Origin of the sequence: Vibrio sp. Y2-5 (genome assembly GCF_014596725.1) — a bacterium.
GTDB lineage: Bacteria > Pseudomonadota > Gammaproteobacteria > Enterobacterales > Vibrionaceae > Vibrio.
Map to the genome: position 1 here is coordinate 57,672 of NZ_JACVEG010000001.1, position 57,671 is coordinate 115,342.

Genomic DNA, 57,671 nt, shown 5'->3' on the forward strand with positions numbered 1-57,671 from the left:
GCATCAAGAACAATGAATACACCTACATCGTGAACACCGCGTCAGGTCGTCAAGCAATTGAAGATTCTAAAGTACTACGTCGTAGTGCTTTGGCTGAGAAAGTGAACTACACAACAACGCTAAATGCAGCGTTCGCAACGTGTATGTCCCACACTGCTGACGCAAAAGCATCAGTAACTTCAGTACAAGAACTTCACGCGAAAGTGAAAGCTAGCTTAGCGTAATGAATAATAAATTGATAAACCTCAGGTTTATCTGACAACCTCATTGCCCGCTCATTTGAGCGGGCTTTTTTATGCCTGAAACTTAGGGCAAAGCCAACGAACAACCGACTAATTTGATTATTAATGAATTATTGGAATAGATTGTGTTCTTTCGTTTCACTATTGCTATCGATGCTCCAGTGATACTTTAACCATCCAGTTGTGTTGGTAGTGGAATGTCATGGAAGTCTCGTTAGATATATTAGTCATTTTGTTTTTTGTCGCAGGTGCTGCAGGTTTTATTGATGCCATGGCGGGAGGTGGTGGCTTGCTAACACTTCCGGCGCTTTTGGCCGCAGGGGTTCCACCAACCAATGCCTTAGCTACCAATAAGTTGCAAAGCTCGTTTGGTAGTTTTTCGGCCAGTTTGTATTTTGTGCGCAGTGGTATCGTTAACCTTAAACAGATGCGACTTGCGATTTTGTGTACCTTCATTGGTGCAGCAACGGGCGCAGAGCTAGTACAGACATTTGATACCTCATTTCTCACAAGCTTAATTCCCATTCTATTAGTTGCGATTTCCCTCTACTTTCTATTCGCGCCGCAGACTCGGGCTGACTCCGGTAAAAAACCGCTCTCTGAAGCGGCATTTGCATACAGCGTTGGTACTTGTGTTGGTTTTTACGATGGTTTTTTTGGACCGGGAACGGGTTCGATATTTACAGTCTGTTTTGTCGTTTTAGGTCATTTTACTTTGGTCGAAGCGACCGCTAGGACCAAAGTTCTCAACTTCACATCAAACATTGCTGCGCTGTTATTCTTTGTTATGGCTGGTTTACCTATTTGGAAGCTCGGTTTGGTTATGGCGGCCGGACAGTTTCTTGGTGCACGTTTTGGTGCCAAAGTGGTGATATCGAAAGGACAAAAGTGGATACGCCCACTGGTGATCCTGATGTCAATACTGATGGCGTCTAAGCTTTTGTGGGAACAGCACTCACAATGGTTTCTATCAATTTTTTAATCCGCTCTGTACGGTAAATGCTTGCCCTGAGACAGATGTGAATAGGGCGAATTAACGGCGTGAGCTCGGCAAAGCTAAAACAGTGACGTGAATCAATCTTCAGTGTGTTAACAATGGAGAGCGGCACTAGAGCTGGAGCAACACCTTCCAGAGCAAGTTGGGCTGATGCCATATAGGAGTCCATTTCCATCACGGGTGTGACGCCTAATTTATCTAAAAAAGCCGCCTGATAGGTGTTCGCAGTGTTGGTGAGATCGTTGGTAATGATCTCATCAGGCAAATGCGTTAGGTGATGATTACTGACAATACAGAAGGGCTCATCATACAGGTGGAACGTCATGAGGCCATGATTGCCGGGTAGATATCCAGCACAAAAACCTATGGTGGCTTTGCCTGACTGAACATGCTCGACGATACGCGGAGTATGGTTGGTGGTAATGGTGAAGTGGGGATCTTTCTTACGGTATGCAGCCATCACTTTCGTTAAGTAGCCTGCTACAAGGGTTTCTGAACAATCAATTCTGATCAGCGTATTGTCTTCAAGATCTTGATGTTCATAGATCATACCTCTGAGTTCATTGAATGTTGGCTCAATATTATCAATGAGTTGCTGACCTTCGGCTGTCAGTTTTATATGTCGACCTGAAGGAGTAATGAGTTTTTTTCCTAACTTGCTCTCTAAGTTCGCAATACGTTTACTGACAGCTGACTGGCTAATATAGAGTTGGCTGCCAGTTCGGCTCATGGTTTTTTGTTTGCTAAGAACCAATAGTGTTTCGATGCCTTCCAATAGCATATTTTGTCCGATGAAAGTTAGGAATAGATTGGTTGAGTGTATACCATTTTATCGATAGGGGCAGTGTTGCGAGTATCTTAGATGTGAACCGATGAGAATGAAAAAGAGCCACCTAGAGTGGCTCATTATTATTTGGTGAGAGCGAAGGTCGGTAGTGATAAATGCCAACGGATAGCACCAAGACGTATGATTAAGGTTGATGCCACACCAGAGATTAGAGCAACAGAGTTGTCATACCCCATCGCTAATGCCGTTGTATGGAATACACCGCCCACAATACATGCTGTTGCGTAGACTTCACTTCGCAGCACCATTGGGATTTCTCTTGCCAGTACATCGCGAATAATGCCGCCGCCACAGCCAGTAATGACACCCATAATGATGGCGACTACCGATGAATCTTGATACATCAGAGCCTTTTCAACGCCGATACCGACGAAAAAAGCCAAACCGACCGCATCGCAAACTGGAAGAACCCACCAAGGTATACGTTTTGGTCTGCGTACTAGCAGCATGGTGAAAATACAAGTAACGATAATGACCCAAATATAGGTCGTGTCTTTTATCCAGAATACCGGTGTCGCACCAAGAGCCATATCACGGATAGTTCCGCCACCAATAGCGGTAACACTCGCCAATACCGTGACACCGAAAGGATCCATTTTTAAACGACCAGCTAGTAATACGCCTGAAATTGCGAAAATAGCCGTACCAAACATATCGATTAAATAAAGTAATGAGGTATCCAATTTTGTGTACTACCGAGTATAGGTTTATCGTAAAGGTGGTGGATTGTAAGGCTTTTTTATCGAGCTGTTAATTGTTTCTTACTTGGTCAAAGTAGTGGCAAACTTCTTCAATCGCGTTGAGCGTGCGAGGCGTTGAGCGGTTAATCCAGTCTGCATTTAGTGCCCACACATGACCCTGCTTTACAGCTGGAATTTGTTCTTTCCAGCGTAGCCACATATTTCCGTTTGCAATTGCATGTGCGGAGGTAAAAATTACGTCTGGCTGAGCAACCAATACTTGTTCAATACCCACCTGAGGATATGGCGTTGAACTGTTCTCAAAGATATTTACTCCGCCACAAAAACGAAATACTTCACTTGGCCAGCTGTCTTGCGCCAAAGTGATGATTGGTTTTTCACTGAGCTGGTAAAAATAGCGAACGGGTGTTGATTCTGAGTGTTCAGACTTCAGCGCGCTTAAACGTTCACGGAATGCTTTGGCTGCCTGCATCCCTTGTTGTGGATCATCTGCGTATTGACTGAGCGCTTCTATATTGGTGGCAATATCATCCAATGTATTGACTTCGGAATTGTAAAATTTGAAACCGAGTTGCTTAAGTTTGGAAATTTCTTTAGCTGGGTTTCCTTTCGGCCAAGCGATAATCAGATCAGGTTTGAGGGCCATGATCCGTTCTAGTTTGATACCTTGATAGTTGGCCACTCTTTCAATGTTTTTGGCTTCCTCTGGGTAATCACTGTATTCCGTAGCACCGACAAGTTTATTGCCTAAACCAGCAGCAAAGGCTAATTCTGTCGCATGCGGTGCAAGGCTGATAATGCGTTGAATCGATTGGTCTGCTTGAGCGGGTGACACAAATAATAAAGTTGTGAAGGCGAGTGACCAAAAACGCATTTATATTCCTTTATGAATAACAAGAAGCAGAAGGCTTTCGATAAAAATCCACAGAAAGAGTCGCCATGCTAGCAAGCTATGTATTTGCGACAGGTGCAGTGCAGAAGGAACGATACGTCCCCCAATTTTGGCTCGCACCACTTTTTGTTCCCCATAGATAGCGGGGCCACCCAATGCGAGTTCTAGCTTCCCTCCAATTGCACACAGTAGCCACGCGGGGCCGGGTAGTGGCCAAGAACGGCTTTGGCTCTTGATGGTTTGCAGAGCTTTCCCCGAGTTATTGCCTAACGTAATGAATAAGCTAAACAGCCTCAGAGGTAAAAATTCTAGTATTGCGATGGCGCGAACAATAGGCAGGCCAAAAGGATTGAACTGAGAGCGAGAAGGTGACCAAGCACGAGCAAGTTCAGCCATCAATCGATAGAGGAATGCGCCCGTTGCGCCTAATAGGGCATACCAGAAAAGCACGACAACAACGTTGCGACCATATCCCATGATAATGGTTTCTGCTCCTGCTTTACCTAACCCTACAATAGAAAGGGTGCTGGTTTCTCTGTTCACAAAAGGTTCTAGCAGTTTGCGAGCTCCGGCTTTGTCCTCTTTTGCTAACGCTTTGCCCAAGTTGTTAGCGAGCTGACCGTTGTTACGCCAGTCTAAAGCCAGTATCAGTAGTGCTAATTCATAGAGTTGTGGTTGCCAGACAAGAGGTTTTAGTGCGATACAGAACAGCAGTGCAGGAATGATCATTAACAGCCAAGCCAGCGTGCCGGAAATGATGCTTTGAGAGTAATTGCTGTTGGTATTAACTTTGTCTGCGAGAACTTCAGCAAATTTGTGCCACAAAATTGCTGGATGAGAAGCTCTAGGAATAGGCAGTATGTAATGCAGCAAAAGTGCGCCCCACATAATGAGGAGCGCACCTTCAGCATAAACGGTCGAAATGATGTCGTTCATGGATGTGAGTTGGTTACTTTAACAACTCAACCATTTTTAACACCATTTCTGATGAGCTTTGCGCCGCTAGCGGTAGGAACTCATCAAATGACATTGGCGATTCTTTGTCTGCTACGTCAGAAATTGCGCGAACCACTACAAACGGTACTTGGAACTGGTGACACGTTTGAGCAATGGCAGATGCTTCCATTTCAACCGCGATAACAGAAGGGAAGTGCTTGCGGATGAAGTCTTGGCGTTCAGCTGTACAAACGAAAGCGTCACCAGTACAAATCAAACCGCGTACAGCATGTTTGTCAGTGTTCGTTTCGCTAGAGATAGACTCAAGCGCTTTCTCTGCCACTGCCATCAGTTTTTCATCTGCTGAAAATGCTGCAGGCTGGCCTGCCATTTGTCCCATTTCATAACCAAATGCGGTTACGTCGGCATCGTGATGACGGACTTCTGTTGAAATAACCACATCACCCATAGTTAGACTAGAGTCAAAACCACCCGCAGAACCAGTGTTAATAACAACATCTGGTTGGTATTCGTCTAAAAGAATCGTTGTGCCAATTGCAGCCGCCACTTTACCGATACCAGATTGAAGCAGAACGACATCAACGCCGTGAATTTTACCTGAGTAGTAAGTACAGCCGCCTTTGCTGACTTCCTGACATTGCTCAAGAGCGTCTTTTAGAATAGCGACTTCTTGTTGCATCGCACCGATGATGCCAATTTTCATGGGGTATCTCTTTTCAAAGTTATTAAGTGTAAAAATTGCCTGAAGTTTATCATGAGATTAGACAATTTATCGACATTCGGCTGCTTATCTTATTTGAAGTCTGTTTTCGATTCAGTCAGCGACGTCTTATGGTTCGTATATAAGACCTGCTAGGGTGAGCTGTTCTCTTAGTTCGGTTGCTCTGCGACGGTTTACTCCAAAGTCACTGTAACCTACGCGAGATTCTGAACGTACCAACAAATGACCATCTTCAATTTTTAGCTCAAGATCATCAACAAAACGCATAATGCTCGAAGTGCATTCGATTCGGAGATAATCGTCGGTTTTCTCTGCGGTTTGAGCTCCAGGCAGCGTTAAAGCGACGCGTTCAACCTGATCCAGAGTTACACCTGAGCGTAATATGAAGGGGGCGAGCATGTATTTTTCTCGTGTTTCAACGGTTGAAACACAATTGGGTTTGTTGCCACATGACGTATGTGTGCGATCGACCATAGGAGGAATTCCTTTGCTACAAGCACTCAGTAGTACTGTCGAAAGAATAACAATTAGAACTTTATACATCTGCAAAACCTATTCGTCTTATCCCCAATAACTGGATCGTACTCTCCTAACTCTACGGGGGGAAGTTATTCTACATATTAGACTCACTCACACCGTTTGGTATTTGAGTGTTATGAGTGGTCGCTGAAAAATAATTTGCGATTATATAAATAAAAAAGGATCCATGTTGAGAAGGATCCTTTTTGTTGTGAATCAGATTACTTAAACGCCCAAGTAATCGAGAATGCCATCAGCGGCTTTACGACCTTCATCGATGGCGGTTACCACTAGGTCTGAGCCTCGAACTGCGTCACCACCAGCAAAGATCTTCTCGTTCGTTGTCTGGAACTTAAATGATTGCTCTGAAGGGGCTTTGATTCGTCCCCATTGATCCAGCTCTACGCCGTGTGGTTCTAACCAGCTCATTTGATGAGGTTGGAAACCAAACGCCATGATAACAGCATCAGCTTCAAGAACATGCTCACTGCCTGAAACTGGTTCAGGACGACGACGACCAGCATCATCAGGTTCACCTAAAGCGGTCTGAACCACTTTTACGCCCGTAACTTTACCTGATGCATCAACTTCAATCCCCAAAGGCTGGAGGTTGAACATGAATTCCACACCTTCTTCTTTCGCGTTTTTCACTTCGCGGCGAGAACCCGGCATGTTTTCTTCATCACGACGGTAAGCACAGATAACGCGTGAAGCATTTTGACGAATGGAAGTTCGTACACAGTCCATCGCAGTATCACCACCGCCAAGAACGACCACTTTTTTACCAGCCATGTCGATGAATGGTTGATCGCTTTGTAAATCCATCACTTTGTAAGTGTTTGAGATTAGGAAAGGCAGTGCGTCAAATACACCTTGTGCATCTTCGTTTTCTAAGCCTGCACGCATGTATTTGTAAGTACCTACACCAAGGAATACCGCATCGTATTCGTTGATCAGATCTTGCAACTGAACATCTTTGCCTACTTCCACGTTCATGCGGAACTCAACGCCCATTTCAGTAAATACGCGGCGGCGGTTTTCCATTACCCCTTTTTCCAGTTTGAAAGAAGGGATACCGAATGTCAGCAAGCCCCCAATTTCAGGGTAGCGGTCAAACACCACTGGTTTCACGCCGTTACGCACTAAAATATCAGCGGCTGCAAGACCTGCCGGACCTGCACCGATAATGGCGACTTTTTTGTCTGTCCATTCAACGTGCGACATATCCGGTTTCCAGCCCATTTCAAACGCGGTATCGGTGATGTATTTTTCAATATTACCGATGGTGACTGCGCCGAAATCATCGTTCAGAGTACATGACCCTTCACATAAGCGATCTTGCGGACACACGCGACCACACACTTCAGGCAAGCTGTTAGTCTGGTGCGCAAGGTCAGCGGCTTCCAAAATACGACCTTCATTGGCAAGTTTCAGCCATTGCGGAATGTAGTTGTGAACCGGACATTTCCACTCGCAATACGGGTTACCACAATCCAAGCAGCGGTCAGCTTGCGCTGTTGCCTGCTGCTTAGTAAAAGGTTCGTAAATTTCTACGAATTCAATTTTACGGATGTTGATCGGCTTCTTTGCCGGATCAACACGGTTAACATCAATAAATTGGTATACGTTCTGGCTCATAAATCTGGCTCCTTCCAATTATTGTGCTTGAACACGTAGTTCTGCAGCGCTACGGCTTTGGTGACCCAATAGGGTTTGAAGATCCGCTGCCTGTGGTTTGATTAAGTAGAACTTAGGAATCCATTCATCAAAGTTCGCTAAAATGTTTTCTGCGTGAGCAGAACCTGTCTCTTCTAAGTGCTCTGCGATAAGTCCACGCAAATGCTCTTGATGGATATAGAGATCTTTCAGTGATAACGCTTCAACAGATTCTTCGTTGACACGACCTTGGAAATCACCGTTCTCATCAAGAACGTAGGCAAAACCGCCTGTCATACCAGCGCCAAAGTTCACGCCAGTTGCGCCAAGAATCGCGACAATACCGCCAGTCATATATTCACAAGCGTTGTCACCGGCACCTTCAATCACGCTGATAGTACCTGAGTTACGAACTGCGAAACGTTCACCTGCTTTACCCGCAGCAAACAGTTTTCCGCCTGTCGCTCCGTATAAACAGGTGTTACCAATGATGGTGGCTTCGTTACAGGTAAATGCCGTGCCTAAGTGCGGTTTGATAACAATCTTACCACCAGCCATGCCTTTACCTACGTAGTCGTTTGCATCACCAGTGAGGTAGAGTTCTACGCCGCCAGCGTTCCAAACACCGAAAGATTGACCTGCAGTACCGTCTAGTACCACCTTAATCGGTGTACCAGCAAGACCTGCATTACCGTAGCGTTTGGCAATTTCACCGGATAGGCGAGCACCCACAGAGCGGTCTGTGTTGATCACATCGTAGTAAAGCTCGATGGATTGTTGCTTCTCTACTGCCCCAATCGCATCTTCAACGATTTTCTGGTTGAGAACACCTTTATCAAACGGTGTGTTTGGCTCTGTGCAGCTTAGTGGCAGTCCTTGAGGAGACACTGGAGCTTCCAGAATGCCAGATAGATCCAACTTACTCTGTTTCGCTGTTAAGCCCTGAACCGCTTCTAGCAGATCAGTACGACCAATCAGATCTGTTAGTTTCTCAACACCAAGCTCTGCTAAGTATCCACGTACTTCTTCAGCAATACCTGTGAAGTAGTTGACCACCATTTCTGGTAGACCCTTGAAGTAGTCTTTACGCAGAGTTTCGTCCTGCGTTGCTACCCCTGTCGCACAGTTGTTGAGGTGACAGATACGCAGGAACTTACAGCCCATTGCAACCATAGGACCAGTACCAAAACCGAAGCTCTCTGCACCTAAGATTGCCCCTTTAATCACATCCAAACCGGTTTTCAAACCGCCATCGACTTGTAGGCGGATCTTATGACGAAGGCCGTTGGCAACCAGTGCTTGCTGGGTTTCAGCAAGGCCGAGTTCCCATGGACTACCCGCGTATTTCACTGATGTTAGCGGACTTGCTGCTGTACCACCGTCATAACCTGAGATAGTAATTAAGTCAGCGTAAGCTTTCGCTACACCTGTTGCGATAGTGCCAACACCCGGTTCAGAAACCAGTTTTACAGATACAAGCGCTTTCGGGTTCACTTGCTTCAAGTCGAAGATAAGCTGAGCCAAGTCTTCGATAGAGTAAATATCGTGGTGCGGTGGTGGTGAAATCAGGGTTACACCTTGTACCGAGTGACGAAGTTTGGCAATTTCCGCGGTCACTTTATGACCCGGTAGCTGACCACCTTCACCTGGTTTCGCACCTTGAGCGACTTTAATCTGCAAAACATCTGCGTTGGTTAGGTAGTGTGGCGTTACGCCAAAACGACCCGATGCCACCTGCTTGATACGCGAGTTACGCTCAGTGCCGAAGCGACGAGGATCTTCACCACCTTCACCAGAGTTCGAGAAGCCACCTAAGCGGTTCATCGCCGTGGCTAGCGCTTCGTGTGCTTCTGGGCTCAGCGCGCCGATAGACATTGCTGCCGAGTCAAAGCGTTTGAACAGCTCAGTTGCTGGTTCAATTTTCTCAAGTGGTAATGGATTATCTGATTTTTTCAGCTTCATCAGGTCACGCAGCATTGCGGCTGGTCTTTCGTTAACCTGTTTAGCAAAGCTTTGATAATCCGTGTTTTCGCCAGACTTCACGGCTTTTTGCAGTGTACCGACCACATCTGGGTTATAGGCATGGTATTCACCGCCATGAACATACTTTAACAAACCACCGTGTTCGATAGATTTACGCGTCGCCCAAGCTTTACGTGATAGGTTGAACAAGTCTTGTTGGAAGTCTTCAAAACTTGCACCTTGAATGCGTGTTTTCACGCCTTTAAAGCAAAGATCGACCACGTCACTGTGCAGGCCTACAGCCTCAAACAATTGTGAACAGCGGTAAGATGCAACAGTAGAAATCCCCATTTTCGACATGATCTTGTACAGACCTTTGTTGATGCCGTATTGGTAATTCTGCATTACATCGCGGTAACTCTTATCAATCGCACCGTCATCGACCATCTTGCCCAAAACTTCGTAAGCTAGGTATGGATAAATCGCTGTCGCACCAAAGCCAATCAGAACTGCAAACTGGTGAGGGTCACGCGCAGTCGCTGTCTCAACAATAATGTTGGCATCACAACGTAGGTTCTCTTCAACCAGACGAGTGTGGATAGCGCCCACCGCCATAGCGGCTGGAATGGGCAGTTTGTCTTTGGTCAGTGCGCGGTCAGAGAGTACCAACAGAACTGTGCCGTCACGAACCACTTCTACCGCTTTATCACACAAGTCGATCACCGCTTGTTGCAGAGACGATTGCTGCGGGTCGAAGCTGATATCCAAAATGGTATTACGGTAGTGCTGATCACTCAGTGTCAGTAGCTGCTGCATGTCAGAGTAGAGCAGAACTGGAGAATCGAAAGTCACACGGTAAGCGTGACCATCAGTCTCGTTGAACACGTTCATCTCTTGACCGATGCTGGTGGCCAGCGACATGACGTGCTTTTCACGTAATGGATCGATAGGTGGGTTCGTCACCTGTGCAAATTTCTGACGGAAGTAGTCAGTGATCAAGCGTTCTTTAGAAGAGAGGACAGCCATCGGGGTGTCATCACCCATTGAGCCAACCGCTTCTTGCCCCATGTCACCAAGCACACGAAGTACTTGATCTACTTCTTCGTTGGTCATCGCAAACTGCTTTTGGTAAGTCTTAAGTAGCGCTTCATCAAAGCTACGCTCACCAACTTGATCATCTGGCAGTTCAGCAAAAGATTTCAGTTTGTATACGTTGTTTTTCATCCACTCGCTGTATGGGTGGCGGCTCTTAAGATCGTTGTCGATCTCGCTTGATTGCCACAATTTGCCTTTGCGAGTGTCAATAACCAGCAGCTCACCCGGCCCTACACGACCTTTCTCTGCCACTTCATCAGGTGCGTAATTCCAGATACCGACTTCAGACGCAAGGGTGATCAGTTTGTCTTTAGTGATCACATAGCGAGCAGGGCGCAGACCGTTACGGTCTAGGTTACATGCTGCGTAACGACCATCAGATAAAACGATACCTGCTGGGCCATCCCACGGTTCCATATGTTTCGAGTTGAAATCATAGAATGCACGCAGATCTTCATCCATATCCGGGTGATTTTGCCACGCTGGCGGAACAAGCATACGCATAGCACGGAACAGGTCCATACCACCTGCTAGGAAGAGATCCAGCATGTTATCTAAGCTTGAGGAGTCAGAGCCTGTTTCGTTAACGAATGGCGCAGCTGTGCTGAGATCGGGCAGTAGTGGTGAGGTAAATTTGTATGCGCGTGCACGAGCCCATTGGCGGTTACCGTCAATCGTGTTGATCTCACCATTGTGTGCAAGATAACGGAAAGGTTGAGCCAGAGGCCAACGAGGCTGCGTATTGGTAGAAAAACGCTGGTGGAACAGGCAGATAGCCGATTCCATACGTAAATCAGCAAGATCCAGATAAAAACGAGGCAGATCTGCTGGCATACACAAGCCTTTATAAACAATAACTTGTGTAGAAAGAGAACAGATGTAGAAATCTGAATCATCCGTAATTTGTTTTTCAATACGACGGCGAGCAATGTACAGACGGCGCTCAATATCGCGCTCACGCCAGCCCGCAGGTGCCGTGATAAAGATCTGTTGAATGTCTGGTAATGAATCGGCTGCGATTGGGCCTAAAACTTTAGGATTGGTTGGTACCACGCGCCAGCCAGTAACAGACAGCGTTTCTTGCGATAGTTCTTTATTGATGACGTCACGTGCCGCTTGGGCTTTGACCGGATCTTGGCTGAGAAACACCATACCAATAGCGTATTGTTTACCGAGGTTCCAACCTTGTTCGTCGGCAATCAAACGCAGATACGAGTCAGGCTTTTGCAGTAGAAGACCACAACCATCACCGGTTTTTCCGTCGGCTGCGATGCCGCCACGGTGTGTCATGCGATCAAGTGCAGAAATCGCTGTGCGAACCAATTTATGACTAGCTTGACCTTCCATGTGCGCAATCAAGCCGAATCCACAGTTGTCTTTCTCAAGACTAGGATCGTATAGAGCCATTGCAATTCTCCCTTTGCTTCTGTCTACAAGACAGTAAATGACTTTTCCCTTACTACTTGAAGTTACAGCGGTGTTGACTACGTTCGTTCACCCCAATCACGCATGGTAATTTGTGGTCATGGGATTCACTCACTTGCCGCCTACCTGCAACGTCAAGTAGTTTGGGTATAACTATTCTTATATACCCTTCCGGCTTTTAGTGACAGCTTTGCTGACCAGGTATTTGGCTCCTTCTCATGAGAATTGGTGAATTTCATGGGCATAGGAGGTCATTCACTTGTCGTTTTTTGCCACTGCAAGTTGTTTGGATATTGTTGTTATTGTTTGGATATTTATTACTAAGAATTGACTAAAAATTTAACAATTTTGAGCAGTTTGTTTTCAGTGAGTTCACAACCTATAGCTAATTGTGAAAAAGGTCAAGTTGTTGGGCTAAAATCATCTTTGAGTACGATTTACCAGTGATTACTCTGAAATAGTCCATAAAATTCAATGCGATAAATTATTTGTTATCACAAATATTTAACATATAAATCTCAGGATATGAGAAAAGAATAAAAAAGGCTAGCAGTGTATGCTAGCCAAATGGAAGGTCTATAAGAAATTTTCAATCTGAATAAGAAAGGTTTCTAGAGTATCAAACTATAAAAACCTTTCGTTATGAATCATTATGCTGAAATCATTAATGAATCCGCTTTCGCTTCTAGATTGGTATTGCCCATTAGGTACTGGTCGATTGAACGAGCACACTCGCGGCCTTCATTGATACAACGTACAACCAGAGACTGGCCTGTACGCATATCACCAGCAGCGAATACGCCTTCTTGGTTAGTAGCAAAATCTTTGGTTGCTACATTACCGCGTTCATCTAAAGCAATATCAAGCTGAGCCAATACACCATGTGGTTCTGGGTGCAAGAAGCCCATTGCCAAGAACGCCATATCACAAGGAATGACACGTTCACTTCCCGCCACTTCTGTAAAGTTGCGAGAATCATTCCACACGATATCTGCAATACGTAAACCTGTTACCTCTCCTTTATCGTTGCCGATAAACTCTTTGGTCAGGATATTCCAATGACGTTCACAACCTTCTTCGTGAGAAGTCGACGTGCGAAGAATCATTGGGTATTGCGGCCAAGGCATGTTAGCAGGGCGTTTGTCTGCCGGCATAGGCATGATCTCAACCTGAGTGATACTCGCCGCACCATGACGGTTAGAAGTACCAACACAGTCAGAGCCAGTATCACCACCACCGATAACCACTACGTGTTTACCTTTTGCATGGATCTCTTCAGTTTTAAGATCCATACCGTTTGCACGGCGGTTGTTCTGAGCTAGGAATTGCATCGCGAAGTACACGCCATTTAATTCACGACCCGGAATCGTCAGGTTACGAGGAACGGTTGAACCACCTGTTAGTAGTACCGCATCGTATTCTTGGCGTAGCTGCTGAGCGTTAATATCCACACCCACATGTGCGTTCACTTCAAACTGGACACCAGCTTCGGCCATCAGATTGATCTTGCGATCAATCACTTCCATGCTGAGTTTGAAATCAGGAATACCGAAGCGTAGCAAGCCACCCACTTTCTCATCACGTTCGTAAACCGTCACTGTGTGACCAGCACTGTTTAATTGCTCTGCCGCCGCTAAGCCCGAAGGGCCAGAACCGATTATCGCGATCTTTTTACCAGTGCGTGAACGTGGTGTTTTCGGTTTTGCATAACCTTCACGATACGCGGTTTCAACGATGGTTTTCTCGATATTACAGATGGTGATTGGATCTTGGTTTATACCCAGTACACATGCACTTTCACATGGCGCAGGGCAAACACGACCTGTAAATTCTGGGAAGTTGTTGGTAGAACTTAAAATGTTCCACGCTTCTTCCCAACTATCGCGATAAACCGCATCGTTGAACTCAGGAATGATGTTACCGATAGGGCAGCCGTTATGGCAAAACGGCACACCACAATCCATACAACGAGAAGCTTGGGTATTGATTTTGTTGCCAAACTCTTCGTTTAAAACGAACTCTTTGTTGTTCTTGATGCGTTCAGCCGGTGCGATCTTTTTCGGAAGCTCACGGCCATGCTCTAAAAATCCAGTAGGCTTACCCATTACACTGCCTCCGCTTCTGTCTGTTGTGCTTGTGCCTTACGCTTCTGAAGTACCGCTTTGTAATCACGCGGCATAACCTTAACCATTGAGGTCAGGCTTGCTTCAAAGTTGTCAAGGAACGACTTCGCGACTTCACTTCCTGTGAATTGAACATGCTTAGTCAGCATATCCAGTAGTAGTTCTCTGTCTTCTTGCTCGATAGGATCAAGGTCAACCAGCTCAGAGTTCAGTTTGGACTCGAAGTCACCAGACTTGTCCCATACGTAAGCGATACCGCCACTCATACCTGCAGCGAAGTTACGGCCTGTAGAACCAAGAACAACCGCAATACCGCCAGTCATGTACTCACAACCGTGATCACCGATGCCTTCTACAACCACTTTTGCGCCCGAGTTACGAACACAGAAACGTTCACCAGCCATACCTCGAATGTAAGATTCACCAGAGGTTGCGCCGTAGAAACATACGTTACCAACAACAATGTTGTCTTCTGGAACTATGGTCGATTTCGAATCTGGGTAAAGAATCAGCGTACCGCCTGACAGACCTTTGCCCCAGTAGTCGTTTGCATCGCCTTCTACTTCGAATGTCACCCCGTTCGTAAGGAAAGCACCAAATGACTGACCCGCAGAGCCTGTGAATTTCACATTCATAGGTTTAGGCAGACCTTGAGCTTTGTAGACTTTCGAAATTTCGTTCGACAGCATAGTACCGACAGAGCGGTCAGTGTTGATGATTGGCAACTCTGCATGAATCGCTTCGCCACGCTCTAGCGCAGGAGCAGCAATCTTGATCAAAGTGCGGTCTAACACGTTGTCTAAGTTGTGGTTTTGCTGTGTTTGGTTGTAGATACCATCTTCTGCACGTGCTTGTTCAATGTGGAGAACAGGCGACAGATCTAGGTTCTTATATTTCCAGTGTGCAACGTCTTGGCGAGGTTTCAGTTTCTGACCTTGGCCAACCATCGCATCGATAGTGCGGAAGCCTAGCTCCGCCATGATTTCACGTAAACCTTGAGCCATGTATTGGAAGAAGGTGATTACGTCTTCTACGCGCCCATCAAAGCGCTCACGCAGAGTTTTGTTCTGTGTTGCGATACCAACAGGACAGGTGTTCTTATGACACTTACGCATCATGATACAGCCTTCAACAACCAATGCCGCGGTTGCTACGCCCCATTCTTCAGCACCCAGTAACGTTGCGATTGCAAGGTCACGAGGTGTTTTCATCTGACCATCAGCTTGAACAACGATACGGTTACGCAGACCGTTCTTCAGTAGCGTCTGGTGAGTTTCCGCCAAGCCAAGTTCCCAAGGAAGACCTGTGTGGCGAATTGAAGACATTGGTGAAGCACCTGTACCGCCGTCGAAACCAGCGATAAGAACCACATCCGCTTTTGCTTTTGCAACGCCCGATGCGATAGTACCAACACCCGCTTCTGAAACTAGCTTCACGTTTACACGACCCGCGCGGTTAGCGTTCTTCAGGTCGAAGATAAGCTGCGCTAAGTCTTCGATTGAGTAGATATCGTGGTGCGGCGGTGGAGAAATCAAACCAACCCCAGGAGTAGAGTGACGAGTTGCACCGATCCAGTCATCGACTTTATCGCCTGGTAGCTGACCACCTTCGCCCGGTTTCGCACCTTGAGCCATCTTGATTTGAAGCTCATCGGCGTTAGTCAGATAGTAAGACGTCACACCGAAGCGACCTGATGCTACCTGCTTGATTGCAGAGCGTTCCCAGTCGCCATTCTCTTTACGTTCAAAACGGATTGGATCTTCACCACCTTCACCTGAGTTGGATTTCGCGCCTAAGCGGTTCATCGCAATCGCAAGTGTTGAGTGAGCTTCGTGAGAAATAGAACCGAATGACATTGCACCCGTTGCAAAGCGTTTAACGATACTTTCAATAGGTTCCACTTGTTCAATCGGGATCGAACCTGACGGATTCTTAATGAATTCTAGCTGGCTACGTAGTGTGACTGCGTCGTCGCCCTGCTTATCAACCGCTGCCGCGTATTGCTTGAACTGAGCGTAATCTTTATTACGAGTCGATTGTTGCAACAGATTGATAGTTTCTGGGTTGAACAGGTGTTTTTCACCACGTTGTTTCCACTGGTAAACACCACCCACATCAAGCATACGAATTGGCACTTCGCGGGTTGGGTAACCTACGCGGTGACGAACGATCACTTCTTTGGCGATGTCATCCAGAGTCAGACCTTGGATACGTGAGACGGTACCTGTGAAGTACTTATCAACCACAGACTTGTGGATGCCCAGAGCTTCAAAGATCTGTGCACCGTGGTAAGACTGAAGTGTTGAGATCCCCATCTTAGAGAAGATCTTCAATAAGCCGCCGTTTACTGCTTTACGGTAGTTGTCGAACAGCTTTTCAACAGGCGTTTCTGGATTCAGTTTCTTGCGGCGTTGCAGATCAACCAGTGTTTCCGAGACTAGGTATGGGTTAACTGCGTTTGCACCATAGCCCAGTAGCGTTGCGAAGTGGTGAGTTTCACGAGCATCACCCGTTTCGACCACGATGCCACAACGTGCACGTAGACCTTTACGGATTAAGTGGTGGTGAACCGCGCCTACAGCAAGCATTGCTGGAATAGCAGCATGGTTTGAGTTTACTGCACGGTCAGTCAACAGGATGATTGAGTAACCATCGATCACTGCATCTTCTGCATATTGGCAGATACGTTTTAGTGCACGCTCAAGTTTTCCAGCATCTTCACTAGCCTGGAATACGATATCCAGTGTTTTTGCTTGTAAGTGTTCGTTATCGATCGCACGTAGTTTCTCTAACTCAGCGTTAGAAATAACCGGAGATTCAAGTTCCACTTTACGGCAGTGCTGAGGGGATTCAGCAAGCAGGTTTTGATCTTTACCAATATAGGTATTGAGAGACATAACCATACGCTCACGGATCGGGTCGATCGGCGGGTTAGTTACCTGCGCAAATAGCTGCTTAAAGTAGTTTGATAAATGCTGAGACTGATGCGAAAGAATCGCTAACGGCCAGTCTGCGCCCATTGCAGAAAGAGGCTCTTTACCATCATTCGCCATAGGCACGATGATCTCGTTCACTTCTTCTGTGCTAACACCAAACGCTTGTTGGCGATGCAGTAAACGCTCTGGGTTTGGTTGGCTGTGCGCGTTGTCTGCTTCTGGAAGCTTCTTCAGACTTAGCAGGTTGTCTTCAACCCATTTCTCGTATGGCTGAGCTGTCGCGATGCTGTCTTTTACTTCTTCATCAGAAATGATGCGACCTTGCTCTAGGTCAGCAACAAAGATACGACCTGGTTGTAGACGACCACGGAATTCCACGTTTTCTGGTGCGATTTCAACTACGCCCGATTCTGACGCCATCACTAGGAAATCATCTTTGGTCACTGTGTAGCGAGAAGGGCGAAGACCGTTACGGTCAAGTGTTGCACCTACCTGAACACCATCAGTGAAACAAACAGACGCTGGGCCATCCCACGGTTCCATGATGTTTGCATGGTAACGGTAGAACGCGCGGCGAGTTGGATCCATGGTTTTGTTTTCTTGCCATGCTTCAGGGATCATCATCATTAGAGCATGAGGCAAGCTACGGCCTGAAAGAACAAGCAGTTCTAACGCCATATCAAAGTTTGCTGAGTCTGACATACCTTCCTGACAGATAGGCAGCAGCATGTCGATTTCAACTTGAGTGAATAGGTCTGACTGCAGAATAGCTTCGCGCGCTTTCATCCAGTTCAAGTTGCCGCGAACTGTGTTGATTTCACCGTTGTGGGCAATGTAGCGGAAAGGCTGAGCCAGACGCCATCTTGGGAATGTGTTGGTAGAAAAGCGTGAGTGAACCAGTGCCAAAGCAGTAACCATGGATGGATTTTGTAAATCCAAGAAGTATTGAGGTACTTGCTCTGTGGTCAACTGACCTTTGTAAACCAATGTCTTATAAGACATTGAGTTAATGTAGAATTCGTCTTTGATGTTAGAAACACTTTCCAAGCACACACGTATTGTGTAGTTACGTAGAACGTACAGCTTGCGCTCAAGTTCTTCAGGAGTAACGCCAGGTGCTGCAGAAATAAATACGTGTTCAAACTGTGGTTCGGTGCTTAACGGATCCGCACCCAACATTGAGTTGTCTGTTGGCAGTACGCGGTAGCCAATCACGTCTAGATCTAGACGGCGAGCGTTGCGTTCAAGAATGTCACGACATTGTGCTCGTTTGTACTCGTCTTTCGGGAACAGCATGACACCAACGCCATACTTTTCGAAAGATGGCAATTTAATACCAAGCTTTACTGCTTCTTCGAGTAAAAATTCGTGTGGTTTTTGCAATAAAATACCAGCACCGTCACCACTGCATGGGTCACAACCTTGGCCGCCGCGGTGTTCCATACGTGCTAGCATGTCCAGAGCTTGTGTCACAACGTGATGCGACTTGCGGTTCTTTAGGTGAGCAACAAAACCTATCCCGCAAGCATCATGCTCCAGTTCAGGAGTATAGAGACCTTGCGAATTTTGCTGTCTATCTACCATAGATACTTCCTTCCAGTTCAAGCAGACGCAATTTGCCTAAGGCATGCCAGAGCATTGCGTCCAGTCCTTTTATATTTAATGAATCTAAACCAACCAGTGCTAGTTGGTTCGCATCCTTTCGGTCTCTCACGGAAAAATTTTGTGAGAAAAACATTCCATAGTGATATCCATTTTGCTTGATCACTTTTGTAGTGATTTATATAGGTGGGTTCGGATAATCACAGATATTTCGCAGGGTTTTGTGTAATAAAGTAAACAAAATCAGTGCAAAACTGTAAATATCCTACATTTTTGTTGCACGAAATTCCAACGAAAACTCTATTTTCCACGTCATTTTATTGTTGCAAAATGCATAATAATTTTAACAAGTGAATAACAATGAGCGTTAAATGCTTATTTTGTGAATGTTTATTGATTTTGATTGGGTCTTAGGAGGCTCCAGATATTTACAATTGGATACTATTTTTTTGTGATTTTGTAATTTAATTACAAAGATCGCATTGAGAACTATTTGTATTTATTTGGTATCCATATGCAGTTACACGAGTTAGTTAATACCGTCGGTCAGGATCTTCAAAGGCGTTACGGAGAGCGTGTTCACAAGCTGACTTTACATGGTGGTTTCAGTTGTCCTAACCGTGACGGCACTATTGGCCGAGGTGGTTGCACATTCTGCAACGTGGCTTCGTTTGCGGATGAAGATACGCAGATCCAAAGTATTGAAGAACAGCTGAAAGACCGTGCAGGCGAAATTCATCGTGCTCGTAAATATCTTGCTTATTTTCAGGCGTATACCAGCACTTATGCTGAAGTCCAGACCTTGAAGAGCATGTACGAGCAGGCGCTAAAAGCTGCGGATATTGTCGGCTTATGTGTCGGGACTCGGCCGGATTGTGTTCCTGATGCTGTACTTGAATTGCTCGCAGGTTATGTACAGCAAGGGTATGAAATTTGGTTGGAACTTGGCTTACAAACCGCGAATAACCAAACCTTGAAACACATCAATCGAGGCCATGATTTCGAATGTTATGCGCAGATCACGCAGCGAGCTCGAGCTTTGGGGATTAAAGTCTGCACTCACTTAATTGTTGGCCTGCCAAAAGAGACTCGCGACGATAATATTGAAACCCTGAAAAAAGTTGTCGAAGTGGGTACTGATGGTATCAAATTGCATGGATTACATATTGTTGAAGGCAGCACAATGGCTAAAGCATGGCGCGCCGGACGATTAGAAGCCCCAACGTTGGAGGAGTATGTATCTATCGCCAGCGAAATGATTCGTTTAACACCGCCTGAAGTGGTTTATCACCGTGTCTCTTCCGCAGCTCGCAGACCAACCTTACTGTCTCCGTTATGGTGTGAGAATCGCTGGATCGCAATGACGGAAATTGGCAAAGCATTAGATAAAGAGGGAGCGCAAGGCTCGCTTGTTGGTCAGCCTTTTCACTATCAAACTGTGCGTTAATTTCCGCCCCTATGGCGGAAAAAAGCATAACTTTTATCTCTAACCCTTGATGAGTTCAAATTCTTCAAAGACGAGTAACTTCTTTGGCTGACTCTTGGCATCGAAACAGGCTAGACTACGGCTAATTCATTCCTGTGGAGTTATGGATGAAACCGATGAAAAATCTCGCCCAGTACTACGTGGATCTGCTAGTCAAACTGGGTATTTTGCGTTTCTCTATTTTACTAGCGCTTGCTTTAGTTGCTTTGGCCGTGGTCGTTCAGGTCGGTATCACTCTGGCCCTTAATGGCTATGTCGATGACATCGATATTCTGAGATCAGTGTTCTTTGGTCTTATCATCACCCCTTGGGCTGTGTACTTTCTTTCTGTGGTCGTTGATCAATTGGAAGAGTCACGTCAACGTCTATCGAAACTGGTTTCCAAGCTCAAAGACATGCGTTCACGAGATCAAGAGCTGAACCAAAAGCTCCAGCAGAACATTGTTAAGCTGAATCAAGAAATTGAAGAGCGTATTAAAGCGGAAGAAGCGCGTGAAGAAGCCATGGTGGATTTGGAAACCGAGGTATTTCAACGTGAAAAAACACAGGTAGAGTTGGCTGAAAGAACGGCTCTGCTCCGCTCATTTATCGATGCTTCTCCTGACTTGATCTATTACCGAAATGCAAAAGGTGAATTCTCGGGGTGTAACCGTGCGATGGAAGAGCTGACCGGCAAGCGAGAAAGTGAACTTGTTGGTCTAACACCATGGGATGTTTACCGCAAAGAGATTGCTCAGTCGATTGTTGAGACCGACCAACGCGTATTCAAAGACAACCGAGCTATTACCTACGAACAGTGGCTGGAATACCCTGATGGTCACAAAAACTACTTTGAACTGCGCAAAGTACCGTTTTACAGCAAAGATGGTCGTCACTTAGGTCTTGTTGGCTTTGGCCGTGATATTACCGAGCGTAAACGTCATGAAGAGTCTTTGGAAAAAGCCAGCCGCGATAAAACCACGTTTATCTCAACCATCAGCCATGAGTTGCGCACGCCGCTCAATGGTATTGTTGGTTTAAGCCGAATGCTGCTGGATACGCCAATGACACCTGAGCAGCGTAAACACATGCAGACCATTAACGTCAGTGCTGTCACCTTGGGTAATATCTTTAACGATATTATCGATATGGATAAGTTCGACCGTCGTAAGCTAGAGTTATTCCCTGCACCTTTGAACTTCGAAGAATTTGTTGTCGAGCTAGAAAGCTTGTCGGCTCTGATGGCGGAACAGAAAGGTCTGCGCTTTGATTTAGAACGCCTAACAGATTTACCTGAACTCGTCAGTGTGGACGCGACGCGACTTCGCCAAGTTCTGTGGAACTTAATCAGTAACGCAATGAAATTCACCAAAGAAGGTGGAGTGGTGATGAACGTCAGTGCGGATATCGAAGACGGTATGGCAAATATCACCATGGATATTGAAGATACGGGTATCGGGATTCCAGAATCGGAACTCGATAAGATTTTTGCTATGTACTATCAGGTGAAGTCTGGCGAGGACAACTTACACGCAGTTGGTACAGGCATCGGTCTTGCGGTGTCACGTCAGCTCGTTAATTTGATGGGTGGCGATATTACTGTGAGCAGTGAAGAGGGTTTCGGCAGTACCTTTACAGTGTCGATCAGCGTACCTCTTGCCGAAGCATCCGCAATGAAGAAATCTCCGGAAGCCGTTCAACGCAGCTTGAATATCTTTATGGTGGAAGACATTGAGCTGAACGTGACGGTTGCGCGTTCGTTACTTGAAAGTCTTGGACACAAGGTGACTGTCGCCATGACAGGACAAGCCGCGATTGATACTTTCAAACCTGAATTATATGACTTAGTTTTCTTGGATATTCAACTTCCGGATATGACGGGCTTTGATATTGCCCAATATTACCGTAGCCATTATCAAGATCTTCCACCTTTGGTGGCATTGACAGCGAATGTGCTGAAAGATCGTTCTGAGTATTTTGAAAAGGGGATGGATGATGCGATAAGTAAACCACTTTCCGTTTCAGCCGTTCAGGATGTGATAAGCAAGGTTACAATGAATCCTCAGCAAACAACAGACGAGGTAAAACCTATGGAAAAAACCATTGAAGGCAACGACGATCTTTATATTCGACTGCTTGATCTCGATATGCTGACTTCTTACGTTGATATTGTAGGGCAGAAGCCTGTACTTGATAGCATCAAAATGTTTGAAGAGATGATGCCAAGTTATATTGAACTGTTGGATTCCAACATGGTGGCGAAAGATCAAGACGGTATTGTCTCTGAAGCGCATAAGATAAAGGGTGCAGCAGGGTCTATAGGTTTAAAACACATTCAAAGTGTGGCGCAAAAAGCACAATCTCCAGAAGCTCCTGCTTGGTGGGAAAACATAACAGATTGGGTTGAGGAAATTAAAAACGAATATCGCAACGATATTGAAGTACTCAAACAGTGGTTGGAACAAAGGAAATAAAATGAAAAAACTTGCTCTCGCTTTATTAGCTCTGACAATGGCAGCATGTACTTCTCAGACTTCTAATCACGAAAATATTAACTGGAAACAAGATAATCTTGCCGCTTTATCTGAGACTGACATTCAGCTTAAAAGCAATCTTTGGACTGACAAGATGCCTAAAGTTGATGGTACACCAGAGACCCAACCACTTAATGGTACTTTGATGTTAGACACTTCTGGTGAACTGTCAGCGGAGCTTGTTGTTGAGAAGGTGGTTATCAAACAGAAAGACAATACTTGGATCGTTCAAGGCGATGAGACTGAACTGAGAACATTGAGTGAAAATCTTTGGGAAGTGGTGTTTGCAACAGAGATCCCAGTGGATGTCGAAAAGAGCGTTCACGTAGCTTTAGAGCTTAGCGACAACAATGGTGATGTTTGGTTGGTGGAACGTAATGTCACGATTGATAAGGTCTATTGAACGATCAAATCTAGCGTTCGATAAGGACGGTGCAAAGAGTGTTCATTGGGTATGAATTCAAATTCTGAGCAAAAGACATAATAAAAAAGCCCCATTTAGGGGCTTTTTTGCATTCATTAGTAGTAAGAACAGTTCAAGCTTATTCTTCTAAGTCGCCACAGAAACGGTAACCTTCACCGTGAATTGTTGCGATAATTTCTGGAGTGCCAGACACTGACTCAAAGTGTTTACGGATACGACGAATCGTTACGTCTACAGTACGGTCATGTGGTTTCAACTCACGGCCAGTCATCTTCTTAAGAAGATCAGCACGAGTTTGGATCTTGCCTGGATTTTCACAGAAATGCAGTAATGCACGGAATTCTGAACGAGGTAGTTTGTAACCATCACCACTTGGGCTAACCAGTGAACGACTATTAATGTCTAACACCCAACCGTTGAATTCGTATTTCTCTACAGAACGTTTCTCATCTTGAGCTACGCCAGCGTTCATTGAACGGCTTAGTAGGTTACGAGCACGAATAGTAAGCTCACGAGGGTTGAATGGTTTAGTGATGTAATCATCTGCACCAATTTCTAAACCAAGGATTTTATCTACTTCGTTATCGCGACCTGTTAAAAACATCAGAGCAACATCAGCTTGCTCACGAAGCTCACGAGCTAACAACAAACCGTTTTTACCCGGTAAGTTGATGTCCATGATTACTAGGTTGATGTTGTTGTCAGATAGTTCGTGGTGCATTTCTTCACCGTTACTAGCTTCAAAAACATCGTATCCCTCGGCTTCAAAAATACTCTTTAGAGTGTTACGAGTAACTTGCTCATCTTCAACAATAAGAATCTGCGGGGTTTGCATTGGCGGTACCTAAACTTGTGAAAAATTTGTGCTAATAGAACTCATTCTAGGCAAAAACATAACATAGGGTAATTTGATGTTAACAATAAAACTTAATTTATGTAAAAAATCTACTCTCGGGTTGCCCGCCGTCCGTGGAATACTAGCTTATGAGGAATCCAATACCTCTTTGGTTCTACTAGTCTTTGAGCCGGATTCTATAATGTTAACAGCATGCTAACAACGGCCAAATGTTAATTCCAATCACTTTGTTGATTTACATCAATTGTTAGAATGTAACAGATATTAAAACTAATAACGAGATGTAACACCAGTAACCTCATGAAAATAAATGCAAACCTTTGGCAAGCTTATTCCTGCGTCAAATTTGATCTTCAACATAAAATGACGTTTGAAAACTACGCCATCATTACCGCATGGAACCCTGAAAGTGATAAGTTGTCAGAATATGATAATTGCGTAAATAATCAACGTTTACAGAATGAGCTGATTGGTTATGATTGGTGTCCTGTTCGCGTTGGTGATCCTGAGTTTTATTGGTTTGAAGAAAGTTTTGCCGTGGATATGCCTTTGGATAAGGCATTGGAACTAGGCAGAGCATATAAACAGAATGCAATCTATTACGTGTGCAACAACATGCTTTATTTACATTCCTGTAAGGGAGAACTACGGGAGTGTTTAGGGGATTTTAATTTATTCAAACTGTAACCCATATGAGGTTATTCCCCTTTAGAGCCTAATTATTTTTTTGAAATTACAATTACGAGAATCATGGAGGAACGATGAAAGATATCACACCGGATATATGTGATCGCTACGAGTCACAGGTGACTTTACTCGACTTACCCTTGCAAAATTACGGTATGAGAAGCAGTTTTTGGGGAGAGATTGTGACAGTGCGTTGCTATCACGACAATTCAAAAGTTCGTGAAGTCTTGAGCCAGAACGGCAAGGGAAAAGTACTGGTGGTTGATGGTCACGGCTCTCGCCGCAAAGCACTGATGGGAGATCAGGTCGCTATGATGGCAATTGATAACGGTTGGGAAGGCGTGATTATCTATGGCGCAGTTCGAGACGTTGTCGCGCTGTCGCAAATGGATTTAGGTATAAAAGCATTAGATGCTTGCCCATTTAAAACCGAAAAACGAGGCGTAGGTAAAGTAAATGTTGCCCTGTCTATGCACAACCAAATGGTGCTACCGGGGGATTATATCTATGCTGATTGGAATGGGATATTGATGTCACAGCAAGCGCTTGATTTGAGCTAAAAACGAAATCCTAAACCCACTTCAACACCTTGTTGCCACTCTTGATAGCCAAGGGTGGCATGCAAATCTAAATCATCAGAAAGTTGTAACCGACTAGACAATTCTGCACCAATATTTGAAGTTCTTTCACTGTTTTTATCCGAAAAATAGGATTGAACGGAGCTGCTTAATGTCACTCTTTCAGTGAGCTGGTAGCTAACGCCACTAAGCAGTCCGTTTTCGCTGAAATTACCATTCTCTGAGTAAGATTGGTTGATGCGAGCGCCGACATAAACATCAATGTCGCTGAAAATTGCATAGGCGTACCCACCATCAATGACGATATCCCAAGCTTCAATTTCTTTCCCGTTTTGTTCGCTGCTTACCTGTTCACTAGTTAAGAACAATCGATGTGGGGAATCCTTCTGCATTGAAGGCAAAGTAGGAAGTGGTTCGGACCGAGCACTAAAGATAATCAGCATGCAGGTAATACCAAGACCAAGTCTCATGATATCCCCCTTATCGTTATAAATTTTTAAATGACTTTTCCACTGCGCTTAACAAAGTCTAGGCGCAAAAAACATTGTCGGTAGGAGCGTTGTTAGAGCATTTGGTTATTTGCTTAGTCGGTTTAGTTTTACTCAAATAATGATTGTTGATTTTTAAGAGACTTAGCTAACTAATCAGAATGAAACATAAAAAAAAACTACTTTTTCGTTGACTATACGATAAAAAATAGGTTAAACGTAGGGGTAAGCAAACACATAAATGAAGTAAGATTTCTATGTTTAATAACAGCCTAGTAATGATGACAACCACCATTATTATTACCGACATTACGCGTGTTGGGGCAGGCTGCTAAGCGTAAAATTTACAAACAAGGCCTGTATCCCCACCGATACAGGCCTTTTTTTATGCCTATTTTTAATGACTTGGAGTAAAGGGATGCGAGTTCTAAAGTTTGGAGGTTCATCGTTAGCTGATGCTGACCGTTTATTACGGGCAGCAGACATCATTGCCAATAACGCTCAGCAGGAAGACGTTGCCGTTGTTCTTTCTGCACCGGGTAAAACCACAAATAAACTTGTGGCAGTGATCGAAAGTGCGATGCGTAATGGAGAAGCGGAACTACAGATTAAAGAGTTGGAATCTTCGCTCAACACTTTGTTTGAAGATATAAAAGCAGTATTGCCAAACATCGATGGCACTGCGTTTGACAACCAAGTTAAAACCTCAATGTCACAGCTACGTCAGTTTGTGCACGGAATTAGCCTATTAGGCATGTGTCCTGATAATGTGAATGCTCGCATTATCAGTAAAGGTGAGCGTGTTTCTATTCAGCTAATGAAAGCCGTAATGGAAGCAAAAGGATTAGCCGCTAATCTGATTGATCCAGTAAAATATCTGCTAGCGAAAGGGGACTATTTAGAAGCGATGGTAGATGTGGATGTATCCACTCAAAACTTCAAATCAAATCCTCTCCCAGAAAAACATGTCCACATTATGCCGGGCTTTACCGCGGGTAATAAAAAAGGCGAATTGGTTTGTCTAGGTCGTAACGGTTCTGACTATTCTGCAGCGGTCTTAGCGGCTTGTTTACGTGCAGAGTGTTGTGAAATTTGGACTGATGTCGATGGTGTTTATAACTGTGACCCTCGCTTAGTTGAAGATGCGCGCTTACTTAAATCTCTTAGTTATCAAGAAGCAATGGAACTGTCTTACTTTGGTGCTTCCGTTCTTCATCCCAAAACTATCGCTCCTATTGCTCAATTCCACATTCCATGCCTAATCAAAAACAGCTTTAACCCACAAGGCCCTGGTACTTTGATTGGTCTTGATACTGGTGAAGATAAACTAGCGATCAAAGGCATTACAACGCTTAATAACCTAACAATGGTCAACGTTTCAGGCCCTGGTATGAAAGGTATGGTAGGGATGGCGAGTCGCGTATTTGGTGCGATGTCCGCTTCAGGCGTTTCTATTGTTTTGATCACTCAGTCTTCATCTGAATACAGTATCAGTTTCTGTATTGAAGCTGAGCATAAAGTTCTGGCTCAGCAAGCATTGTCAGAAGCATTCGAACTCGAACTAAAAGATGGCTTGTTGGAGCCTGTTGAGTTTATGGAAGATCTTTCGATCATCACTTTGGTGGGGGATGGCATGCGCACATCGCGCGGAGTGGCATCTCAATTTTTTGCTTCATTAACAGAAGCGCACGTCAACATTGTCGCGATTGCTCAGGGGTCATCAGAGCGTGCAATTTCAGCGGTTATTCCAGAAGACAAAGTGTCTTCAGCCATTAAGGCATGTCACGAAAACCTGTTTAATTCTAAGCATTTCCTTGATGTCTTTGTTATCGGCGTTGGTGGCGTTGGTGGCGAATTGGTTGATCAAATCAACCGTCAACAAGCGAAACTGGCTGAAAAAGGTATCGTGATTCGCGTATGTGGTTTGGCGAACAGCAAGGGTTTATTGCTTGATAGTGAAGGCCTACCTCTCGATAACTGGCGTGATCGCATGGGTGCGGCGTCGGAAGAGTTCTCATTAGCTCGCTTGATTGCTCTAGTGAACCGTAACCATATCATCAACCCTGTGCTGGTGGATTGTACTTCTAGTGAATCGATCGCTAATCAATATACAGATTTCTTAGCGGCAGGCTTCCACGTTGTTACTCCAAACAAGAAAGCAAACACTGCAAGCATGGCGTATTACCATCAGTTACGCGAAGTGGCTCGTCACTCTCGTCGTAAATTGATGTATGAAACAACAGTAGGTGCTGGTCTACCGGTTATTGAAAACCTGCAAAACCTAATTGCTGCAGGTGACGAACTGGAGAAATTCAACGGTATCTTATCTGGCTCTTTATCATTTATCTTCGGTAAGCTAGATGAAGGTCTGACACTGAGCCAAGCGACAACTATCGCGAAAGAAAAAGGTTTCACTGAGCCAGATCCTCGTGATGATCTATCCGGTATGGATGTAGCTCGTAAACTACTGATCCTTGCTCGTGAAGCGGGAATGGTATTAGAGCTTGAAGATATTAAGGTGGAACAAGCGTTACCACCGGGCTTTGATGCATCAGGTAGTGTTGAGGATTTCATGGCTCGCTTGCCTCAAGCGGATGAATATTTCCAACAGTTGTCAGCTAAAGCGGCTGAAGAAGGAAAAGTTCTTCGTTACGTGGGTGAGATCGCGGAAGGCGAATGCCGAGTGCACATCGCGATGGTTGATGAAAATGGTCCAATGTTCAAAATTAAAGATGGCGAGAACGCTCTGGCATTCTACAGCCGCTACTATCAGCCAATTCCGCTAGTGCTACGCGGTTACGGTGCAGGTACAGAAGTAACTGCTGCAGGTGTATTCTCGGATGTCATGCGTACGCTTGGCTGGAAATTAGGGATTTAATCAATGAGTTCAAGTGACATGGGCGTAGTCGTTTACGCCCCAGCTTCTATCGGTAACGTGAGTGTTGGTTTCGACGTATTGGGTGCCGCAGTTTCACCGATTGACGGAACACTGCTTGGGGATCGTGTACAAGTCAAAGCAGGTTCAGAACCCTTTACACTGAAAACAGCAGGCAGCTTTGTTTCTAAGCTTCCAGAAAACCCGAAAGAAAATATCGTTTACGATTGTTGGACAGTGTTCGCGCGCGAATTAGAGAAAAAGCAGGTTGAATTGAAGCCTCTTGAAATGACGCTAGAGAAGAACATGCCTATTGGCTCTGGTTTAGGTTCTAGTGCATGTTCAATTGTTGCTGCATTGGATGCGCTTAACCGTTTCCATGATCAACCATTAAATGAAACGGAACTGTTGGCATTAATGGGTGAGATGGAAGGTAAGATCTCTGGTGGCATTCACTATGACAACGTTGCACCATGTTATCTCGGTGGCGTGCAACTGATGCTTGAAGAGCTTGGCATTATCAGCCAAGAGGTGCCTTGCTTTGATGATTGGTACTGGGTAATGGCTTATCCGGGTATTAAGGTTTCAACCGCTGAAGCCCGTGCTATCTTACCATCTCAATATCGTCGCCAAGATATTATTGCTCACGGTCGTTATTTGGCTGGCTTTATTCATGCCTGCCATACCAATCAACCTGAGTTGGCGGCAAAAATGATCAAAGACGTGATCGCGGAACCTTATCGTGAGAAACTGTTGCCTGGTTTTGCCAAGGCTCGTCAATATGCGCTTTCTGCTGGTGCACTGGCGACAGGCATCTCTGGAAGCGGTCCAACGCTATTCAGTGTCTGCAAAGAAAAAGACGTTGCTGAACGTGTTGCGCGTTGGCTGGAACAAAACTATGTACAAAACGAAGAAGGATTCGTTCACGTTTGTCGTCTAGACAAAAACGGTTCAAAAGTTACAGGAAGTGAGCTATGAAGCTTTACAACATAAAAGAAAATGATGAACAAGTATCCTTTGGCCAAGCCGTGCGCCAAGGATTAGGTCGTAACCAAGGCCTATTTTTCCCGTCGGAATTACCAAAATTTGATGATATTGATGCGCTGTTAGCAGAAGATTTCGTAACTCGTAGTACTAAAATTCTGTCAGCTTTGATTGGTGATGAGTTACCAACTGAGAAAGTGAATGAGATGGTTGCATCAGCATTCCAATTTCCAGCACCTATCAAGTCAGTTAAAGATGGCGTTTATGCGCTTGAGCTATTCCATGGTCCTACGCTTGCGTTTAAAGACTTTGGCGGTCGTTTTATGGCTCAGTCTCTTGCGGCTGTGTCTAATGGTGGAAAAATCACGATTTTGACTGCAACTTCTGGTGATACAGGTGCTGCGGTTGCCCATGCTTTCTACGGCATGGAAGACATCAATGTAGTGATCCTTTATCCAAAAGGTAAAATCAGCCCACTTCAAGAAAAGCTGTTCTGTACACTAGGTAAGAACATCCACACTGTTGCTGTCAATGGCGATTTCGATGCATGCCAAGCATTAGTTAAAAACGCTTTTGATGATGCTGAACTGCGTGAGAAAGTGGGTCTTAACTCAGCAAACTCAATCAACATTAGCCGTCTGATGGCGCAAATCTGTTATTACTTCGAAGCAGCTGCGCAAATGAGCAAAGCAGAGCGCGAGAATCTCGTCGTTTCAGTTCCAAGTGGTAACTTCGGTAACCTAACTGCAGGTTTATTGGCTAAAGCATTGGGTTTACCTATCAAACGTTTTATCGCGGCTACTAACGCAAACGACACTGTGCCTCGTTACCTAGAAACCGGTAAATGGGATCCAAAACCTACAGTGGCGACCACTTCAAATGCGATGGACGTAAGCCAACCAAACAACTGGCCACGTATTGAAGAGCTCTGCAAGATCAAAGATTGGGGATTGGAAACCTTAGGTAAAGGTGCGGTTCTCGATAACGAAAGTGCGGAATCAGTGAAAGAACTGAACGCATTGGGTTATCTGTGCGAGCCACACGGTGCTATCGCTTATCGTGTACTTGATCAGCAATTACAGCAAGGTGAAACAGGGTTGTTCTTATGTACTGCTCATCCAGCGAAGTTCAAAGAAGTGGTAGATGATATTTTAGGTACTGACATTGAATTACCAGCGCCTTTGGCTAAACATGCGGTTATGGATCTGCTGTCTGACGAGATGGATGTTGACTTCGCAGCATTGAGAGAGCTTCTAATCAAGGTTCGTGGCGAATAATACAGTGAGTGGGGAATCATGATTGATTCCCTACCAGCAAAGCATAAAAAAGCGGTGCTACTTTACAGTAAGAGCACCGCTTTTTTTAATCTGTGAAACTGAATTATAGAGATTCAGTAAAAGTACGAGCGATAACGTCGCGTTGTTGCTCTGGAGTTAGAGAGTTAAAACGAACAGCGTAGCCCGATACACGGATAGTTAGCTGTGGGTATTTCTCTGGATGCGCTACTGCATCTTCCAGCGTTTCACGTTTAAGAACGTTAACGTTTAGGTGTTGACCACCTTCGATTTTTGCTGGAGTTTCGATTGCCACTTCACGGCTTTCGTACTCGCCAAGGTCAGATACTGGAACAACTTGATCTTCTGAGTAGCTACCAGTTGCTGCAACACAACGAGCTTCGTTTGTTTCACTATCGATTAGCCAAATAGAGTTAAGTAGGTCATCATTAGCTGCTTTAGTGATTTGGATACCTTGGATCATCAATATCTCCTAGTCCACTTTCAGTGGTATTTATTGGTGTTAAATTTCGTAATTATTGTTGAGCTTCGTATTATATATTTTATATCCATGATTATAGTATTGATATAGGTCAAAAAACAACATAAAACCTTAATTAGTTTAAGGTGAATAAATTGATGTTAATCAATAAGTGATTAATAAATATAACTATTCAATTAATTTTTAATGATTAAAAAATATTTTATGGTTAATTTTTGCTCTATTTGTAGTAATAAAACTACATTTTTACGTGCTAGAACAATCTAAATAGAACAAATCAGTAAGTTACAAAAGTGAACCTGAAAGTAGAAAGTGATTAAATGACAAATGAAGTAAAGCCTGTTGGCAATAAATATATTGGTGCTCATGTTTCAGCTGCTGGCGGCGTCGATCAGGCACCATTAAGAGCAAAAGAGATTGGTGCAAACGCATTCGCTATTTTTACTAAGAATCAGCGTCAATGGGTTGCTAAACCTTTAGAGGCGTCAACGATAAGGCGCTTTAAAGAACAATGTCAGCGTTTAGGTTTTTCTGCCGATTGTATTTTGCCTCACGATTCTTACTTAATTAACTTAGGTGCACCTGAAGAAGAGAAGTTGGAAAAATCGCGTGCTGCGTTTTTCGATGAGATGGAGCGTTGTAACCTATTAGGGCTGAAGCTGCTGAACTTTCATCCAGGTAGCCATTTAAAACTGGTGTCTGAAGAACAGTGCCTCGCGACTATTGCTGAGTCAATCAATCTTGCTCATAAAGCTGTACCGGATGTGATTGCTGTTATCGAAAATACAGCAGGGCAAGGAAGCAACTTAGGTTGGCGCTTTGAACATTTGGCGGCAATCATTGATCAAGTGGAAGACAAATCTCGTGTCGGTGTTTGCCTCGATACTTGCCACACATTTGCCGCTGGCTACGATTTAAGTAGCTTTGAAGCTTGTGAAGCGACCTTTGCTGAGTTTGATCGTATTGTTGGTATGCACTATTTGAGAGCAATGCATATTAATGATTCAAAAGGCGGGTTAGGCAGCAAGCTGGATCGCCACCATTCATTAGGTAAGGGTGAGATTGGTTGGGATTGCTTCGAATACATCTCTAAAGATCCTCGTTTTGATAATATCCCATTGATTTTAGAGACAATTGATCCTGATATTTGGCATTTAGAAATCCAAACAATGCGCGATCACCATTTAAGTGTATAAATTGTTAGTCTGAGATCACGATATTGGCATGCTTTTCTCATGACGTTTTCATGAAACGTTGTAAAGAAGGATGCCTAATTATGTTCTCTTCAGTTTGTGTTACCTCATCATTCAGTGCTCGACCTGCTGCTCGTATGCCAGTGCCTAATCGGCATGTAACAGGTCGAGGTCATCATCGTTCTCCTCAACCAAGTAAGCCTCATTGCAAGTAAAGCTTACTAATGAGAGCTGCAGTTTATCGCTAGGACGTTACTTGGCGGTTGTTGGGTTGATGACATTTTGAGTCGTTTACGACAATCTTGAGCAATATCTGAGGATTCAGAGGCTCCATGAGTTGTCGTATTCTAATTTACGAGTGCTGTCTGGCTGCAACTTTGTGTCCATGGGTATAAGATAAAGCAATTATTTTTATACTCAGGAGCTGCTATGAGCCATTCTTTGACTTGGCACGACGTCATTGGTCTAGAGAAAGAACAAGAATATTTCCAGCAAACGCTGAAGTTTGTAGAGGATGAGCGTGCCGCTGGTAAAGTCATCTTTCCGCCTGCTAAAGATGTATTTAATGCGTTTCGCTTTACTGAATTCGACGATGTCAAAGTGGTTATCCTTGGACAAGACCCTTATCACGGCCCTAATCAGGCTCATGGTTTGTGTTTTTCTGTCCTACCGGGAGTAAAAACGCCTCCTTCTCTGGTGAATATGTATAAAGAGTTGGCTCAAGATATCGAAGGGTTTCAAATCCCGAATCATGGCTATTTAAAAAGCTGGGCTGATCAGGGCGTTCTGTTGCTCAATACGGTTTTAACAGTAGAGCAGGGTAAGGCACATTCACATGCCAAAACGGGTTGGGAAACGTTCACAGACCGTGTGATTGATGCGCTAAACCAGCATCGTCAAGGCGTGATCTTCCTTCTCTGGGGATCTCATGCACAGAAAAAGGGTCAGATGATCGATAGAAGTAAGCATCATGTACTTATGGCTCCGCATCCTTCGCCGTTATCAGCTCATCGTGGTTTCTTCGGTTGTAAGCATTTTTCGCAAACAAATCAGATACTCAAACAGTTAGGGCAAATGCCAATTGATTGGCTACCAACTCTTGATTCGAATCAATGATGTGATGAATGATTGTTTCTATTGCTGATTTTTCGACCAAAATCAAAGCGAATTAGTCATTCCTTATATAGACTTTACCTACAAGACTGTGTAGGGGAGACGCACAATGATGATTGAAAGAATCAGACGTGAACATGGATACATGACTCGACTGTTGGCTATTTTGCGCGGAAAGTTACAGCTTCTTAAAGACGAAAAACCGATTAACTACAGCCTCGTTAAGGAAATTGTGGATTACCTTTCAAGTCATTCTGAAAGTGTCCATCACCCTAAAGAAGACATTCTTTATCGGCATTACATGCAGCATTATGGCGAGCATGAAGAAGTATCGGATTTAGAAAAAGAACATGATCTTTTATCTAAATCAACGCATGAGTTTTTGAATACAGTTGAGATGATTCTAAATGATGCAGTTGTTCCTCAAGATGTCTTTATGGAACAGCTAGAACAATTTATTAGTTCACAGCGTCAACATTTAGAAATGGAAGAGCAAACTGTTTTACCACTGATTAATCGGACTTTTAGCGTCGCAGATTGGCAACAGGTTGAATCTGAATGGAATTGTAATGAAGATGATCCTGTTTTTGGTTCAACCATTGCAGAAAGATACGCTCAGCTTGCTCGTCGAGTAAGAAAAAGCGAGACAGAATGCAATTAGTCGAAGTGTAAAAATAGAAAAGGCGCCAATAAAGGCGCCTCTTCTATTTATAATTTGAGGTCATCAAGCTCTAGACAAACATCCATTTCTAGTAACTCTCTTTCCAACCGTTTTCGATCTCGTATTGCTTCTATTTCACGCCACATCCTTTTAGCTGGTTTCGCTTTGCTACTCGCATTTGAGCGGAGCTTTGCGATTTGTGCATCTAACAATTCATCGAAGTGCAAGTCATCCATAAGCAAGCCTCTTTCTGGTTGTCTCCTGTCCTGGAGTTTTTTCTAAATATCATATTTTTTAGGACAATAACTATGATTTATTTCTCATTTGTTTCATTGATATGAAATTTTTATGGATTTCTTCCAGGAATATAAACTTTGCTAGCATTGGGTTGGTTGTTATTTAACCGGTTGGATACCGTATTTCTTATTTATTGATAATTGGCTGATGTTAATAAAAGGTTGTTAATCTAGGTTGTGGGCTTCTCGGTTGTTTAATTTTTGGTCTCTAAGTTTCGAAATGCTTCAAGTTCTGCAATTAGAAATTATTTTACGATGGCGCATATAGATCTATAAGGGGGAACATGGCTTTAACTTATTGTGCATGACATAAGTTTGATGTGGGTGTTGATGTTTAATAAATGTAATAATAGTGTTCTGTTTGTGTAATGTTCGCTTAGTGTTGTTTCTACGAATGGATCAGACGGATTTTCACAAATGCAACTTGACTCATATTGATTTTTAACCACCCAGCCTGCATTATTCACGCCCATCATACAGATACCTAAACCACTAGCGTATCTCCAATCTCCTGAACTACACACCATAATAAAAGCAAATCGCAGCCAGCGAGCGTGTAGTTAAAGTGCTAACTTTTATTTTCAGGTTCTAATACTTACTCTTTTTAGAGGTTTTTGTGACAGACTTAATTAACTTAATGAACGACCTGCTTTGGGGATCGATACTGGTGTATCTCCTAGTAGGTGTCGGTATTTATTTCACATTGCGTTTAGGCTTCATCCAATTTCGTCATTTTGGACATATGTTCAGCGTACTGAGAAATAGCCGTAAAGCGGACAATGCTGGTATTTCTTCTTTTCAAGCTCTTTGTACCAGTCTTGCAGCGCGTGTAGGTACAGGCAACATGGCCGGTGTTGCGGTTGCTTTAACCGTCGGTGGTCCTGGGGCGATTTTCTGGATGTGGATGACTGCGATGCTAGGCATGGCGACATCATTTGCAGAAAGTACTCTTGCTCAGCTTTATAAATCACGTGATAAGGACGGCAATTACCGTGGTGGCCCAGCTTATTACATGGAGAAAGGCTTGGGTATGCGCTGGATGGGTGTACTTTTCTCAATCTTCCTTATCATTGCGTTCGGCTTGGTGTTCAACGCAGTACAAGCTAACTCAATTTCAAATGCGATGAACAATGCATTTGGCTTTGACCCAATGATGGTCGGTGTTGGCATTGTGCTACTGACTGCCTTCGTAATTTTCGGTGGTATCCGTAAAATTGCACGTACCGCTGAGCTTATCGTTCCGTTCATGGCTATTGCTTACCTAGCGATTGCACTTGTGGTGGTGTTCATGAACTTAGAGAAAGTACCTGCGGTGTTCTCTCTGATCATTAAAAGTGCATTCGGTTTTGAGCAAGCGGCCGCTGGTGGTCTTGGTTATGCGATTGCACAAGCAATGATCAACGGTGTAAAACGTGGATTGTTCTCAAACGAAGCGGGTATGGGTTCTGCACCGAATGCTGCGGCTTCTGCAACGCCTTATCCTCCGCATCCTGCGTCTCAAGGTTATGTGCAAATGTTGGGTGTGTTTGTTGATACTATCGTGATTTGTTCAGCGACCATGGCGATCATCCTTGTGTCTGGTGAATATGTTCCACACGGTGAGATTACTGGTATCGAACTGACACAACGTGCACTAAGTTCACAAGTGGGCGATTGGGGCGGCGTGTTCATTGCGATGGCAATTTTCTTCTTTGCTTTCACGTCAATCATTGCGAATTATTCGTACGCGGAAACTAACCTGATATTTCTTGAGCACAATAACAAGAAAGGGTTAATGGTTTTTCGTCTGATTTTCTTAAGCATGGTGATGTTTGGTGCGTTAGCGACACTGCCTACCGTTTGGGCGATGGCAGACGTTTCTATGGGCTTGATGGCGATTGTTAACTTGATTGCGATTCTGCTTCTGTCTGGAACAGTCATTAAGTTGGCAAAAGACTACAACCGTCAGCTAGATGCAGGCAAAGTACCGACTTTCAATGCTAATGAGTACCCAGAACTAAAAACTCAACTTGAAGATGGCATCTGGGATCAATCTAAGTCAAATAAAGCTAACTAAGTACACTAATAGATAGTACCGATGTTATAGATTGGAAAAGCCATGCAGACACTGCATGGCTTTTTTTGTAAGCTATCGTTCAAAAGCAATAAAAGCCAGCTCAACAGAATTTATAAAGGAAACCTTATGCTCATAGTGGTCTCTCCAGCAAAAACATTGGATTATGAATCTCCATTGCCAACAACGCGCTTTACTCAGCCAGAGTTGACTTCTCACTCAGCGGAATTAATTAAAGTGTGCCGCACATTGACACCGCAAGATATTGCCGACTTAATGAAAGTGAGCGACAAAATTGCTGGATTGAACGTGGCACGCTTTGAGCAATGGACTGAAACCTTCACACCTGATAATTCTCGCCCAGCGATTTTTGCTTTCAAAGGTGATGTCTATACTGGTCTTGAAGCAGAAACCTTATCTGAAGCTGATTTAGACTATGCGCAGACTCATCTGCGTATGCTGTCTGGTTTATACGGATTGTTGAAGCCTCTCGATCTTATGCAGCCTTACCGTCTTGAAATGGGTACTAAGCTGGGTAATGAGCGTGGCAGCAATCTCTATCAATTCTGGGGCAATATCATTACTGAAAAGCTAAATGACGCGATTAAGACACAGGAAGACAACGTGCTGGTCAATCTGGCTTCTAATGAATACTTCAAAGCCGTTAAACCGAAAGCTTTAGATGCCCAAGTGATCACGCCTGTGTTTAAAGACTGCAAAAATGGTCAATACAAAGTCATCAGCTTCTTTGCGAAAAAAGCCCGGGGTATGATGGCGCGCTATATTATTGAAAACCGTATTGAGTCGGTAAAGCAGTTAGAATCTTTTGATACTGCTGGCTACTACTACTGTGCTGCTGAATCGACAGCAACAGAGCTTGTCTTCAAACGAGAAGAACAATAAGTCTTTAGATGGGGTTGTTATGCTAACTTGGTTTAAAAAATGGCTGGCACGCTATGATGACTGGTGCCAAAACATGGGGCTAACACCAGATCAAAAACGTTGTTGCGTCCCTTATCGTAAAGATCCGATTCATGATAAAACCCCAACTCATGACAAAGACAGCGACAAGGCATAAGCTGCGGCTATTTGATACTCATTGCCACTTTGATTTTGATGAGTTTGCCGCGTCGTTTTCCGAACAAATGTCAGCCGCAACGCAAGCTCATGTAGAGAAAATCATTATTCCATCTGTTGGCCTTTCTAATTGGTTGCGAGTGAAAAACCTCGCCACACAATATCCAGTAACCCTTCGATACGCTCTGGGCTTCCATCCTTATTTTCTTGAACATTTTTCCGATGAACAGTTGCAGCTGTTAGAAGATGAATTATCGCAGCGAGAGAGTGCTTGTGTTGCCGTTGGTGAATGCGGATTAGATGCTATGGTTGCGGTTGATGCCTCGCTTCAAGAGCGAGTTTTCATCGCTCAACTCGCTATGGCGCAACATGCTCATCTTCCGCTCATCCTGCACAGCCGAAAAACGCATAACCGATTGCTGCAACTAATTAAGCAACATCGCTTTACTCAAGGTGGTGTGTTACATGCTTTTTCCGGCAGTGAACAACAAGCCAGACAGTTTATCGATCTTGGCTTTAAAATCGGTGTAGGCGGAGTGATTACTTACCCACGAGCCAATAAAACTCGACAAGCGATCAGCCAATTACCGATAGAGTCTCTGGTTTTAGAAACCGACGCACCGGACATGCCGCTATTTGGCAGGCAAGGCGAGGCCAATCATCCTAAGTATTTAATTCATGTCTTAGAAGAGCTGGCGGTGCTGAGAGACACCAATAAAGAAAAACTGGCATCACAGCTTTGGGCAAACAGTATTGAGCTGTTTCGGATTGATGAATAGCAAAAAGGGAGCGAATATCGCTCCCTTTGTCTTTGGTAAAGAGTTTTAGGTAAAAGATTAAATCTTTATTCGCGCTCTTTGGTGTACGGAACACCAATTGCTTTTGGCGCGACCGCTTTACCAATAAATCCTGCAAGTAGAAATACCGTCAAGACATATGGCAATGCTTCAATGGCTTGAACCGGAATAGGGAAGTCACCAACACTCACACCTTGCAGGCGAATCGCCAGCGCATCAAGGAAGCCAAACAGCAAACAAGCAGCCATGGCTGTCACAGGGCGCCACTTACCAAAGATCAGAGCCGCCAATGCCATATAGCCTTTACCTGCGCTCATGTTAGGAATGAACTGCGCAGTTTGACCTACAGAGAGGTATACGCCAGCCAAACCTACCAATAAGCCACAGATCACCATTGCACTATAACGCATTCCAGTAACCGAAATACCGGCTGTATCCACTGCCGCCGGAGAATCACCTACCGCTCTTAAGCGTAAGCCGAAGCGAGTTTTGAACAATACGTACCAAGACAAAGGTACTGCCGCTAAAGCCACATACTCAATAATCGAGTGACCACTGATGAGCTCAGAGTAAAGTAGTCCAATAACAGGAACGTCTTGCAAGGCATCTGCGCCCGGTAATGTGATTGGTGCAAAACGAGCATCGCCGGATAGTGCGGGTGTTTGACCGCCTTGATTGAACCAGTAACGTCCAAGAGTTACGGTTAAACCGGTTGCCAGAATATTGATTGCCATACCGCTGACCACTTGATCACCACGGTGAGTGATCGAAGCAAAGCCGTGAAGTAAGGCAAGCAGAATAGACACCAGAACACCAGCACAAACACCCAGCCAAGCTGAGCCCGTGATATATGCAGTAGCAGCACCCGCGAAAGCTGCTGCCAAAAGTTTACCTTCCAATGCAATGTTTACTACACCTGAACGTTCACTAAACATGCCTGCTAAAGCAGCTAGAATAAGCGGGGTGGCAACACGAATTGTGGCATCAGCCATTAAAATGATGGTTTCAAACATGATTACGCAACTCCATGTTCTTGTTTGCCAAATAAGCGCAGATAAATGCGTTCAATTGAAGGTTTGAACATGTACTCAAGCGCACCAGAGAAGAGAATGACCAGACCTTGTAGTACAACGACGATGTTACGGTCAACACCATAATCGAAGCTCAGCTCAGCACCACCTTGATAGAGGAAGCCAAACAGTAAACTTGCTAGGACAACACCCACAGGGTGGTTTCGACCCATTAGAGCAACAGCAATACCCGTAAAGCCAAACCCTTCTACAAAGTTCAGTTTGATCTGATGAAGCTCACCTTGCAGCACGTTAATGCCAAAGAAGCCGGCCAACATACCAGAGAGCATCATTGTGATGACTACGATTTTTAGATAGTTAATACCTGCATAAGATGCAGCTGACGCGTTAGCACCAATAGAGCGAATCTCATATCCCCAGCGAGAATGCCAAATAAATAACCACACAAACACACAGCACAATAGCGCAAAAATGAAACTGATGTTGAGTGGGCTTGGCGCAACGTTGATACCAAATACTGCAAACAGCTCGTGTATTTTTGGTAGCCAGCTACCTTGTGCAAACACGCGGCTTTCTGTTGCCATTGTGGTTTCTGGTTTAAGGATGTCGACCAGAAGGTATGCCATTAGCGAAGCGGCAATGAAGTTAAACATGATCGTTGTAATAACGATATGAGACCCCCGCTTTGCCTGTAAGTAAGCAGGAATAAACGCCCAAGCCGCACCAAAAGCGCCGCCTGCGATAACCGCTACAGGAAATACGACATACCAAGGAGCGTATTCGCCTAGGGTTAAACAGATGATCCCTACACCCAGACCACCAATATATGCCTGACCTTCCACACCGATGTTGAACAGCCCCGCGTGATAAGCCACAGCAACCGCTAAACCCGTAAAGATAAAGCCAGTTGTGTAGTAAAGGGTGTAACCGAACCCTTCAGCGTAACCGAACGCCCCTGTCCACATGACTTTAATGGCATCCAAGGGGTTAATATCAATATAAATAAACAACAATGCTGAAACTAAAAACGCGACTAACACGTTAATCGCAGGTAACAGCGCAATGGTTACCCAAGCGGGCACTTTTGCCTGACTCATGCCGTCTCTCCTTGGGCAATACTCTCTTTTATATGGTCTGGAATGATGTTCGCCATCATAAGACCTAATGTTTTCTCATCGGCCTGATGAGCTTGCAGTTCACCGACAATAGCGCCATCGAACACAACCAAAATACGGTCAGCGAGGCTGAGGATTTCATCCAGTTCAACTGAGACTAATAGTACGGCTTTACCAGCATCTCGGCTGGCAATGATTTGCTGGTGGATATACTCAATTGCACCGATGTCCACACCTCGTGTAGGTTGGCCAATTAGAAGAACGTCTGGGTTCTCTTCCATTTCACGAGCAATCACCAGTTTTTGCTGGTTACCACCCGAAAAATTTGCCGTTTTTAGATGGATGTCATTCGGGCGAACATCCCATTTATCCATACTCTCTTGGCAAATCTTCGAAATAGCGGCTTTGTCTTGCAGTAAGCCTTTGTTGTATTTTGGCAGATTGTGATAACCCAAGATGTAAGCTTCTTGAGCTTCAAATTTGTTGATCAAGCCTTGTTTGTGGCGATCTTCAGGAATATGACCCACACCCATTGCTCTTACTTGTTGAGGATCTGCGGGCTTGTCTACAGAAATCGTGTGTCCATTCAGTTCAAAGCTTCCTGACGTGGGTTTTAAGATGCCAGACAAAAGAGACAGAATCTCTGATTGACCATTGCCGGATACACCAGCAATACCGACTAGTTCTCCAGCACGAACTGAAAAACTGATGTCTTTAACTCGTTTTACGCCGCTGTGATCAACGTAGCCTAGCTTGTTTACCTTAAGCAGCTCTTTCGCTGGTTTAGCTTCTGACTTGTCGACTTTTAAGCGAACTTTACGTCCCACCATCAGCTCTGCAAGCTCTTCGCGATTGGTTTCTGACGTTTTTACATCGGCAACCATCTGACCCTGACGCATAACCGAAATGTTGTCGGTAATAGCCAGTACTTCACGTAACTTGTGGGTAATGATGATGACGGTTGTTCCTTGGCTACGTAGCTTGTCCAGAATCGCAAATAGGTGATCCGCTTCTTGAGGGGTTAATACACCCGTTGGTTCATCAAGAATAAGTAGCTTTGCATCGCGGTAAAGGGCTTTAAGAATTTCGACTCGCTGTTGTAAGCCAACAGGTAGGTCTCCGACCAACTTATCGAGTGGAACATCTAAACCGTAGTCTTTTTCAATTTGGACCAGTTTCTTTCTCGCTGCTTTTAAGCTGTCATCTAATTTCCAGCCAGATTCAGCACCGAGAACAACGTTTTCAAGAACTGTGAAGGTATCAACCAACATAAAGTGTTGGTGAACCATACCTATCCCTGCTGCAATAGCTTCTTGAGAGTTATTAGGGGTATATGGTTTACCATCAACGAACATCTCACCTGAGTTTGGTGTATAAAAACCGTAAATGATGCTCATCAAGGTGGATTTACCAGCGCCATTTTCACCGATAATGCCGTGAATGGTACCTGCTGGAACTTTTAAATCGATAGCTTTATTCGCGTGAACGGCACCAAAGCGTTTATCGATTTTTTTAAGTTCGATGGCATAGTTTTGAGATTGCGTCACGTAAAAACTTCCTGAACTAATGAGGTCAACGACCCTAAGGCCATATTCAAATGGATGCGCTTAAACGAGCAGCCAAATAAATCATACGCCGCTGAGCAAGCAGCGGCGTATAACATTTCCAAACGGAACGTATTGTTTTAACTAAGTATTGAGAACTAAATTAGTACTCACACTTGTTGTTAGACATATAATCGTGAATCTTGATTTTGCCTGCGATGATGTCTGCTTTTAGAGTATCCATATAAGCTTTCATTTCGTCAGTGATCAGAGACTTGTTGTTGTCATCGTATGCCCAGTCAACCGCATTCTCTTTTAGACCCAGAGCTTTGATACCTGGTTTCCAAGTACCGTTCATCTCTTCTTTCCAAGACTCAACTGAAGCTGCACCTACCAGTTTAACCATTGACGTTAGCATGGTGCCTGGTTGCAGGTGGTTTTGGTTTGAGTCAACACCGATCGCTAGTTTGCCTGCATCTTTTGCTGCTTGGTAAACACCTAGACCAGTACCGCCAGCTGCCGCGTAAACAACGTCAACACCTTTAGAGAATTGAGATTTTGCAAGCTCAGAACCTTTTGCTGGGTCAGCAAATGCTGCTGGAGTTGAGCCTGTCATGTTTTGTAGAACAGTGATGCTTGGGTTGGTGTATTTAGCGCCTTGCTCATAACCACATTGGAATTTACGGATAAGAGGAATATCCATACCACCAATGAAGCCAACTACGCCTGATTTAGACGCCTTCGCAGCAAGTGCACCCACTAGGAATGAACCTTCGTGTTCTTTAAATACGATTGATTGTACGTTTGGCTTATCAACAACTGAGTCAAGAATTGTGAAATGAATGTCTGGGAATTCAGTTGCCACTTTTTCTACAGCTGATGCCATATTAAAGCCTACAGCAACAATAGGGCTATAACCGCGGCTTGCTAAGCGACGAAGGCCTTGTTCACGCTGAGCTTCATTCTGAGGTTCAAATTCGCGAACTTTAGTACCTTCAGCTGCCATCACTTTTACACCATTTTGATAGACCGCTTCGTTGAACGATTTATCGAATTTACCCGCTGTATCATAAATTACGGCTGGTTTTGCTTCTGCGAAAACGTGAAATGACGAAACCGCTAAAGCAAGTGCTGAGATTTTTATAATAGATTTTTTCACTGTTATATACCTATGTTGCAATACCACTGTACTAGACGAGAGACTGCGGACTTTTTAACAAAAGTCCAACAAACCCAAAAACAAAATATCAATAGTTTGAATTAATTATTGGTGAGCGAATTTGATCGTGTATAAGTTTATCGTTTGCGCTGCAAAAAAAAGTCGAATACCTCACACCAAATCACATTTTTTTGTAAAGGAATAAACTAATTAGCCATAAATGTATGTTTATTTGTTAATTCCTAGCGTTTACAAGAAATTAGACTCACCAAAATTGTGATTCTCATCACCAAAATAGTGCAAGATGACGATGTGGTTACTTTATTAAACGCTGTTTTGCTAGCGTTCAGTTCACTAAGCAAATGGTAAGCCAACTTATTGGTTATATGTAAGGATGAATCTATTTCTAATTAGCACGCTATTAAATGTGCTATTGAATACAAGTTTGTAGTGCGGTTGACTGAAAAATGTAACATTCGAGCGTGATGGAGCGCTCATGTTTTAACTTGATATAAAATCAATGTTTGTCGCTGAATTGGGTATTAAATGTCGAGAAGTTGAGCTTAAAAGTTGAAAACTTGACATCTTCTTTTGTGAGCAAACGGTTGCAGCGCTTTTTAGGGGCTGGGCTACAATTTGTTGGTTATATGTTTCGAATAAGGTCAAATTACCGCAGTTTTGGGCTTTTAATGTGACTTGCTTCTTGTTTTTGAATGTAATGTTTAATCATTACCTAAAAATGCGTGATGCATATATTACTTTTTGTTGTGAGAGATGCGTATAATCGCACCCCGAAAACAACCCAATGTTTAACACGCCAAATTAAACTATAAGGAAGCCATAAACTATGAGTACGTTTATGAGCCTAGTCGGTATGATCGTTCTACTTGCTATCGCAGTATTACTTTCAAATAACCGCAAAGCTATTAACTTAAGAACTGTGGGTGGCGCATTCGCTATCCAATTTGCACTAGGTGCATTTGTACTTTATGTCCCATGGGGCCGCGATTTACTTGCTGGTTTCTCTAACGGGGTATCTAACGTTATTAACTACGGTAATGACGGTACTTCTTTCCTATTCGGTGGTCTTGTTTCTGACAAGATGTTCGAAGTGTTCGGTGGCGGCGGTTTCATCTTCGCTTTCCGTGTTCTTCCAACACTGATTTTCTTCTCTGCACTGATCTCAGTTCTTTACTACCTAGGCATTATGCAATGGGTAATTAAGATTCTAGGTGGTGGTCTGCAGAAAGCTCTAGGCACATCTCGCGCAGAATCTATGTCTGCGGCAGCTAACATTTTCGTTGGTCAAACTGAGGCTCCACTTGTTGTTCGCCCATTTGTTCCAAAAATGACTCAATCTGAGCTGTTCGCGGTAATGTGTGGTGGTTTGGCTTCTGTTGCTGGTGGTGTACTTGCAGGTTACGCTTCAATGGGTGTTCCACTAGAGTATCTAGTTGCAGCATCATTCATGGCAGCACCTGGTGGTCTACTGTTCGCTAAAATCCTATTCCCTGAAGTTGATCAACCACAAGAGAACATTGACGATGCTCTTGAAGGTGGCGACGATAAACCAGCTAACGTTATCGACGCAGCTGCGGGCGGTGCGGCAGCAGGTCTACAACTTGCTCTGAACGTTGGTGCAATGCTAATCGCATTCATCGGTCTGATCGCGCTTCTAAACGGTATCCTAGGTGGCGTTGGTGGTTGGTTCGGTATGCCTGAGCTAACTCTAGAACTTCTTCTAGGCTGGATCTTTGCTCCTCTAGCATTCGTAATTGGTGTGCCATGGGAAGAAGCAACAATCGCAGGTTCATTCATCGGTCAGAAGACTGTTGTAAACGAATTCGTTGCGTACCTAAACTTCGTACCATACGTGGGTGAAAACGCTCAAGTGGTTGCGGCTACTGGTCAGCTAATGTCTGTTAAGACTCAAGCAATCATCTCATTCGCTCTATGTGGCTTCGCGAACCTATCTTCTATCGCGATTCTACTAGGTGGTCTGGGTGGTCTAGCTCCAACTCGTCGTCACGACATCGCTCGTATGGGTATCAAAGCAGTTATTGCTGGTACGCTATCTAACTTGATGGCTGCAACAATTGCTGGCTTCTTTATCTCTTTCTAATTTGATTTAGAGAACGATATATAGACGCCGTTTAATCTCACCCCGTAGCAAGAATATTGCTGCGGGGTGTTTTTGCTTTTCAGAGCATGACAAAGAGTGAATTTTTGTAATGGATTGCATTGAAAAGCCTTGTGTCTCAAGGATGTCAGAATATGACCATTTTTGAGATACAAACCGTTTGCTCTTCGAATGGAGCTACAGTTTTGTGATAAATATCTATACTGTAGTATCTTGCCGAAGGAAGTAAGCGAATATCAAAACGACGTAGCAAGACCAATTGGATAGGTCAACCGCTACGGTGTTTTTGAAAGGCAGAGTGTGTCTGAAACTGACACTGCCTAAAACTTAAACTGAAAGACACCGCAATCACAGATTGTTGTGCCATAGACCCAAATGGGTACTGTGCGGTGACAAGGATAGCAATTGGTGAGCGTTAATACTCACCGAGTCTTCAAGGAACCAAGTCCGTTCATTTGTGGCTATCAAATTAGACGTATAAAAGTCGCCTTGATAGTGAACTAATTGAATATACTGATCGGAGTTAGAAATGAGCGATTTAAAAGCAGCAGCACTACGTGCACTTAAACTGATGGACTTAACAACACTGAATGATGATGACACGGATGCGAAAGTGATCCAGCTTTGTCACGATGCAAAAAGCCCAGTAGGCAATACTGCTGCAATCTGTATTTACCCTCGCTTTATTCCTATTGCTAAGAAGACCCTTCGTGAGCAAGGCACACCAGAAGTTCGCATTGCAACAGTAACTAACTTCCCACACGGTAATGACGATGTGGAAATTGCAGTTGCTGAAACGAAAGCAGCAGTAGCATACGGCGCTGACGAAGTAGACGTTGTTTTCCCTTACCGTGCGCTTATCGCTGGTAACGAGAAAGTAGGTTTCGAACTAGTTAAGCAATGTAAAGAAGCGTGTGGTTCAGATGCTCTTCTTAAAGTGATCATCGAAACAGGTGAGCTAAAAGAAGAAGCTCTAATCAAAAAAGCGTCACAAATCTCTATCGAAGCAGGCGCAGACTTTATCAAAACGTCAACGGGCAAAGTGCCAGTAAACGCAACGCCTGAATATGCACGTATGATGTTAGAAGTGATTCGTGACATGAACGTCGCTGAAACTGTCGGTTTCAAGCCTGCGGGTGGTGTGCGTACAGCTGAAGATGCTCGTGATTACCTAGCAATGGCTGACGAAATTTTAGGTGATAAGTGGGTGGATAGCCGCCACTACCGTTTCGGTGCGTCAAGCCTACTAACCAATCTACTAAATACATTAGAAGTTACAGACGAAAAAGCTGATCCAGCGGCTTACTAATTGTTCTGTTTTACAAGATGGCGCATAGCGCCATCTTCATTTCTAAATAGTAAACAACCATAGCTACCTATCATATAGATGAGGGGGGCTAGGGAGGCACTAATGTATTTAGCTCAAACTTTCTTACCACAAGAGATAATTCGCAGAAAACGTGATGGTGAAATCCTTACCACAGAAGAAATCAACTTCTTCATTCAAGGTGTGGCGAACAACACGGTTTCTGAAGGACAAATTGCAGCTTTCGCAATGGCTGTATTCTTCCGTGAAATGACTATGCCAGAGCGTATCGCACTCACTTGTGCAATGCGAGATTCAGGCATGGTTATCGACTGGAGTCATATGAACTTTGATGGCCCGATTGTTGATAAACACTCGACAGGTGGTGTGGGCGACGTCACTTCATTGATGCTTGGCGCTATGGTAGCGGCTTGCGGTGGTTACGTTCCTATGATCTCTGGTCGCGGTTTGGGCCACACTGGCGGTACTCTTGATAAATTAGAGTCTATCCCTGGCTATAACATCACTCCAACTAACGAAGTGTTTGGTCAAGTGACTAAGCAAGCAGGTGTGGCGATCATCGGTCAAACTGGCGATTTAGCACCGGCAGATAAACGCGTGTACGCAACACGAGATATCACCGCAACCGTTGATAATATCTCTCTGATCACTGCTTCTATTCTTTCGAAGAAATTGGCGGCAGGTCTTGAGTCATTAGTGATGGACGTGAAAGTAGGTTCTGGCGCATTTATGCCAACTTACGAAGCGTCAGAAGAACTAGCAAAATCTATCGTTGCGGTTGCGAATGGTGCTGGCACCAAAACAACGGCAATTTTAACCGATATGAACCAAGTATTGGCGTCTTCTGCGGGTAACGCTGTTGAAGTGCGTGAAGCGATTCGTTTCCTAACAGGTGAATACCGTAACCCTCGTTTACTTGAAGTGACTATGGCTTCTTGTGCTGAAATGCTGGTGCTAGGAAAACTTGCAAAAGACAGCGTTGAAGCGCGTCAAAAACTACAAGCAGTGCTTGATAACGGCCAAGCAGCAGAGCGTTTCGGTAAGATGGTTGCAGGCCTTGGTGGACCAACAGACTTCGTTGAAAACTACGACAACTACTTAGATAAAGCTCAAATCATCAAACCTGTTTATGCTGCCCAATCGGGTGTGGTATCAGCTATGGATACTCGCGCAATTGGTATGGCAGTGGTTGGTATGGGCGGTGGTCGTCGTGTCGCAACAGATACTATCGATTACGCAGTAGGCTTTGATAACTTCATTCGCCTTGGTGAAGTTGCAGATAGCAACAAGCCGTTAGCGTTCATTCACGCTCGCAGTGAAGAGCAGTGGCAAGAAGCGGCAAACGCACTACAAAATGCGATTAAAGTCGGTGGTGAATACGTCCCAACTCCTGATGTTTACCGTCAGATTCGTGCAGAAGACGTGTAGTTCGTTCAGGAAAAGATTGGTGAGGAAAGAATTATGAAAAGAGCATTTATTTTAGTTTTAGATTCATTCGGTATCGGCGAAACCGAGGATGCCAAAGATTTTGGTGACGTTGGCGCAGACACACTCGGTCACATTGCTGATCAATGTGCGCAAGGTTTAGCGGATAATGCAGATCGTAAAGGTCCATTAACATTGCCAAACTTATCTAAGCTTGGTCTTGCGATGGCGCACAAAGAGTCTACTGGTCGTTTGGCTCCGGGACTTGATGACCAAGCAGACATCATTGGTGCTTATGGTCATGCGGCTGAGCTTTCTTCAGGTAAAGATACTCCGTCTGGTCACTGGGAAATTGCTGGTGTGCCAGTTCTTTTTGAATGGGGCTATTTCACTGACAAGCAAAACAGTTTCCCGAAAGAACTGACGGATCGCATTCTTGCTCGCGCAGGTCTGGATGATTTCTTAGGCAACTGCCACGCTTCAGGTACGCAGGTTCTGGATGATTTAGGCGAAGAACACATGAAGACTGGCAAACCTATCTTCTATACTTCTGCTGACTCAGTATTCCAAATTGCGTGTCACGAAGAGACGTTCGGTCTTGATCGTTTACTTGAACTTTGCCAAATCGCGCGCGAAGAACTTGCGGATTACAACATCGGCCGCGTTATTGCTCGTCCATTTGTTGGCGCTGGTAAAGGTCAGTTTGAACGCACAGGTAATCGTCGTGATCTTTCTGTTGAGCCGCCTTCAGCAACTGTGCTGCAAAAGCTGGTTGAAGAGAAGCAGGGCAATGTAGTGTCAATCGGTAAGATTGCAGATATCTATGCAAACTGCGGTATCACTAAGAAAGTGAAAGCAACGGGTATTCCTGCACTGTTTGAAGCAACACTAGAGCAAATTCAACAAGCTGGTGATGACACTATCGTCTTCACTAACTTTGTCGATTTTGACTCAGCTTACGGTCATCGTCGTGACGTTGCGGGTTACGCCGCTGCACTAGAATATTTCGATAAGCGTCTACCTGAAGTTCTAGAATTAATGCAAGAAGATGATGTGCTGATTCTTACTGCTGACCACGGTTGTGACCCTACATGGCAAGGTACTGACCATACACGTGAACATATCCCTGTGATTGTTTACGGTAAGAAAGTGGCTCCGGGTTCATTAGGCCGTCGCGAAACATTCGCTGATATCGGTCAAAGCCTAGCAAGCTACTTTGGCATTTCGCCAATGGATTACGGTAAGAACTTTTTGTAATTTCTTAGGGGCTTAGTTCTATCTTAGTGAGTAGGATCGTATTGAGCCCCAGTTATCAGTTTGGTAAAGGTGCAATTTAAGCGCCTAAAATCATAAGGAATAAGATAATGGCTACTCCTCATATTAACGCTGAAATGGGCGCATTCGCTGACGTTGTACTGATGCCGGGTGATCCACTACGTGCTAAATACATCGCAGAAACTTTCCTAGAAGACGTTGTACAAGTGTGTGACGTTCGCAATATGTTCGGTTTCACTGGCACTTACAAAGGTCGTAAGATCTCTGTGATGGGCCATGGTATGGGTATCCCATCATGTTCTATCTACGTAACCGAGCTAATCAAAGATTACGGCGTGAAGAAAGTGATTCGCGTGGGTAGCTGTGGTGCTGTTAACGAAGATATCAAAGTTCGTGATGTTGTTATCGGCATGGGTGCATGTACGGATTCTAAAGTGAACCGTATTCGCTTCAAAGACCATGACTTTGCTGCAATCGCTGATTACAAAATGGTAAAAGCAGCTGAAGAAGCTGCGAAAGCACGCGGTATCGACGTTAAAGTGGGTAACCTTTTCTCTGCTGAACTTTTCTACACGCCAGATCCATCAATGTTCGACGTAATGGACAAATACGGCATCGTTGGTGTTGAAATGGAAGCGGCGGGTATCTACGGTGTTGCTGCTGAATACGGTGCAAAAGCGCTGACTATCTGTACTGTATCTGACCACATCAAAACAGGCGAAGCGACCACGTCTGAAGAACGTCAAACCACGTTTAACGACATGATGCTTATCGCACTAGATTCAGTATTGATTGGTGATCAAGAAGGTTACTAAGCTTTCTTATCTATTCGCTGATTTATTCTGAACAAAAGAAAAAACCTCAGCTTTGGCTGAGGTTTTTGTTTATATGATGCGTTTTAGCGAACGTTCCCTACGAAACTTTATTCCGCGTTCTGCAGCAGCAGGTTTTCACCTTTCGACTTCGGCTTACGTTTCAGTAGCAGAGTGAACAACACGCCACTGATAAAGCTCATGATAACCATCAGGTACATGTAGCGATCACTCTTACGATAGTGATGATCGGAAATGGCTGTTACCTTACCAGTTTCAAACGTAATGCGAACAAAACCGATCAAGTTACCATCATGTATGACAGGCTCTACAAGTTGCTGACGACCAATACTTGCCGTCTGCAAAGGCGTATCTAAGCCAAGTACTTCTCTTACACTTAGCGCTGAATCACTGGAGGCCAGTTTTACACCTTCAGAATCATAAATTGTTGCATCAAATACTAAGCGGTCTTGAGCAAGTTGATTGGTGAGGTTGAGCAGACGCTCTTGATCCTGCTCTGCGATACTTCTGCCTGCGGTTAGCGAGGCTTGAGTAATCAATACCTTAGTGAGTGTTTCTAGCTGGTTTGCTTGAATACGTTCGTTACCTTTACTGATCACAACACTATTTTTAATTGTGATGACGAACATGCCAATCAACAGCAGTAAGGTTAGTAGGCGAATAACCATACGAAACGAGAACAAAGAACCGTCCATAATCGTGTTAATCCAAAGAAAATCAGACTTTGCACATATTGAGACTTGCGTTTTTAAATTGCAATAGGGTAACGTCTGCTTATACGAAGACATGGATGCCTTAACTATTATGCTAGCTATCAAAAAACATACGTCTCTTATCAATCGTCTGCCTGAAACTCGTTTATCTCGTCAACTAGACAAAAGCAAAGCCAACTGGATTGTTTTTGGCGACTTTTTAACTGCGCAGCAATTTGAAGATATTGATTTCTTTACCGGTTATTACAACGCCATTATTGATGCGTGGAAAGTCGGTCCTTATGAAGTCGCTTTGATGTCAGGTGAGCTGACGGGCGAACATGAGAAAATAATACAGGGTTTAGGCCTAGATTACGCTCGCATCAATGAGGTACCTGATTTATCAAAACCGGGTTTAATTGTGATGGATATGGACTCTACAGCAATCAAGATTGAGTGTATTGATGAAATTGCCAAGCTAGCTGGTGTCGGTGATGAAGTGGCAGAAGTGACAGAAAGAGCGATGCAAGGCGAACTCGATTTCGAACAAAGCCTACGTCAACGTGTCGGAAAACTGAGTGGCGCGGATGAATCCATTTTAGAGTCTGTCCGTTCAACTCTGCCATTAATGGAAGAGCTGGAAGAGCTGGTTGAAACGCTACAAGCATTTGGCTGGAAAACAGCGATTGCGTCAGGCGGTTTCACCTATTTCTCTGATCATTTGAAAGCCATGCTCAATCTGGATCATGCGCAATCAAACACCTTAGAAATTATCAATGGCAAGCTGACAGGTAAGGTGCTTGGCGATGTAGTTACCGCTCAAACTAAAGCGGATATCGTAGAAGAGCTCGCGACTCAGTTTGATATTGAAATGCACAATACTGTTGCTGTTGGTGACGGCGCAAATGACCTTGTGATGATGGAAGCAGCTGGTCTTGGCGTTGCTTTCCATGCCAAACCTAAAGTTGAAGCCAAAGCTCAAACTGCGGTGCGTTATGCCGGGCTTGGTGGGGTGCTTTGCATTCTTTCTGCTGGTCTTGTGAAGCATCAGAAAATTAGCTGGCAAAGCAAGCCGTAAGGTTTGTCTGAGTCTAATTTGAAATACAGAAAAGCGAGGTTGATACCTCGCTTTTTTAATGCCACTCAACTAGATGTTTTTCACTTCCAGCCCCGCCAGTTGATGCCAGTAGCCATTACATTGCTGATTCTCTAACTGGGTTGGGTGACGACCATGTTCGTTTTGCTTGAACTTGTTTAAGTGTTGGAAGGTTTCGACTCCCAGCGGGCTTAAACGAACCACATCGACCAAACCTTCCATACTCGGTAAGTCGTTCATCAGGTTATAACAATAGCCAGACTGAGTTTGAATACCGTTTAAGTTGAAAACGGATTGACCTTCCTGACTGCTGACTTGAATACCGGTTGGATACTTAATACAGCAGGTTTCGCATTCATCTTTCGCTCTGTTCTCTGCGCGAGCAGTGAAACAACGCGCTGAATAGGCGAGAGGGAGATATCCGTGACTAAAGACTTCCACTTCAAACTGATTGCGAATACCGATTTTTTCACACTGAAGCAAAACGTTGTTAAGCCAGTCACGTGATAGCTCAACAGGCATACACCAGCGAGTCATACCTTGCTTTAGAAAGATCTGTAATGCGTAAGCGTTGTAGGTGTTCACTGCCGGACCAACAATGAAAGGAATTCCTTTTTCATGGGCCATCTGAATAGCGGATACATCATTGGCTTCAATCGCGAAGTCACCATTATCAATATACTTCTTTAGTACGTTGATTTCGCTTGGCGCTTCAAATAACGCCATTGTTGAGAGAACCACTTGTTTACCTGCAGAGGAGAGCTCTTTAGCAATATCAAACCAGTGTTGTGGTTTCATTTCACGGCGTTTAGAACAAACCGTTTCGCCAAGATAAATAATGTCTGCACTGCTCTCTTTGGCTTGTTGGTAAAACTTTTCGACGTCTTGTTTTGGCCAGAAATAAAGTAGTGGGCCTAGTGCGTATTTCATAATTTTCCCTTTCTACTGATTACTGCCATTTTCGGTGATATGCACCGAGCGTGGTTTGTGTGCCTTCTGATACGTTTGCAAGAGCGGCATCCCAAGCGCTTTCCACTTGATAGCTTTGAGGGTTAGCAAGATAGCGGTCAATTGCAGCTCGCCAAGTTTGCGTCACTTGTTCCACATACGCTGGGCTGCGTTGGCGGCCTTCAATTTTAACTGAAGCCACATTTGCTGCGAAAAGCTCAGGTAATAGTGAAAGCGTGTTTAAACTGGTTGGTTCTTCTAGCGCATGGTAGCGTTTTTGCTCGCCATCAATGTCCGCCATAAAGCGACCTTTACATAAGGTTGGGTAACCCGCATTTTCGCCTGTAGCGTACTTATCAATAAGGATTTCATTCAGTCGTGATTCTAAGCCTGAATCAGTTTCTTGCCAGCGGACATATTTTGCAGGAGAGCACGCGCCGACCGTATTTGGTGATTCCCCCGTCATGTAAGAAGAGAGGTAACAGCGACCTTCCGACATAATGCATAAGCTACCAAAAGCAAACACTTCGAGATCTACCCCTTCTGGGATATTACGTGAAAGCTGCTTTACCTGATGGATAGAGAGTACGCGAGGCAATACCACTCGTTTAACGTTGAAGTTATTGTGGTAAAACTCAACGGCTTTGACGTTGGTTGCTGATGCTTGAACGGAAAGGTGTAATTCCAAGTCTGGGTATTTGTTCGCAGCGTAATCAAGAATGGCAACGTCAGCCACGATCAAGGCATCAATACCAAGATCCGCAGCCTGATCGACAGCGTTGGTCCATCGTTCAAAACCATCAGGATGAGCGAAAGTGTTTAATGCGACATGGATTTTCTTTCCATGATCGTGAGTATATTGAACGGCTTTGTTCAGTTTGTTGCCTGTGAAATTCAACCCTGCAAAGTGGCGGGCATTGGTGTCGTCTTTGAAGCCGATGTACACGGCATCTGCACCACAATCAATGGCTGTTTTTAGAGCGGGTAAATTACCAGCTGGACAGAGAAGTTCCATTGCTCGGTTACTTATTTTTATGAAAAAGTAACCATATTTTAAAAACAAACAATGAATATCAATTTGATGTAAGGCAGGTTTCAGTGAATAAGAAAAAATTTACTCACTTAGAGTGATTTACGGTGACGGCGATGCTTAGCGAACAGTTCTTCCACTTCATGTTTAGGCTGTGGGCGATGGAAATGGAAACCTTGAATTGAGTGGCAATTCAGGTTGGAGAGTAAGGTCGCTTGTTGTTGTGTTTCAACCCCTTCAGCGACTACCGATAAGTTGAGTGAACGACCAAGATTGATGATGTTTTCGATGACCGTGATCTGTTTTGGCAAGGTATCGATGTCGGTAATAAACGCTCGGTCAATTTTCAATTCATCAATCGGGAAGCGTGCAAGATACGCCAGCGATGAATAGCCGGTACCGAAATCGTCGATAGAGAGGTTGAAGCCCAACTTCTTGATTGCGTTAAGCATTTGTAACGTGTGTTCGCTATCGCTCATCACGGCACTTTCCGTCAGCTCGAAAGTAATACAGCTAGGGTCAAGTGATGTGGTACGCAATAGCTTCTCAAGATAGTCGATTAATTGCGGGTTACCAAACTGCTCCGGAGAGATGTTAATAGCCACTCGTCCTGGAAGAATGCCTTGTTGTTTCCAACGCTTCACTGTCGCAAATACATCACGCATGACCACACGGCCAAGATGTTCAATAAGACCGGCTTTTTCAGCGACCGGAATGAATGCAGCAGGGCTGATGTAGCCTTCAACTGGGTGTTTCCAGCGAACCAGAGCTTCTGCGCCGTTGACGCTGAAATCACGAGCATTCACTTTTGGCTGATACCACACCTCTAAGCCATTCTGCTGAAGGGCTTTTTGCAGTTCAATTTCAAGCCATAAGCGCATACGCGCTTCTTTGTTCATCTGATCATGGAACTTGATAAGGCGGTTACGACCACGATCTTTCGCTTCATACATTGCTGTATCGGCATTCTGTAGCAAAATACGTGCGTCGTTACCGTCACCGGGATATTGCACACTACCAATCGAACAGGCAAGGCGCTTGCTGAAGTGGTGCAAATCAAAAGGTTGGTTGATCAGAGAAATAATGCGTTCGGCTAACATTTCAGCAGAACGGTTGTGTTCTGGCTCTGGCAAAATCAGACCAAATTCATCACCACCTAAATGGCCTAAAATCGCCTGCTGTGGCAGTAAACGTTTCAAACGTGACGAAACTTCCTGAATGACTTTGTCACCGATATGGTGGCCGAGCGAGTCGTTGATATTCTTAAAGTTATCGATATCCAAATACAACATCACCAGTGGTGTGTCGTTTTGAATTAAATGCTCTAAGCGTTTGGTAAAACCTAATCGGTTGTACAAGCCCGTTAATGAATCGACATGGATATCGGTTTGACTGGTGGCGGAAAGCTGTTTCGTCGCTTGAGAAGCATCCTGAATCAAAATCAGCTGGGAGTTGCTGCCCAGAATTTGAGTGGTACCCGCATGCAGTTGTACGCGGCGCTCGAAACCACAGCGTGGGCCTGTTAGACATATCAGTGGGTTGTCTGTTAAAAGCTCACCCAATTTCGCGTTAAACACGCCTTTGGTTTTTTCATCGATAAATAAGCGTGACAGTTCTTCATCCAGCAGATCTGAGGTATCTTCAAATCCCAATAAGCGCGCCGCTGAAGGGTTGGCTGAGATAATGAAATCATCTTCGACTAACAGTAAGCCATCCGGCAATAAAGTGGTCAGGGTCGAAAATTTGTTTTCAGAATCTTCCAGAGAGCGGATAAGAATTTGTTTTTCAGAGGTATCAATGGCATGGAAAACAATGTATTCCACATCTTTTTTGTCACTGAAAATTGGAGAGAGTGAGAAGTGAAGACTCATTTCCATGTCGATGTCATGGAGTGTCATTTCCGCTTCTAGCGTTTCACCATTGAATGCTCTTTGGTAATAACCTTTGAGGTGGTTGTAAAATTGTTCGCCAAGAATTTGCGAATCATTCATCCCAACCAGTTCCGTGGCGGTTAAACCAGAAACATCACAATACCTTTCGTTGACCATGACATAATTATGTTGGTCATCTAAAACTGCAAAAAAGAACGGACTGTTAGACGTTATTTTTGCAAACCAGTGCTGTAAATGTTGCGAAGGCATATGCGACGGCATTAAGAAACTACCAACTGTGTTTAAGCGCTTATTTGTTCAATAAGAATTGTTTAAGAGCGATACGTACTAACTATAACGTTGATTTCACGGTTAGAAAAGCTTCTCTGTGTTGCACAATTTCTTGATGCATAACAGGGTTCGCCACTATCACATCCCGTATGATGAGTTTTCCTAAGACAAAGGTAACGGATAAAGGGCGTGATTAACAACATTCGTATTCAACTAGTTCAAAATGCAGCATCAATTTTGAGATCTCCAGTCCACTTATTGCCTAAGTTTGTGCAAAAAAAAGCCTTACTTGATGGCATGAAAATGGCTTTCCATGAAGCACTTGAAGATGGGGATTTTGAATTCCTAGAAGGCAAGTGGTTAAAAGTTGAAATTCGCGATATGAACCTGTGTTGGTATGTCAGTTATGAAGACGACAAACTTGTAGTTGCAGATAACATCAAAGATGAAGATGTGAGTTTCAGCGGCAACTTGAATGATCTGGTTTTGATTGCTGGTCGTAAAGAAGATCCAGACACGTTATTTTTCCAACGAAGACTGTCAATTGAAGGCGATACGGAACTTGGTCTAGAAGTCAAAAACTTGATGGACAGTGTGGATTTGGAACAATTACCGAAAGCTTTGCAAATTTTACTTCACCAACTCGCCGATTTTGTGCATAAAGGCATGCAAGCACCTAACGCACATAAAGAGGTAGTGAATGCTTATTCGAACTGAGGCTCCAGCCGATATTCTGGTTGTAGACCAATTACTGAAAGCGGTATTTGATACCGAAGCGGAAGCAAATTTGGTAATGGCTCTGCGCGAGAATGGTAACCGTACACTGTCACTGGTAGCCTGTGAAGACGATGGTGAAGTGGTGGGCTTCGCAATGTTTAGCCCGGTATCAGTGGCTGGTGAACACCTCAACTGGCAGGGTTTGGCTCCTTTAGCTGTTAAATCTGAGTATCGTAAACAAGGCATTGGTGCCGAACTGGTGAACGAAGGCTTGGCTTCACTTGGTGAATTAGGCTACCCAGCCTGTGTTGTCCTTGGTAATCCTAGTTACTATCAACGCTTTGGCTTTAAATCTGCCAATCAATTCGGCTTTACATGCCAGTGGGAAGTACCTAATGATGCATTTCAAATTGTCGCATTGTGGGAAAGCGAACTCGACAACCGACAAGGGCTAATCGAATATTGCCCCGAGTTTAATGAGCTCGCTTAAATCGTCTCATTAAGAGGAAGCGTCTGCTTCTGATTTATTAGAATACTCCTATCTAGCTCATCACCTATTAAACAAGAAACTTCGGCTGATTGTTTAATAGGTTTTGTGTTCTCTATGATCTGTGGTGATTCCATAGGAAGTTTGTTAGCATTCGG

47 protein-coding genes (1 of these 47 only partly in view) are annotated in these 57,671 nt (G+C 44.3%); 25 read left to right on the plus strand and 22 right to left on the minus strand.

Going from position 1 to position 57,671, the window contains the following annotated elements; translation table 11 throughout:
* Together carB and HUO09_RS00265 are read left to right on the plus strand one after the other, a co-directional pair.
* Positions 1-224, plus strand: partial view of a carbamoyl-phosphate synthase large subunit gene (gene carB, locus HUO09_RS00260; protein ID WP_188232661.1) — the final stretch only. 3,007 nt of this gene lie to the left of the window's left edge; the window shows 224 of its 3,231 coding nt (coding positions 3,008-3,231); the start codon falls outside the window, past its left edge; it ends in the stop codon at positions 222-224.
* Between the two features lie 220 nt (positions 225-444).
* Positions 445-1,224 carry a TSUP family transporter gene (locus HUO09_RS00265; RefSeq protein WP_188232662.1) on the plus strand — a complete coding sequence of 260 codons (780 nt, stop codon included), beginning with the start codon at positions 445-447 and terminating at the stop codon, positions 1,222-1,224.
* Here HUO09_RS00265 and HUO09_RS00270 read toward each other — a convergent pair.
* The 10 genes from HUO09_RS00270 to gltB (HUO09_RS00315) all read right to left on the minus strand — a co-directional run bounded on the left by HUO09_RS00270 (position 1,175) and on the right by gltB (HUO09_RS00315) (position 18,657).
* Positions 1,175-2,020: a LysR family transcriptional regulator gene (locus HUO09_RS00270; protein ID WP_188232663.1), complete on the minus strand. Its 846-nt coding sequence runs from the start codon at positions 2,018-2,020 to the stop codon at positions 1,175-1,177. The genes HUO09_RS00265 and HUO09_RS00270 overlap by 50 nt on opposite strands.
* Before the next feature lie 128 nt (positions 2,021-2,148).
* Complete coding sequence (locus HUO09_RS00275; protein WP_188232664.1) at positions 2,149-2,769, minus strand: TRIC cation channel family protein; 621 nt, start codon at positions 2,767-2,769, stop codon at positions 2,149-2,151.
* Between the two features lie 67 nt (positions 2,770-2,836).
* Positions 2,837-3,661, minus strand: coding sequence for a vitamin B12 ABC transporter substrate-binding protein BtuF (btuF, locus tag HUO09_RS00280; protein ID WP_188232665.1), 825 nt, complete (start codon positions 3,659-3,661; stop codon positions 2,837-2,839).
* Positions 3,662-4,615 (minus strand): cobalamin biosynthesis family protein, encoded by a 954-nt coding sequence (locus tag HUO09_RS00285; protein ID WP_188232666.1) that lies wholly within the window; start codon positions 4,613-4,615, stop codon positions 3,662-3,664. It abuts the gene before it with no gap.
* A 13-nt stretch (positions 4,616-4,628) separates the two neighbouring features.
* Positions 4,629-5,339, minus strand: coding sequence for a 5'-methylthioadenosine/S-adenosylhomocysteine nucleosidase (gene mtnN / locus HUO09_RS00290; RefSeq protein ID WP_167410764.1), 711 nt, complete (start codon positions 5,337-5,339; stop codon positions 4,629-4,631).
* 126 nt (positions 5,340-5,465) lie between these two features.
* Positions 5,466-5,900, minus strand: coding sequence for a DUF1499 domain-containing protein (locus tag HUO09_RS00295; protein WP_306464298.1), 435 nt, complete (start codon positions 5,898-5,900; stop codon positions 5,466-5,468).
* A 201-nt stretch (positions 5,901-6,101) separates the two neighbouring features.
* Positions 6,102-7,514, minus strand: a complete 1,413-nt coding sequence (locus HUO09_RS00300; protein WP_188232667.1) for an FAD-dependent oxidoreductase — start codon at positions 7,512-7,514, stop codon at positions 6,102-6,104.
* An 18-nt stretch (positions 7,515-7,532) separates the two neighbouring features.
* Complete coding sequence (gltB, locus tag HUO09_RS00305; RefSeq protein WP_188232668.1) at positions 7,533-11,996, minus strand: glutamate synthase large subunit; 4,464 nt, start codon at positions 11,994-11,996, stop codon at positions 7,533-7,535.
* Between the two features lie 668 nt (positions 11,997-12,664).
* The gene (locus tag HUO09_RS00310) at positions 12,665-14,119 is read right to left on the minus strand and encodes a glutamate synthase subunit beta (RefSeq protein ID WP_188232669.1); all 1,455 of its coding nucleotides are present in this window, start codon (positions 14,117-14,119) and stop codon (positions 12,665-12,667) included.
* Positions 14,119-18,657, minus strand: a complete 4,539-nt coding sequence (gene gltB, locus HUO09_RS00315; RefSeq protein WP_167410760.1) for a glutamate synthase large subunit — start codon at positions 18,655-18,657, stop codon at positions 14,119-14,121. Before gltB (HUO09_RS00315) ends, HUO09_RS00310 begins: the two co-directional genes overlap by 1 nt.
* A gap of 532 nt (positions 18,658-19,189) precedes the next feature.
* On the opposite strand from gltB (HUO09_RS00315), the gene HUO09_RS00320 reads away from it, so the two are divergent.
* The 3 genes from HUO09_RS00320 to HUO09_RS00330 all read left to right on the plus strand — a co-directional run bounded on the left by HUO09_RS00320 (position 19,190) and on the right by HUO09_RS00330 (position 23,077).
* Positions 19,190-20,122, plus strand: a complete 933-nt coding sequence (locus tag HUO09_RS00320) for a TIGR01212 family radical SAM protein (RefSeq protein ID WP_188232670.1) — start codon at positions 19,190-19,192, stop codon at positions 20,120-20,122.
* A gap of 146 nt (positions 20,123-20,268) precedes the next feature.
* Positions 20,269-22,614: an aerobic respiration two-component sensor histidine kinase ArcB gene (gene arcB, locus HUO09_RS00325; RefSeq protein WP_188232671.1), complete on the plus strand. Its 2,346-nt coding sequence runs from the start codon at positions 20,269-20,271 to the stop codon at positions 22,612-22,614.
* Between the two features lies 1 nt (position 22,615).
* Entirely contained in the window at positions 22,616-23,077 is a 462-nt protein-coding gene (locus HUO09_RS00330; protein WP_167410757.1) for a hypothetical protein, read from the plus strand.
* 139 nt (positions 23,078-23,216) lie between these two features.
* Here HUO09_RS00330 and arcA read toward each other — a convergent pair whose 3' ends face one another.
* Positions 23,217-23,933: a two-component system response regulator ArcA gene (arcA, locus tag HUO09_RS00335; protein WP_167410756.1), complete on the minus strand. Its 717-nt coding sequence runs from the start codon at positions 23,931-23,933 to the stop codon at positions 23,217-23,219.
* A gap of 321 nt (positions 23,934-24,254) precedes the next feature.
* Between arcA and HUO09_RS00340 the strand changes: the two genes are divergently transcribed.
* Together HUO09_RS00340 and HUO09_RS00345 are read left to right on the plus strand one after the other, a co-directional pair.
* Positions 24,255-24,641, plus strand: coding sequence for a DUF3293 domain-containing protein (locus HUO09_RS00340; RefSeq protein WP_188232672.1), 387 nt, complete (start codon positions 24,255-24,257; stop codon positions 24,639-24,641).
* Between the two features lie 74 nt (positions 24,642-24,715).
* The gene (locus HUO09_RS00345) at positions 24,716-25,201 is read left to right on the plus strand and encodes a putative 4-hydroxy-4-methyl-2-oxoglutarate aldolase (RefSeq protein WP_188232673.1); all 486 of its coding nucleotides are present in this window, start codon (positions 24,716-24,718) and stop codon (positions 25,199-25,201) included.
* Here the strand turns inward: HUO09_RS00345 and HUO09_RS00350 are convergent.
* The gene (locus tag HUO09_RS00350) at positions 25,198-25,689 is read right to left on the minus strand and encodes a hypothetical protein (RefSeq protein ID WP_188232674.1); all 492 of its coding nucleotides are present in this window, start codon (positions 25,687-25,689) and stop codon (positions 25,198-25,200) included. The two genes, HUO09_RS00345 and HUO09_RS00350, sit on opposite strands and share 4 nt — an antisense overlap.
* Positions 25,690-26,125: 436 nt before the next feature.
* Between HUO09_RS00350 and thrA the strand changes: the two genes are divergently transcribed.
* From thrA to thrC, 3 genes are read left to right on the plus strand one after another with little or no spacing between them, the layout of a single operon-like run.
* Positions 26,126-28,585, plus strand: coding sequence for a bifunctional aspartate kinase/homoserine dehydrogenase I (thrA, locus tag HUO09_RS00355; protein ID WP_188232675.1), 2,460 nt, complete (start codon positions 26,126-26,128; stop codon positions 28,583-28,585).
* 18 nt (positions 28,586-28,603) lie between these two features.
* On the plus strand, positions 28,604-29,560 hold the full coding sequence (gene thrB, locus HUO09_RS00360) for a homoserine kinase (protein ID WP_042480786.1): 957 nt from the start codon (positions 28,604-28,606) through the stop codon (positions 29,558-29,560).
* Positions 29,557-30,843 (plus strand): threonine synthase, encoded by a 1,287-nt coding sequence (gene thrC / locus HUO09_RS00365; RefSeq protein WP_188232676.1) that lies wholly within the window; start codon positions 29,557-29,559, stop codon positions 30,841-30,843. The genes thrB and thrC overlap by 4 nt, the downstream gene beginning before the upstream one ends.
* 103 nt (positions 30,844-30,946) lie before the next feature.
* On the opposite strand, the gene grcA is transcribed toward thrC, so the two are convergent.
* Entirely contained in the window at positions 30,947-31,324 is a 378-nt protein-coding gene (gene grcA, locus HUO09_RS00370) for an autonomous glycyl radical cofactor GrcA (protein WP_167413652.1), read from the minus strand.
* Positions 31,325-31,662: 338 nt separating this feature from the next.
* Here grcA and nfo point away from each other — a divergent pair, with 338 nt between their 5' ends.
* The 3 genes from nfo to HUO09_RS00385 all read left to right on the plus strand — a co-directional run bounded on the left by nfo (position 31,663) and on the right by HUO09_RS00385 (position 34,309).
* The gene (nfo, locus tag HUO09_RS00375; protein ID WP_188232677.1) at positions 31,663-32,538 is read left to right on the plus strand and encodes a deoxyribonuclease IV; all 876 of its coding nucleotides are present in this window, start codon (positions 31,663-31,665) and stop codon (positions 32,536-32,538) included.
* 426 nt (positions 32,539-32,964) lie between these two features.
* Entirely contained in the window at positions 32,965-33,651 is a 687-nt protein-coding gene (gene ung / locus HUO09_RS00380; protein WP_167413650.1) for a uracil-DNA glycosylase, read from the plus strand.
* A 106-nt stretch (positions 33,652-33,757) separates the two neighbouring features.
* Positions 33,758-34,309: a hemerythrin domain-containing protein gene (locus HUO09_RS00385; protein ID WP_188232678.1), complete on the plus strand. Its 552-nt coding sequence runs from the start codon at positions 33,758-33,760 to the stop codon at positions 34,307-34,309.
* 47 nt (positions 34,310-34,356) lie between these two features.
* Here HUO09_RS00385 and HUO09_RS00390 read toward each other — a convergent pair whose 3' ends face one another.
* On the minus strand, positions 34,357-34,545 hold the full coding sequence (locus HUO09_RS00390; protein ID WP_167413648.1) for a DUF3545 family protein: 189 nt from the start codon (positions 34,543-34,545) through the stop codon (positions 34,357-34,359).
* A 676-nt stretch (positions 34,546-35,221) separates the two neighbouring features.
* Here HUO09_RS00390 and HUO09_RS00395 point away from each other — a divergent pair.
* The 4 genes from HUO09_RS00395 (at position 35,222) to HUO09_RS00410 (ending at position 38,514) form a co-directional block, all read left to right on the plus strand.
* A complete protein-coding gene (locus HUO09_RS00395) occupies positions 35,222-36,661 on the plus strand; it encodes a sodium:alanine symporter family protein (protein ID WP_167413647.1) in 1,440 nt (479 codons plus the stop codon).
* Positions 36,662-36,787: 126 nt separating this feature from the next.
* The gene (yaaA, locus tag HUO09_RS00400; RefSeq protein ID WP_188232679.1) at positions 36,788-37,561 is read left to right on the plus strand and encodes a peroxide stress protein YaaA; all 774 of its coding nucleotides are present in this window, start codon (positions 36,788-36,790) and stop codon (positions 37,559-37,561) included.
* Between the two features lie 19 nt (positions 37,562-37,580).
* Positions 37,581-37,736: a DUF5363 family protein gene (locus HUO09_RS00405; protein ID WP_167413645.1), complete on the plus strand. Its 156-nt coding sequence runs from the start codon at positions 37,581-37,583 to the stop codon at positions 37,734-37,736.
* Entirely contained in the window at positions 37,693-38,514 is an 822-nt protein-coding gene (locus HUO09_RS00410; protein ID WP_223159264.1) for a TatD family hydrolase, read from the plus strand. The genes HUO09_RS00405 and HUO09_RS00410 overlap by 44 nt, the downstream gene beginning before the upstream one ends.
* Before the next feature lie 65 nt (positions 38,515-38,579).
* On the opposite strand, the gene HUO09_RS00415 is transcribed toward HUO09_RS00410, so the two are convergent.
* From HUO09_RS00415 to HUO09_RS00430, 4 genes are all read right to left on the minus strand, one after another.
* On the minus strand, positions 38,580-39,545 hold the full coding sequence (locus HUO09_RS00415; RefSeq protein ID WP_188232680.1) for an ABC transporter permease: 966 nt from the start codon (positions 39,543-39,545) through the stop codon (positions 38,580-38,582).
* A 2-nt stretch (positions 39,546-39,547) separates the two neighbouring features.
* On the minus strand, positions 39,548-40,660 hold the full coding sequence (locus tag HUO09_RS00420) for an ABC transporter permease (protein ID WP_167413238.1): 1,113 nt from the start codon (positions 40,658-40,660) through the stop codon (positions 39,548-39,550).
* Positions 40,657-42,225: an ABC transporter ATP-binding protein gene (locus tag HUO09_RS00425; protein WP_167413237.1), complete on the minus strand. Its 1,569-nt coding sequence runs from the start codon at positions 42,223-42,225 to the stop codon at positions 40,657-40,659. The genes HUO09_RS00420 and HUO09_RS00425 overlap by 4 nt, the downstream gene beginning before the upstream one ends.
* Positions 42,226-42,385: 160 nt before the next feature.
* Entirely contained in the window at positions 42,386-43,381 is a 996-nt protein-coding gene (locus tag HUO09_RS00430; RefSeq protein WP_373563674.1) for a BMP family protein, read from the minus strand.
* Between the two features lie 847 nt (positions 43,382-44,228).
* Here HUO09_RS00430 and HUO09_RS00435 point away from each other — a divergent pair.
* The 5 genes from HUO09_RS00435 (at position 44,229) to deoD (ending at position 50,363) form a co-directional block, all read left to right on the plus strand.
* Complete coding sequence (locus HUO09_RS00435; RefSeq protein ID WP_167413236.1) at positions 44,229-45,503, plus strand: NupC/NupG family nucleoside CNT transporter; 1,275 nt, start codon at positions 44,229-44,231, stop codon at positions 45,501-45,503.
* 547 nt (positions 45,504-46,050) lie between these two features.
* Positions 46,051-46,830 (plus strand): deoxyribose-phosphate aldolase, encoded by a 780-nt coding sequence (gene deoC, locus HUO09_RS00440; RefSeq protein ID WP_167413235.1) that lies wholly within the window; start codon positions 46,051-46,053, stop codon positions 46,828-46,830.
* Between the two features lie 102 nt (positions 46,831-46,932).
* On the plus strand, positions 46,933-48,276 hold the full coding sequence (deoA, locus tag HUO09_RS00445; protein ID WP_188232681.1) for a thymidine phosphorylase: 1,344 nt from the start codon (positions 46,933-46,935) through the stop codon (positions 48,274-48,276).
* Between the two features lie 33 nt (positions 48,277-48,309).
* A complete protein-coding gene (locus HUO09_RS00450) occupies positions 48,310-49,530 on the plus strand; it encodes a phosphopentomutase (protein ID WP_188232682.1) in 1,221 nt (406 codons plus the stop codon).
* 107 nt (positions 49,531-49,637) lie between these two features.
* Positions 49,638-50,363: a purine-nucleoside phosphorylase gene (gene deoD / locus HUO09_RS00455; RefSeq protein ID WP_042480330.1), complete on the plus strand. Its 726-nt coding sequence runs from the start codon at positions 49,638-49,640 to the stop codon at positions 50,361-50,363.
* A gap of 107 nt (positions 50,364-50,470) precedes the next feature.
* Here the strand turns inward: deoD and HUO09_RS00460 are convergent, their stop codons facing one another.
* Positions 50,471-51,076 carry a YtjB family periplasmic protein gene (locus HUO09_RS00460; RefSeq protein WP_167413232.1) on the minus strand — a complete coding sequence of 202 codons (606 nt, stop codon included), beginning with the start codon at positions 51,074-51,076 and terminating at the stop codon, positions 50,471-50,473.
* A gap of 91 nt (positions 51,077-51,167) precedes the next feature.
* Between HUO09_RS00460 and serB the strand changes: the two genes are divergently transcribed.
* The gene (gene serB, locus HUO09_RS00465; RefSeq protein WP_188232683.1) at positions 51,168-52,151 is read left to right on the plus strand and encodes a phosphoserine phosphatase; all 984 of its coding nucleotides are present in this window, start codon (positions 51,168-51,170) and stop codon (positions 52,149-52,151) included.
* Positions 52,152-52,220: 69 nt separating this feature from the next.
* Here the strand turns inward: serB and HUO09_RS00470 are convergent, their stop codons facing one another.
* From HUO09_RS00470 to HUO09_RS00480, 3 genes are all read right to left on the minus strand, one after another.
* Positions 52,221-53,099, minus strand: a complete 879-nt coding sequence (locus HUO09_RS00470) for a U32 family peptidase (RefSeq protein ID WP_188232684.1) — start codon at positions 53,097-53,099, stop codon at positions 52,221-52,223.
* 19 nt (positions 53,100-53,118) lie between these two features.
* Positions 53,119-54,132: a peptidase U32 family protein gene (locus tag HUO09_RS00475; RefSeq protein WP_188232685.1), complete on the minus strand. Its 1,014-nt coding sequence runs from the start codon at positions 54,130-54,132 to the stop codon at positions 53,119-53,121.
* A 107-nt stretch (positions 54,133-54,239) separates the two neighbouring features.
* Positions 54,240-56,288 carry an EAL domain-containing protein gene (locus tag HUO09_RS00480; RefSeq protein ID WP_167413239.1) on the minus strand — a complete coding sequence of 683 codons (2,049 nt, stop codon included), beginning with the start codon at positions 56,286-56,288 and terminating at the stop codon, positions 54,240-54,242.
* Positions 56,289-56,498: 210 nt separating this feature from the next.
* Here HUO09_RS00480 and HUO09_RS00485 point away from each other — a divergent pair, with 210 nt between their 5' ends.
* Positions 56,499-57,026 (plus strand): SCP2 domain-containing protein, encoded by a 528-nt coding sequence (locus HUO09_RS00485; protein ID WP_188232686.1) that lies wholly within the window; start codon positions 56,499-56,501, stop codon positions 57,024-57,026.
* On the plus strand, positions 57,010-57,516 hold the full coding sequence (locus HUO09_RS00490; RefSeq protein ID WP_188232687.1) for a GNAT family N-acetyltransferase: 507 nt from the start codon (positions 57,010-57,012) through the stop codon (positions 57,514-57,516). Before HUO09_RS00485 ends, HUO09_RS00490 begins: the two co-directional genes overlap by 17 nt.
* Positions 57,517-57,671 lie beyond the last annotated feature (155 nt).

Bases quoted from the DNA above. Each gene is read 5' to 3' on its own strand.
- HUO09_RS00265 (WP_188232662.1), top strand. From the start codon at position 445: ATGGAAGTCTCGTTAGATATATTAGTCATTTTGTTTTTTGTCGCAGGT.
- HUO09_RS00270 (WP_188232663.1), bottom strand. From the start codon at position 2,020: ATGCTATTGGAAGGCATCGAAACACTATTGGTTCTTAGCAAACAAAAA.
- btuF (WP_188232665.1), bottom strand. From the start codon at position 3,661: ATGCGTTTTTGGTCACTCGCCTTCACAACTTTATTATTTGTGTCACCC.
- HUO09_RS00285 (WP_188232666.1), bottom strand. From the start codon at position 4,615: ATGAACGACATCATTTCGACCGTTTATGCTGAAGGTGCGCTCCTCATT.
- mtnN (WP_167410764.1), bottom strand. From the start codon at position 5,339: ATGAAAATTGGCATCATCGGTGCGATGCAACAAGAAGTCGCTATTCTA.
- HUO09_RS00295 (WP_306464298.1), bottom strand. From the start codon at position 5,900: ATGTATAAAGTTCTAATTGTTATTCTTTCGACAGTACTACTGAGTGCT.
- HUO09_RS00300 (WP_188232667.1), bottom strand. From the start codon at position 7,514: ATGAGCCAGAACGTATACCAATTTATTGATGTTAACCGTGTTGATCCG.
- gltB (WP_188232668.1), bottom strand. From the start codon at position 11,996: ATGGCTCTATACGATCCTAGTCTTGAGAAAGACAACTGTGGATTCGGC.
- HUO09_RS00310 (WP_188232669.1), bottom strand. From the start codon at position 14,119: ATGGGTAAGCCTACTGGATTTTTAGAGCATGGCCGTGAGCTTCCGAAA.
- gltB (WP_167410760.1), bottom strand. From the start codon at position 18,657: ATGGTAGATAGACAGCAAAATTCGCAAGGTCTCTATACTCCTGAACTG.
- HUO09_RS00320 (WP_188232670.1), top strand. From the start codon at position 19,190: ATGCAGTTACACGAGTTAGTTAATACCGTCGGTCAGGATCTTCAAAGG.
- arcB (WP_188232671.1), top strand. From the start codon at position 20,269: ATGAAACCGATGAAAAATCTCGCCCAGTACTACGTGGATCTGCTAGTC.
- HUO09_RS00330 (WP_167410757.1), top strand. From the start codon at position 22,616: ATGAAAAAACTTGCTCTCGCTTTATTAGCTCTGACAATGGCAGCATGT.
- arcA (WP_167410756.1), bottom strand. From the start codon at position 23,933: ATGCAAACCCCGCAGATTCTTATTGTTGAAGATGAGCAAGTTACTCGT.
- HUO09_RS00340 (WP_188232672.1), top strand. From the start codon at position 24,255: ATGAAAATAAATGCAAACCTTTGGCAAGCTTATTCCTGCGTCAAATTT.
- HUO09_RS00345 (WP_188232673.1), top strand. From the start codon at position 24,716: ATGAAAGATATCACACCGGATATATGTGATCGCTACGAGTCACAGGTG.
- HUO09_RS00350 (WP_188232674.1), bottom strand. From the start codon at position 25,689: ATGAGACTTGGTCTTGGTATTACCTGCATGCTGATTATCTTTAGTGCT.
- thrA (WP_188232675.1), top strand. From the start codon at position 26,126: ATGCGAGTTCTAAAGTTTGGAGGTTCATCGTTAGCTGATGCTGACCGT.
- thrB (WP_042480786.1), top strand. From the start codon at position 28,604: ATGGGCGTAGTCGTTTACGCCCCAGCTTCTATCGGTAACGTGAGTGTT.
- thrC (WP_188232676.1), top strand. From the start codon at position 29,557: ATGAAGCTTTACAACATAAAAGAAAATGATGAACAAGTATCCTTTGGC.
- grcA (WP_167413652.1), bottom strand. From the start codon at position 31,324: ATGATCCAAGGTATCCAAATCACTAAAGCAGCTAATGATGACCTACTT.
- nfo (WP_188232677.1), top strand. From the start codon at position 31,663: ATGACAAATGAAGTAAAGCCTGTTGGCAATAAATATATTGGTGCTCAT.
- ung (WP_167413650.1), top strand. From the start codon at position 32,965: ATGAGCCATTCTTTGACTTGGCACGACGTCATTGGTCTAGAGAAAGAA.
- HUO09_RS00385 (WP_188232678.1), top strand. From the start codon at position 33,758: ATGATGATTGAAAGAATCAGACGTGAACATGGATACATGACTCGACTG.
- HUO09_RS00390 (WP_167413648.1), bottom strand. From the start codon at position 34,545: ATGGATGACTTGCACTTCGATGAATTGTTAGATGCACAAATCGCAAAG.
- yaaA (WP_188232679.1), top strand. From the start codon at position 36,788: ATGCTCATAGTGGTCTCTCCAGCAAAAACATTGGATTATGAATCTCCA.
- HUO09_RS00405 (WP_167413645.1), top strand. From the start codon at position 37,581: ATGCTAACTTGGTTTAAAAAATGGCTGGCACGCTATGATGACTGGTGC.
- HUO09_RS00410 (WP_223159264.1), top strand. From the start codon at position 37,693: ATGATAAAACCCCAACTCATGACAAAGACAGCGACAAGGCATAAGCTG.
- HUO09_RS00415 (WP_188232680.1), bottom strand. From the start codon at position 39,545: ATGTTTGAAACCATCATTTTAATGGCTGATGCCACAATTCGTGTTGCC.
- HUO09_RS00420 (WP_167413238.1), bottom strand. From the start codon at position 40,660: ATGAGTCAGGCAAAAGTGCCCGCTTGGGTAACCATTGCGCTGTTACCT.
- HUO09_RS00435 (WP_167413236.1), top strand. From the start codon at position 44,229: ATGAGTACGTTTATGAGCCTAGTCGGTATGATCGTTCTACTTGCTATC.
- deoC (WP_167413235.1), top strand. From the start codon at position 46,051: ATGAGCGATTTAAAAGCAGCAGCACTACGTGCACTTAAACTGATGGAC.
- deoA (WP_188232681.1), top strand. From the start codon at position 46,933: ATGTATTTAGCTCAAACTTTCTTACCACAAGAGATAATTCGCAGAAAA.
- HUO09_RS00450 (WP_188232682.1), top strand. From the start codon at position 48,310: ATGAAAAGAGCATTTATTTTAGTTTTAGATTCATTCGGTATCGGCGAA.
- deoD (WP_042480330.1), top strand. From the start codon at position 49,638: ATGGCTACTCCTCATATTAACGCTGAAATGGGCGCATTCGCTGACGTT.
- HUO09_RS00460 (WP_167413232.1), bottom strand. From the start codon at position 51,076: ATGGACGGTTCTTTGTTCTCGTTTCGTATGGTTATTCGCCTACTAACC.
- serB (WP_188232683.1), top strand. From the start codon at position 51,168: ATGGATGCCTTAACTATTATGCTAGCTATCAAAAAACATACGTCTCTT.
- HUO09_RS00470 (WP_188232684.1), bottom strand. From the start codon at position 53,099: ATGAAATACGCACTAGGCCCACTACTTTATTTCTGGCCAAAACAAGAC.
- HUO09_RS00475 (WP_188232685.1), bottom strand. From the start codon at position 54,132: ATGGAACTTCTCTGTCCAGCTGGTAATTTACCCGCTCTAAAAACAGCC.
- HUO09_RS00480 (WP_167413239.1), bottom strand. From the start codon at position 56,288: ATGCCTTCGCAACATTTACAGCACTGGTTTGCAAAAATAACGTCTAAC.
- HUO09_RS00490 (WP_188232687.1), top strand. From the start codon at position 57,010: ATGCTTATTCGAACTGAGGCTCCAGCCGATATTCTGGTTGTAGACCAA.